The sequence below is a fragment of the Streptomyces sp. B1I3 genome, assembly GCF_030816615.1.
Taxonomy (GTDB): domain Bacteria; phylum Actinomycetota; class Actinomycetes; order Streptomycetales; family Streptomycetaceae; genus Streptomyces.
Genome location: NZ_JAUSYD010000001.1, coordinates 5577627 through 5634195 on the forward strand (window position 1 = coordinate 5577627; position 56569 = coordinate 5634195).

Annotated in this window: 54 protein-coding genes and 1 tRNA gene (2 of these 55 only partly in view); 24 read left to right on the plus strand and 31 right to left on the minus strand. The window is 70.4% G+C overall.

What is annotated here, in order from left to right; all coding sequences use genetic code 11:
• The 3 genes from QFZ58_RS25340 to QFZ58_RS25350 all read right to left on the minus strand — a co-directional run.
• Window positions 1-235 carry the 5' portion of a GAF domain-containing protein gene (locus QFZ58_RS25340; RefSeq protein WP_307127191.1) on the minus strand. 1271 nt of this gene lie to the left of the window's left edge, so 235 of the gene's 1506 nt are visible here — the first part of the coding sequence; its start codon is at window positions 233-235; its stop codon lies off the left edge, out of view.
• Window positions 236-250: 15 nt separating this feature from the next.
• Entirely contained in the window at window positions 251-1288 is a 1038-nt protein-coding gene (locus QFZ58_RS25345; protein ID WP_307127192.1) for a rod shape-determining protein, read from the minus strand.
• Between the two features lie 129 nt (window positions 1289-1417).
• Entirely contained in the window at window positions 1418-1993 is a 576-nt protein-coding gene (locus QFZ58_RS25350; protein ID WP_307127193.1) for a hypothetical protein, read from the minus strand.
• Window positions 1994-2326: 333 nt separating this feature from the next.
• Between QFZ58_RS25350 and QFZ58_RS25355 the strand changes: the two genes are divergently transcribed.
• Window positions 2327-2836, plus strand: a complete 510-nt coding sequence (locus QFZ58_RS25355) for a hypothetical protein (protein ID WP_307127194.1) — start codon at window positions 2327-2329, stop codon at window positions 2834-2836.
• Between the two features lie 185 nt (window positions 2837-3021).
• Here the strand turns inward: QFZ58_RS25355 and QFZ58_RS25360 are convergent, their stop codons facing one another.
• Complete coding sequence (locus QFZ58_RS25360; protein WP_307127195.1) at window positions 3022-3525, minus strand: MarR family winged helix-turn-helix transcriptional regulator; 504 nt, start codon at window positions 3523-3525, stop codon at window positions 3022-3024.
• A gap of 124 nt (window positions 3526-3649) precedes the next feature.
• Here QFZ58_RS25360 and QFZ58_RS25365 point away from each other — a divergent pair, with 124 nt between their 5' ends.
• The 3 genes from QFZ58_RS25365 (at window position 3650) to QFZ58_RS25375 (ending at window position 6889) form a co-directional block, all read left to right on the plus strand.
• Window positions 3650-4672, plus strand: coding sequence for an NADP-dependent oxidoreductase (locus QFZ58_RS25365; protein ID WP_307127196.1), 1023 nt, complete (start codon window positions 3650-3652; stop codon window positions 4670-4672).
• Between the two features lie 89 nt (window positions 4673-4761).
• On the plus strand, window positions 4762-5190 hold the full coding sequence (locus tag QFZ58_RS25370; RefSeq protein ID WP_307127197.1) for an organic hydroperoxide resistance protein: 429 nt from the start codon (window positions 4762-4764) through the stop codon (window positions 5188-5190).
• Between the two features lie 181 nt (window positions 5191-5371).
• A complete protein-coding gene (locus QFZ58_RS25375) occupies window positions 5372-6889 on the plus strand; it encodes an alpha-N-arabinofuranosidase (RefSeq protein WP_307127198.1) in 1518 nt (505 codons plus the stop codon).
• Window positions 6890-6959: 70 nt separating this feature from the next.
• Here the strand turns inward: QFZ58_RS25375 and QFZ58_RS25380 are convergent, their stop codons facing one another.
• From QFZ58_RS25380 to QFZ58_RS25410, 7 genes are all read right to left on the minus strand, one after another.
• Entirely contained in the window at window positions 6960-8117 is a 1158-nt protein-coding gene (locus tag QFZ58_RS25380) for an aldose epimerase family protein (protein ID WP_307127199.1), read from the minus strand.
• Between the two features lie 28 nt (window positions 8118-8145).
• On the minus strand, window positions 8146-9390 hold the full coding sequence (gene mmsB / locus QFZ58_RS25385) for a multiple monosaccharide ABC transporter permease (protein WP_307127200.1): 1245 nt from the start codon (window positions 9388-9390) through the stop codon (window positions 8146-8148).
• Window positions 9387-10937: a multiple monosaccharide ABC transporter ATP-binding protein gene (gene mmsA / locus QFZ58_RS25390; protein WP_307127201.1), complete on the minus strand. Its 1551-nt coding sequence runs from the start codon at window positions 10935-10937 to the stop codon at window positions 9387-9389. The genes mmsB and mmsA overlap by 4 nt, the downstream gene beginning before the upstream one ends.
• Before the next feature lie 32 nt (window positions 10938-10969).
• Window positions 10970-12079: a multiple monosaccharide ABC transporter substrate-binding protein gene (gene chvE / locus QFZ58_RS25395; protein WP_307127202.1), complete on the minus strand. Its 1110-nt coding sequence runs from the start codon at window positions 12077-12079 to the stop codon at window positions 10970-10972.
• 130 nt (window positions 12080-12209) lie between these two features.
• Window positions 12210-13193 (minus strand): hypothetical protein, encoded by a 984-nt coding sequence (locus QFZ58_RS25400; RefSeq protein WP_307127203.1) that lies wholly within the window; start codon window positions 13191-13193, stop codon window positions 12210-12212.
• Window positions 13194-13304: 111 nt separating this feature from the next.
• Window positions 13305-14324, minus strand: a complete 1020-nt coding sequence (locus QFZ58_RS25405; RefSeq protein ID WP_307127204.1) for a zinc-binding dehydrogenase — start codon at window positions 14322-14324, stop codon at window positions 13305-13307.
• Window positions 14321-15475: a mandelate racemase/muconate lactonizing enzyme family protein gene (locus tag QFZ58_RS25410; protein ID WP_307127205.1), complete on the minus strand. Its 1155-nt coding sequence runs from the start codon at window positions 15473-15475 to the stop codon at window positions 14321-14323. The genes QFZ58_RS25405 and QFZ58_RS25410 overlap by 4 nt, the downstream gene beginning before the upstream one ends.
• A 112-nt stretch (window positions 15476-15587) precedes the next feature.
• Between QFZ58_RS25410 and QFZ58_RS25415 the strand changes: the two genes are divergently transcribed.
• On the plus strand, window positions 15588-16382 hold the full coding sequence (locus QFZ58_RS25415; protein WP_307127206.1) for an EI24 domain-containing protein: 795 nt from the start codon (window positions 15588-15590) through the stop codon (window positions 16380-16382).
• Window positions 16383-16448: 66 nt separating this feature from the next.
• Here QFZ58_RS25415 and QFZ58_RS25420 read toward each other — a convergent pair whose 3' ends face one another.
• The 3 genes from QFZ58_RS25420 to QFZ58_RS25430 form a co-directional block, all read right to left on the minus strand.
• Window positions 16449-18374, minus strand: coding sequence for an FAD-dependent oxidoreductase (locus QFZ58_RS25420; protein WP_307127207.1), 1926 nt, complete (start codon window positions 18372-18374; stop codon window positions 16449-16451).
• Between the two features lie 146 nt (window positions 18375-18520).
• Window positions 18521-19513: an aldose epimerase family protein gene (locus QFZ58_RS25425; RefSeq protein WP_307127208.1), complete on the minus strand. Its 993-nt coding sequence runs from the start codon at window positions 19511-19513 to the stop codon at window positions 18521-18523.
• 11 nt (window positions 19514-19524) lie between these two features.
• The gene (locus QFZ58_RS25430; protein WP_307127209.1) at window positions 19525-20439 is read right to left on the minus strand and encodes an SGNH/GDSL hydrolase family protein; all 915 of its coding nucleotides are present in this window, start codon (window positions 20437-20439) and stop codon (window positions 19525-19527) included.
• Between the two features lie 361 nt (window positions 20440-20800).
• On the opposite strand from QFZ58_RS25430, the gene QFZ58_RS25435 reads away from it, so the two are divergent.
• Window positions 20801-21295, plus strand: a complete 495-nt coding sequence (locus tag QFZ58_RS25435; RefSeq protein ID WP_307127210.1) for a DUF3145 domain-containing protein — start codon at window positions 20801-20803, stop codon at window positions 21293-21295.
• 97 nt (window positions 21296-21392) lie between these two features.
• Entirely contained in the window at window positions 21393-21566 is a 174-nt protein-coding gene (locus QFZ58_RS25440; RefSeq protein WP_307127211.1) for a hypothetical protein, read from the plus strand.
• A gap of 277 nt (window positions 21567-21843) precedes the next feature.
• Here the strand turns inward: QFZ58_RS25440 and QFZ58_RS25445 are convergent, their stop codons facing one another.
• Complete coding sequence (locus tag QFZ58_RS25445) at window positions 21844-22872, minus strand: DMT family transporter (protein WP_307127212.1); 1029 nt, start codon at window positions 22870-22872, stop codon at window positions 21844-21846.
• A 140-nt stretch (window positions 22873-23012) separates the two neighbouring features.
• Between QFZ58_RS25445 and QFZ58_RS25450 the strand changes: the two genes are divergently transcribed.
• Window positions 23013-23465 (plus strand): Lrp/AsnC family transcriptional regulator, encoded by a 453-nt coding sequence (locus QFZ58_RS25450; RefSeq protein ID WP_307127213.1) that lies wholly within the window; start codon window positions 23013-23015, stop codon window positions 23463-23465.
• Window positions 23466-23492: 27 nt separating this feature from the next.
• Here QFZ58_RS25450 and QFZ58_RS25455 read toward each other — a convergent pair whose 3' ends face one another.
• The 6 genes from QFZ58_RS25455 to QFZ58_RS25480 form a co-directional block, all read right to left on the minus strand.
• Window positions 23493-23663, minus strand: coding sequence for a hypothetical protein (locus QFZ58_RS25455; RefSeq protein WP_307127214.1), 171 nt, complete (start codon window positions 23661-23663; stop codon window positions 23493-23495).
• A gap of 297 nt (window positions 23664-23960) precedes the next feature.
• Window positions 23961-25223, minus strand: coding sequence for a beta-ketoacyl-ACP synthase II (gene fabF / locus QFZ58_RS25460; RefSeq protein ID WP_307127215.1), 1263 nt, complete (start codon window positions 25221-25223; stop codon window positions 23961-23963).
• Window positions 25224-25302: 79 nt separating this feature from the next.
• Window positions 25303-25551: an acyl carrier protein gene (locus QFZ58_RS25465; protein ID WP_307127216.1), complete on the minus strand. Its 249-nt coding sequence runs from the start codon at window positions 25549-25551 to the stop codon at window positions 25303-25305.
• A gap of 64 nt (window positions 25552-25615) precedes the next feature.
• Complete coding sequence (locus tag QFZ58_RS25470) at window positions 25616-26617, minus strand: ketoacyl-ACP synthase III (protein WP_307127217.1); 1002 nt, start codon at window positions 26615-26617, stop codon at window positions 25616-25618.
• 13 nt (window positions 26618-26630) lie between these two features.
• The gene (locus QFZ58_RS25475; RefSeq protein ID WP_307127218.1) at window positions 26631-27545 is read right to left on the minus strand and encodes an ACP S-malonyltransferase; all 915 of its coding nucleotides are present in this window, start codon (window positions 27543-27545) and stop codon (window positions 26631-26633) included.
• Between the two features lie 89 nt (window positions 27546-27634).
• Window positions 27635-28834: a CdaR family transcriptional regulator gene (locus QFZ58_RS25480; RefSeq protein ID WP_307127219.1), complete on the minus strand. Its 1200-nt coding sequence runs from the start codon at window positions 28832-28834 to the stop codon at window positions 27635-27637.
• A gap of 81 nt (window positions 28835-28915) precedes the next feature.
• Between QFZ58_RS25480 and QFZ58_RS25485 the strand changes: the two genes are divergently transcribed.
• Window positions 28916-29584: a pirin family protein gene (locus QFZ58_RS25485; protein ID WP_373428675.1), complete on the plus strand. Its 669-nt coding sequence runs from the start codon at window positions 28916-28918 to the stop codon at window positions 29582-29584.
• Window positions 29585-29853: 269 nt separating this feature from the next.
• Here QFZ58_RS25485 and QFZ58_RS25490 read toward each other — a convergent pair whose 3' ends face one another.
• Window positions 29854-30675: a serine hydrolase gene (locus tag QFZ58_RS25490; protein ID WP_307127221.1), complete on the minus strand. Its 822-nt coding sequence runs from the start codon at window positions 30673-30675 to the stop codon at window positions 29854-29856.
• Between the two features lie 110 nt (window positions 30676-30785).
• Between QFZ58_RS25490 and QFZ58_RS25495 the strand changes: the two genes are divergently transcribed.
• Window positions 30786-31250, plus strand: coding sequence for a MerR family transcriptional regulator (locus QFZ58_RS25495; RefSeq protein ID WP_307127222.1), 465 nt, complete (start codon window positions 30786-30788; stop codon window positions 31248-31250).
• Window positions 31247-32266 carry an aldo/keto reductase gene (locus QFZ58_RS25500; protein ID WP_307127223.1) on the plus strand — a complete coding sequence of 340 codons (1020 nt, stop codon included), beginning with the start codon at window positions 31247-31249 and terminating at the stop codon, window positions 32264-32266. Before QFZ58_RS25495 ends, QFZ58_RS25500 begins: the two co-directional genes overlap by 4 nt.
• 18 nt (window positions 32267-32284) lie before the next feature.
• Here the strand turns inward: QFZ58_RS25500 and QFZ58_RS25505 are convergent, their stop codons facing one another.
• From QFZ58_RS25505 to QFZ58_RS25515, 3 genes are all read right to left on the minus strand, one after another.
• Window positions 32285-33223 (minus strand): DUF4429 domain-containing protein, encoded by a 939-nt coding sequence (locus QFZ58_RS25505; protein WP_307127224.1) that lies wholly within the window; start codon window positions 33221-33223, stop codon window positions 32285-32287.
• Between the two features lie 98 nt (window positions 33224-33321).
• Window positions 33322-34542 carry an alpha/beta hydrolase gene (locus QFZ58_RS25510; protein WP_307127225.1) on the minus strand — a complete coding sequence of 407 codons (1221 nt, stop codon included), beginning with the start codon at window positions 34540-34542 and terminating at the stop codon, window positions 33322-33324.
• A gap of 234 nt (window positions 34543-34776) precedes the next feature.
• Window positions 34777-35445 (minus strand): TetR/AcrR family transcriptional regulator, encoded by a 669-nt coding sequence (locus QFZ58_RS25515; protein WP_307127226.1) that lies wholly within the window; start codon window positions 35443-35445, stop codon window positions 34777-34779.
• A gap of 116 nt (window positions 35446-35561) precedes the next feature.
• Between QFZ58_RS25515 and QFZ58_RS25520 the strand changes: the two genes are divergently transcribed.
• Both QFZ58_RS25520 and QFZ58_RS25525 read left to right on the plus strand, forming a co-directional pair.
• On the plus strand, window positions 35562-37172 hold the full coding sequence (locus tag QFZ58_RS25520; RefSeq protein ID WP_307127227.1) for an MFS transporter: 1611 nt from the start codon (window positions 35562-35564) through the stop codon (window positions 37170-37172).
• Between the two features lie 209 nt (window positions 37173-37381).
• Window positions 37382-37810, plus strand: coding sequence for a peptidase inhibitor family I36 protein (locus QFZ58_RS25525; RefSeq protein ID WP_307127228.1), 429 nt, complete (start codon window positions 37382-37384; stop codon window positions 37808-37810).
• Window positions 37811-37878: 68 nt separating this feature from the next.
• On the opposite strand, the gene aceE is transcribed toward QFZ58_RS25525, so the two are convergent.
• Window positions 37879-40611 (minus strand): pyruvate dehydrogenase (acetyl-transferring), homodimeric type, encoded by a 2733-nt coding sequence (aceE, locus tag QFZ58_RS25530; protein ID WP_307127229.1) that lies wholly within the window; start codon window positions 40609-40611, stop codon window positions 37879-37881.
• A gap of 479 nt (window positions 40612-41090) precedes the next feature.
• Between aceE and QFZ58_RS25535 the strand changes: the two genes are divergently transcribed.
• From QFZ58_RS25535 to QFZ58_RS25560, 6 genes are all read left to right on the plus strand, one after another.
• Entirely contained in the window at window positions 41091-41528 is a 438-nt protein-coding gene (locus QFZ58_RS25535) for a DUF3052 domain-containing protein (RefSeq protein ID WP_056784969.1), read from the plus strand.
• Window positions 41529-41704: 176 nt separating this feature from the next.
• Complete coding sequence (locus QFZ58_RS25540; protein WP_307127230.1) at window positions 41705-42163, plus strand: peroxiredoxin; 459 nt, start codon at window positions 41705-41707, stop codon at window positions 42161-42163.
• A 353-nt stretch (window positions 42164-42516) separates the two neighbouring features.
• Window positions 42517-43092 carry a TerD family protein gene (locus tag QFZ58_RS25545; RefSeq protein WP_124276684.1) on the plus strand — a complete coding sequence of 192 codons (576 nt, stop codon included), beginning with the start codon at window positions 42517-42519 and terminating at the stop codon, window positions 43090-43092.
• A 124-nt stretch (window positions 43093-43216) separates the two neighbouring features.
• Window positions 43217-43792: a TerD family protein gene (locus QFZ58_RS25550; protein ID WP_307127231.1), complete on the plus strand. Its 576-nt coding sequence runs from the start codon at window positions 43217-43219 to the stop codon at window positions 43790-43792.
• A 70-nt stretch (window positions 43793-43862) separates the two neighbouring features.
• Complete coding sequence (locus QFZ58_RS25555; protein ID WP_307127232.1) at window positions 43863-45014, plus strand: DUF475 domain-containing protein; 1152 nt, start codon at window positions 43863-43865, stop codon at window positions 45012-45014.
• A gap of 147 nt (window positions 45015-45161) precedes the next feature.
• Window positions 45162-45896 (plus strand): Tellurium resistance, encoded by a 735-nt coding sequence (locus tag QFZ58_RS25560; protein WP_307127233.1) that lies wholly within the window; start codon window positions 45162-45164, stop codon window positions 45894-45896.
• A 33-nt stretch (window positions 45897-45929) separates the two neighbouring features.
• Here QFZ58_RS25560 and QFZ58_RS25565 read toward each other — a convergent pair whose 3' ends face one another.
• On the minus strand, window positions 45930-46838 hold the full coding sequence (locus tag QFZ58_RS25565) for a TerD family protein (protein WP_307127234.1): 909 nt from the start codon (window positions 46836-46838) through the stop codon (window positions 45930-45932).
• Window positions 46839-47049: 211 nt separating this feature from the next.
• Between QFZ58_RS25565 and QFZ58_RS25570 the strand changes: the two genes are divergently transcribed.
• The 3 genes from QFZ58_RS25570 to QFZ58_RS25580 all read left to right on the plus strand — a co-directional run bounded on the left by QFZ58_RS25570 (window position 47050) and on the right by QFZ58_RS25580 (window position 51693).
• Window positions 47050-48210: an HpcH/HpaI aldolase/citrate lyase family protein gene (locus QFZ58_RS25570; RefSeq protein ID WP_307127235.1), complete on the plus strand. Its 1161-nt coding sequence runs from the start codon at window positions 47050-47052 to the stop codon at window positions 48208-48210.
• Window positions 48211-48340: 130 nt separating this feature from the next.
• The gene (locus tag QFZ58_RS25575; protein ID WP_307128988.1) at window positions 48341-50818 is read left to right on the plus strand and encodes a phosphoribosyltransferase; all 2478 of its coding nucleotides are present in this window, start codon (window positions 48341-48343) and stop codon (window positions 50816-50818) included.
• 2 nt (window positions 50819-50820) lie between these two features.
• Window positions 50821-51693, plus strand: coding sequence for an HAD family hydrolase (locus tag QFZ58_RS25580; RefSeq protein WP_307127236.1), 873 nt, complete (start codon window positions 50821-50823; stop codon window positions 51691-51693).
• A gap of 149 nt (window positions 51694-51842) precedes the next feature.
• Here QFZ58_RS25580 and QFZ58_RS25585 read toward each other — a convergent pair whose 3' ends face one another.
• From QFZ58_RS25585 to QFZ58_RS25600, 4 genes are all read right to left on the minus strand, one after another.
• The gene (locus QFZ58_RS25585) at window positions 51843-52067 is read right to left on the minus strand and encodes a zinc ribbon domain-containing protein (RefSeq protein ID WP_307127237.1); all 225 of its coding nucleotides are present in this window, start codon (window positions 52065-52067) and stop codon (window positions 51843-51845) included.
• 26 nt (window positions 52068-52093) lie between these two features.
• Window positions 52094-52726, minus strand: coding sequence for a DUF4383 domain-containing protein (locus tag QFZ58_RS25590; RefSeq protein ID WP_307127238.1), 633 nt, complete (start codon window positions 52724-52726; stop codon window positions 52094-52096).
• Window positions 52727-52904: 178 nt separating this feature from the next.
• Window positions 52905-54275 carry a hypothetical protein gene (locus tag QFZ58_RS25595; RefSeq protein ID WP_307127239.1) on the minus strand — a complete coding sequence of 457 codons (1371 nt, stop codon included), beginning with the start codon at window positions 54273-54275 and terminating at the stop codon, window positions 52905-52907.
• A 71-nt stretch (window positions 54276-54346) separates the two neighbouring features.
• Entirely contained in the window at window positions 54347-55117 is a 771-nt protein-coding gene (locus QFZ58_RS25600) for a DUF4097 family beta strand repeat-containing protein (protein ID WP_307127240.1), read from the minus strand.
• 229 nt (window positions 55118-55346) lie between these two features.
• On the opposite strand from QFZ58_RS25600, the gene QFZ58_RS25605 reads away from it, so the two are divergent.
• Together QFZ58_RS25605 and QFZ58_RS25610 are read left to right on the plus strand one after the other, a co-directional pair.
• Window positions 55347-55421 (plus strand) — tRNA-Val (locus tag QFZ58_RS25605).
• Between the two features lie 255 nt (window positions 55422-55676).
• A protein-coding gene (locus QFZ58_RS25610) for a HEPN domain-containing protein (RefSeq protein ID WP_307127241.1) crosses the window boundary here: on the plus strand, window positions 55677-56569 show its 5' portion. It continues 487 nt past the right edge of the window; only the first 893 of its 1380 coding nucleotides appear in the window; it begins with the start codon at window positions 55677-55679; its stop codon lies off the right edge, out of view.

A 56569-nucleotide genomic window follows, 5' to 3' on the forward strand; every position in this document is an offset into this window, starting at 1 on the left:
TCCGCAGGGGCTCCCCCTCGTCCACCAGGACCGCGACGAAGGGGCCGTGGGCGTCCAGGAGCGGACCCGGGTGCTGGCGCCCGGCGTCGGCCGGGCCGGTGGTGAACAGGTCGGTGACGCGGCCGTTCCCACGGTCGAGGAGCGCCAGGGCGCCGCGGTCCGCCCCCGCCAGCGCCGTTGCGGTGTCCACGATGTGCTGCAGGGTGGTCCGCAGGTCGAGCCCGGTCCCGCCCACGGATCGGTGCGGCTCTCAGCGGGCGAGCGGAGTGAGGACCAGTGGCTTGACCTTGCCGTCCAGCATGGCACCCAGCCCGAGCACGGAGCACACGTCGGGCCGCTCGGCGATGTGCACGGGCACTCCCGTGGCGTCGCGCAGCATCTGGTCCAGTCCCGGAAGCAGGGCACTCCCGCCGACCATCGTGATCCCGGAGTCCGCGATGTCCGCCACCAGGTCGGGCGGGCAGTCGCGCAGCACCTTGCCGAGTCCGTCGATCACCGCCGTGAGAGGGGTGTGGATGGCCTCGCGCACGGCGGCGGTGTCGACCTGCACCGAACGGGCCAGGCCGGTGAGCACGTCACGGCCGTGGATCTCCGTCACCGCCGGGCCGCTGAGGGTCAGGCCGTTGCCCCGCAGCGCCAGCTGCAGGGGGCGCACGGACTGGCTGGGCAGCAACAGCTCGTGGTGCTGACGCAGGTGCTGGATCACCGCACGGTCGATGGCCTCGCCGCCGATCGGGATGCGTACGGCCGTCACGATCGAGCCGAGCGAGAGCACCGCGATCTGGGTCGTGGCGGCCCCGCACATCATGATCATGGTGGCGGTGGGCTGCTCCACCGGCAGCCCACAGCCGACGGCCGCGGCGATCAGGGTGTCCACCAGCTCCACGCGCCGCGCGCCGAGCCCGATCAGCGTCTCGACGGTCGCCCGCTGGGCCAGCGGATCGGCTTCGTGCGGGGTGCAGGCGGCGGCCCGCAGCCGGGGCTTGCGGCGCAGCTGGCGCCGGAGCTTCTCGCCGAGGAGGTGGCGCAACATGCGCTGGGCCATGTCGATGTCGACGACGGTCCCGCCGGTCACCGGCCGGGACACCCGGATGTAGGCGGGCGTGCGGCCGGTCATCTGTTCGGCGAGGGCGCCGACGGCGATGAGTGAGCCCGTACGGGTGTTGATGGCGGCGACGCTGGGCTCGTCGACGACGAGGCCGACCCCCTTGACGTACACGCGGGTCCTGGCGGCCCCGAGGTCGACGGCGACATGGCAACGGCGCAACTGCTCAAGACTGACGGTCATGGCAGGTCTCCCGAGAGCGCTGACGGGGGGAACCGGCGGTGGCCGGCTGTCCTGGCATCCTCCCGCCGGGCGGGGGACGGCGCGCGCCGGGTGAGGCGTACGGGGGAAACCGGGCCGGCGGTGCGAGAGCTACCGGGCGGGCCCGGGAAGCAGACGCTGGAACAGGCCCCAGGTGAACTCGGCGACGTGGCTCCGCCCGTCGGCAGGGTCCGTGACGGCCAGTGCCCAGCGGGTCGGCGCGCTGCCCTCCATCGGGCGGGCCCCCTCGAACGCCCGGGCCACCTCGTCCACGGTGCAGGACCACGGACGCAGGTCCGCGGCCGTACGCAGCCCGGGGCCGGGCAGGCCAGGGGCGCGGACCAGCCACTCGTTCCACACGGCACCGCCGGGGCCCGCCATCACCTCGAACCGCAGGTCCGGCCAGAGCGGCAGGGGCCACAACAGCGCGTCGCACTCCAGGTCGCCGACCGTGCGGCGCACGGACGTCTCGGGCTCGCCGAGGACCGAGCGGTAGCGGCGCAGGGCGCCCCGGCCGCGCGGGGCACGCACCATGGCCTGCCAGCGCCGGTTCGCCTCCCGCATCTCGGCGAGCGAGGCACTCAGTTCGTGGCGGGCGTCCTCGACCAGGTCCGGCTGGTGATCGGCCATCCGGCGCAACAGGACGAGCTGGAACTCGAGCGGTCCGAAGGGGGTGGGAGCGGTCATGGCGCCCATCCTGCCGCGTCCCACGCGTATCGGACGGCGTGCGCCGGAATCCGCTCTTCCCTACAGGATCCTCACCTGAGCGGCTTCCTCCGCCGCTCCCCACCCGTCTAGTCTGCGGGCCCCATGGACTACTGCCACCCGTGCCAACGGCACCTCAACGGCGCCCTGGCGTGCGCCGGTTGTGGAACCCCCGCCGACGCGCTGGCCCCCTACGCGGTCCCGGCCCGCTCCGTTCACGAACCGGAGCCGCCGGGCGAGATCCTCGAGCCCTCGGGGAGGGGAGGGTCCCGCCGCCGCGCCCGGGGCGCTGCGGGCCGCAAAGGCGGCCGTCGCGTGCACCGGCGCCGCGGGCGCGGGCTGCTGCTGACGGCGGTCGGCGTGGTACTGGCCGCCGGTGCGCTGAGCCTGGCCGAGCTGGCGGTGGAACCCGAGCACGAGGACGGCGCCGCCGAGTACGTGAGCGAGGCGACGGCGACCGTCACCGAACCCGTGCCGCCTCCCTCGGCCGGCACGGTGCACGACGGCCCCGGGCCGGTGGACGTCCCCACCGCCGTCCCGGTGACGGACTCCCACTCCGCGGACGCCGGGCCGGCCACGTCGGCGGCGCCGGAGGATTCCGGGGCGCCCGAGTCGGCGTCCGCACCGCCGGAGGAGCCGCCCTCCGCGTCCACACCCTCGGACCCCACGAACCCCTCGGACCCCCCGGACACGGGGACGCCGGCCGATCCGACGCCTTCCGGCCGGCCGACCGCGGACCCGACGCGGCCGGAGCCCCCGGAGGAGCCCTCGCCCAGCCCCTCGCCGACCGAGACCTGCACGCGGTGGCTCTGGTTCTGCACCTGAGGACGGGCTGCCGCCGGACCTCCCTCGACGGTCAGCCGGGCGACGGCCTTGCGACGGTGGCGCCCCAAGGGCCCGCGAGCTGGGCGGCGGCGCGTGGTGCCGGGATGACGTGGGGCGACTGCGGCATCCGGTACCGGCTCATCCGCCCGCGGACCTGATCGGGCGCCGGTTCGACCGCGCGATGTTCACCTGGCGGTGCGGCCGAGGGCCACGGCCGTCTCCGGGGGAGCGGTGGGGGGCACGTCCTCCGGCCGGCCCGCGGGCTCCTCGCCGAGCATGCGGCGCAGCAGGTCGCGCAGCATCGTGCGCTCCGCCTCCGACAGCTCGGCGAGCGGCTCGCGGGCGAAGTCCAGCGCGTCCCGCAGCTGCCGGGCCGTCCGTATGCCTTCCTGGGTCGGGGCGGCCAGTTTCACCCGCCGGTCGGCGGGGTCCGGGCGGCGCTCCACCAGGCCGCGGAGCTCCAGCCGGTCGACTATGCCGGTGATGTTGGAGGGCTCGCACTTCAGTTTCCGGGCGACCTTGCGCATGGGCATCGGTTCGAGGGAGAGGAGACCGAGTACACGGGCCTGGGCGCCGGTCAGGGCGTGGGCGGCCGCGGCCCGGTCGTACTCCTCGTGGTAGCGGGCCACGACGCCGCCGATGAGTTCGATGACGTCCAGGGTCAGCGGGTCCGTGCGCGAAGTGGCCATGACACTCAGGATACCCAATTACTTGACAAGGTGAAATATCGGAGCGCATGGTTGTTTCAGGTAATGAAGCATTTCCGCTTCCCGCCCCACACGTTCCGTGAGACATCGAGGAGACCCCCAGCCCATGTCTGCAGCACTTCCCACGTCCAGCCGCGAATGGCACCTCGTCGCCCGCCCGCAGGGATGGCCGGAGGCCAAGGACTTCGCGCTGCGCGAGGCGCCGGTGACCGCTCCCGGCGAGGGCCGCGTCCTCGTCCGTAACCTGTACTTCTCGGTCGACCCCTACATGCGTGGCCGGATGAACGACGTGAAGTCCTACACTCCGCCGTTCAAGCTCGACCACCCCATGGACGGCGGCGCTGTAGGCGAGGTCGTCGCCTCGAACGCCGACGGCTTCGCCGTGGGCGACCACGTGCTGCACGGCCTCGGCTGGCGCGAGTACGCCGACGTGCCGGCCAAGCACGCGGTGAAGGTCGACGCCTTGCTCGCCCCGCTCTCCGCCTACCTCGGCGTCCTCGGCATGACCGGCCTCACCGCCTACGCCGGCCTGTTCGACGTCGCCTCCTTCAAGGAGGGTGACGCCGTCTTCGTCTCCGGTGCGGCCGGCGCGGTCGGCAGCCAGGTCGGCCAGATGGCGAAGCTGAAGGGTGCCTCACGGGTCATCGGTTCGGCCGGATCCGACGAGAAGGTCAAGCTCCTGGTCGAGGAGTACGGCTTCGACGCGGCCTTCAACTACAAGAACGGCCCCGTCAGGGACCAGCTGCGCGAGGCGGCGCCGGACGGCATCGACGTCTACTTCGACAACGTCGGCGGCGACCACCTGGAGGCCGCGATCTCCTCGTTCAACGTGCACGGCCGCGCCACCATCTGCGGCATGATCGCCCAGTACAACGCCACGGAGCCCACCCCGGCCCCCCGCAACCTCGCGCTGGTCATCGGCAAGCGGCTGCGCCTGCAGGGCATGCTCGTCGGCGACCACTCCGATCTGCAGCCGCAGTTCGTCCAGGAGGTCGCCGGCTGGCTCGCCTCCGGGGAGCTCAAGTACCGCGAGACGAAGGTCGAGGGCATCGAGAACGGCTTCGACGCGTTCCTGGGCCTCCTGCGCGGCGAGAACACCGGCAAGATGATCGTTTCGCTGGACGCCTGACCGGCCCTGTCCGTCACCCGCTAGGCTCGGCCCAGGCCGTCGCGGTCGTGGGCGCGAGCCGCGGCGCATCAGCAGGAGGAATCCCCGGTATGACCATCCAGAACATAGACGTGGCCTACACCGCCGTCGCCACCGCGGAGAACGGCCGTGACGGCCGTGTCTCCACCGACGACGGCAAGCTCGACGTCGTCGTCAACCCGCCGAAGGAGATGGGGGGCAGCGGCGCGGGCACCAACCCCGAGCAGCTCTTCGCAGCCGGCTACAGCGCCTGCTTCCAGGGCGCGCTCGGCGTGGTCGCCCGCAAGGAGCAGGCCGACATCTCCGGCTCGACAGTCACCGCGTCCGTCGGCATCGGCAAGACCGAGGCGGGCGGTTTCGGCCTGGAGGTGGCGATCACCGCCTCCATCCCGAACGTCGACAGGGCCACCGCCCAGTCGCTCATCGAGAAGGCGCACCAGGTGTGCCCGTACTCGAACGCCACCCGCGGCAACATCAAGGTCGAGCTGTCGGTCGGCTGAGCAGGTCATCCGTACGTCCGAGGGCCGCATCCCGCTCCAGGGGTGCGGCCCTCGGCCGTACCCGCGGGTAAAGGTGCGCACGGGGCATTGACGGCCCGCGGAGGTTGACCCTACGGTCCCGTTCGAGAATACGAGCAGCATTCGAAATCTCGAACATAGGCAGTCGACCCGTGAGGAAGTCATGACCCGCACCGCGCGCTTCACCCTCGACCCCGCCTTCACCGTGGGTGAGGTGAACCCCCGGCTCTTCGGATCGTTCGTCGAACACCTGGGACGCTGCGTCTACGACGGCATCCACGAACCGGGCCACCCGCGCGCCGACGAGGCCGGGCTGCGCACCGACGTCCTCGACCTGGTCCGCGAGCTGGGCGTCACCGCCATCCGTTACCCCGGGGGCAACTTCGTCTCCGGCTACCGCTGGGAGGACAGCGTCGGCCCCGCCGACGAGCGCCCCCGCCGCCTCGACCTCGCGTGGCGCTCCACGGAGACGAATCGTTTCGGCCTTTCCGAGTACATCGACTTCCTCAGGAAGGTCGGCCCCCAGGCCGAACCGATGCTCGCGGTCAACCTCGGCACCCGCGGCGTCCAGGAGGCCATCCAGCTCCAGGAGTACGCCAACCACCCGTCCGGTACCGAGCTCTCCGACCGCAGGATCGCCCACGGCGACAAGGACCCCTTCGGCATCAAGCTGTGGTGCCTGGGCAACGAGATGGACGGCCCCTGGCAGACCGGCCACAAGACCGCCGAGGAGTACGGGCGGCTCGCGGCCGAGACCGCGCGCGCGATGCGCCAGATCGACCCGACCGTCCAGCTCGTCGCCTGCGGGTCCTCCAGCCGCGCCATGCCGACCTTCGCCGCCTGGGAGGCGACGGTCCTGGCCGAGACCTACGACCTCGTCGACTACGTCTCGCTGCACGCCTACTACGAGGAGACCGACGGCGACCGGGACTCCTTCCTCGCCTCGGCCGTGGACATGGAGTCCTTCATCGAGAGCGTCGTCGCGACCTGCGACCACGTCGGGGCGCGCCTGAAGTCGCCGAAGAGGATCAACCTCTCCTTCGACGAGTGGAACGTCTGGTACCAGAGGCGCTTCCAGCAGGAGACGGAGGAGAACCCGCTCGACTGGCCCGAGGCGCCGCGCCTGCTGGAGGACAACTACACCGTCACCGACGCCGTCGTCTTCGGCAGCCTGCTCATCGCACTGCTGCGGCACGCGGACCGGGTGACCGTCGCCTGCCTCGCCCAGCTGGTCAACGTCATCGCGCCGATCATGACCGAGCCCGGCGGGCCCGCCTGGCGGCAGACCACCTTCTTCCCCTTCGCCCAGGCCGCGCGGTACGGGCGGGGCCAGGTGCTGGACGTACGGGTGGACTCGCCGACGTACGGGACGGCGAAGTACGGCGAGGCGGACCTGCTGCACGCCACCGCCGTACGGGACCCGGAGACGGGCGCCGTCACCGTCTTCGCGGTCAACCGCAGCCAGGACGCCGTGCTGCCGCTCGAAGTCGCCCTGGCCGGACTCGGCCTGGACCGGGTCGCCGAGCACCAGGTGGTCGCGGACGCCGACCCGGAGGCCCGTAACACCCTCGCCGAGCCCGAGCGGGTCACACCGCATCCGGCCGAGGGCACCGAGCTGACCGACGGCGTCCTGAAGGCCGTGCTGGAGCCGCTGTCCTGGAACATGATCCGGCTGGTCTGACGACGGCGAGCGGCGCCCTCCCCCGGGCAGGGGGAGGGCGCCGCTCGTGGTCCGGCTGCCGGAAGGCGTGTCAGCGTGCCGAGAAGGCGTGCACCGTCGTCGAACGGTACGTCTCACCGGGACGCAGCACCGTCGAGGGGAACGACGGCTGGTTGGGGGAGTCGGGGAAGTGCTGCGACTCCAGGCAGAACGCGTCGCCCTGGCGGTACACCCGGCCCGCGGTGCCCGTCAGCGTGCCGTCGAGGAAGTTGCCGGTGTAGACCTGCATGCCGGGCTCTGTCGTGTACATCTTCATCACCCGGCCCGACCCGGGGTCCGTCACGGTCAGCGCGTACTCCGGGCGGGCCGTGATCCCCTTGTCCAGCACGTAGTTGTGGTCGATCCCCTGTCCGTAGCCGACCTGCTCGTGCGGGGTGCGGACGGCCTCCCCGATGGCGCGGGACCGCCGGAAGTCGAACGGCGTACGGGCCACCGGGGCGAGCTCACCCGTCGGGATGAGCGTCGCGCCGACGGGGGTGTAGCGCGACGCCGCGAGTTCCAGCAGATGCCCGTCGACGCTCCCGCTGCCCTCGCCCGCCAGATTGAAATAGGTGTGGCTGGTCAGGTTGAGGACGGTGGCGCGGTTCGTGGTCGCCGTGTAGTCGATGCGCCACTCCCCCCGGGAGGTGAGGGTGTAGACGACGCGGACGGCGAGCGCGCCCGGATAGCCGGCCTCGCCGTCCGGGCTGGTCCGGGTCAGGACCAGTCCGGTGTCGCCGCGTTCGGTGAACGGCTTCACGTCCCAGACCCGCTTGTCGAAGCCCTGGTCGCCGCCGTGCAGGCTGTTGGGGCCGTCGTTGACCGGCAGTTGGTGCGTGACCCCGTCGAGGGTGAAGCGCCCCTCGGCGATGCGGTTGCCGTACCGCCCGATCAGCCCGCCGAAGTACGGGGACTTCGCCACGTAGTCCGCGAGGTTGTCGAAGCCGAGCGCGACGTTCGCCGTCCGGCCCCTGCGGTCGTGGGTCTCCAGGGACTGGACGACGCCTCCCCAGGACAGGACCCTCAGCCGGGTCCCGCCGTTGGCGAGGGTCCAGCGGTGCACCTTCGTCCCGTCGGCGAGCGTACCGAAGAGCTCCTTGGACGGGGTGCGTCCGGCGGCCGCGGCGTGCGCGGCCGGGGTGCCTGCCGCCACGGCCAGCCCGGCGGCGGCCGTGGCCGCCAGGACGGTGCGTCTGCTGGTTCCGGTCATGAAACAACTCCTGTTGGAAGAGGGGGTGTTACGAGCCGACCTTGCGCTTGTTCCAGACGTCGAAGCCGACCGCGGCCAGCAGCACCGCGCCCTTGATGACCTGCTGCCAGTCGGTGCCGATGCCGACGAGGTTCATTCCGTTGTTCAGCACGCCGAGGACCAGACCACCGACGATCGCGCCGAGGACCGTTCCGACGCCGCCGCTCATCGACGCGCCGCCGATGAACGAGGCGGCGATGGCCTCCAGCTCGAAGTTGAGGCCGGCCTTGGGCGAGGCCGCGTTGAAGCGGGCGGCGAAGACCAGACCCGCCAGGGCCGCGAGCATGCCCATGTTCAGGAAGACCAGGAAGGTGACCTTCTTGTCCTTCACGCCCGACAGTTTGGCCGCGGGCAGGTTGCCGCCGATGGCGTAGATGTGCCGGCCGATGATCGCGTTGCGCATCAGGTAGCCGAACCCGACGACCAGCACGCCGAGGATGAGGAGTACGACCGGGGCGCCCTTGTAGCTGGCGAGCAGCAGCGTGACGACGAGGACGGCCGAGACCAGTGCGACCAGCTTCAGCAGGAACAGCTTGACCGGCGGCACGTCGAGGGCGAACTCCTGCTGCCGCTTGCGGTCGCGGACCTCCTGCAGCACCACGAAGGCGATCAGGGCGAAGCCCAGCACCAGCGTGAGGTTGTGGTAGTTGGTGGTGGGGCCGACCTCGGGCAGGAAGCCGTTGGCTATCTCCTGGAGGTCCTTGGGGAACGGGCCGAGGGTCTGGCCCTTCAGGAAGATCTCCGTCAGACCGCGGAAGAGCAGCATGCCCGCGAGGGTCACGATGAACGACGGTATGCCGAGATAGGCGATGAAGAACCCCTGCACCGAGCCCGCGACGGCGCCGATGGCCAGGCAGAGCACCACCGCGAGCGGCCAGGGGAGATCGTGCTCGACCATCAGCACGGCGGCCATCGCGCCGATGAACGCGGTCAGGGATCCGACCGAGAGGTCGATGTGGCCCGCGATGATGACGAGCATCATGCCGATCGCGAGGATCAGGATGTAGCTGTTCTGCAGCACCAGGTTGGAGACGTTGCGCGGCAGCAGCAGGTCGCCGTCCGTCCACACCGCGAACAGCACCACGATCAGGCCGAGGGCCATCAGCATGCCGTACTGGCGCATGTTGCGGCGCATGCCGCCGAGCATCAGTTGCAGCAGGCCGTCGCCGGAGGCCGGTCCGCCTCCGCCGTGCGGCGCGGGGGCCGGGGTCTTGGCGGTCAGGTCCGTGCTCATCGGGTTACCTCTTTGTCCTTCGTCATCTGACGCATCAGCGCTTCCTGCGAGGCCTCGGCCCGCGAGAACTCACCCGTCAGCCGGCCCGCGGCCATCGTGTAGATCCGGTCGCACATGCCGAGCAGCTCGGGCAGTTCGGAGGAGATGAAGACGACCGCCTTGCCCTGGGCGGCCAGCTGGTCGATGACCGTGTAGATCTCGTACTTGGCGCCCACGTCGATGCCGCGCGTGGGCTCGTCCAGGATCAGCACCTCGGGACCCGCGAAGATCCACTTGCTGAGGACGACCTTCTGCTGGTTGCCGCCGGACAGCTTGCCCACCGTCTCGAAGACGGTCGGCGCCTTGATGTTCATGGAGGTGCGGAAGCCCTCGGCGACCTGCCGCTCCCCGTGCTCGTCGACCAGGCCCCGCTTGGAGACCTTGCCCAGAGCGGTCAGCGAGATGTTCCGGTTGATGGTGTCGATCAGGTTGAGCCCGTAGTGCTTGCGGTCCTCGGTGGCGTACGCGATGCCGTGCCTGACCGCCTCGGGGACGGACTTCGTACGGATCTCCGTGCCGTCCCGGAGGACGGTGCCGCCCGCGTAGCGGCCGTAGGAGCGGCCGAAGACGCTCATCGCCAGCTCGGTGCGGCCGGCGCCCATGAGCCCGGCGATCCCGACGATCTCGCCGCGCCGCACCTCGATCGAGACGTCGTCGACGACCTTGCGCTGCTGGTCGATGGGGTGGTGCACGGTCCAGTTGCGGATCTCCAGGGCGGGCGCGGTCCCCTCCTCCGGGTGGTGCGGGGTCCGCTCCGGGAAGCGGTTCTCCAGGTCGCGGCCGACCATCCCGCTGATGATCCGGTCCTCGGTCGTATCCGCCGCCTTCACGTCGAGCGTCTCTATGGAGCGCCCGTCGCGGATGATCGTGACCGAGTCGGCGACCCGGCGGATCTCGTTCAGCTTGTGCGAGATGATGATCGAGGTCATGCCCTGTTCCTTCAGCGAGAGGATCAGGTCGAGGAGTTTGCCGCTGTCCTCGTCGTTGAGCGCTGCCGTCGGCTCGTCGAGGATGAGCAGCTTCACCTTCTTCGAGAGCGCCTTGGCGATCTCCACCAGCTGCTGCTTGCCCACGCCGATGTCGGCGACGCGGGTCTCCGGGTGCTCGTCGAGACCGACCCGGCGCAGCAGTTCGCCGGCGTGCCTGAGGGTGTCGTTCCAGTTGATCAGTCCGTGCTTGGCGTGCTCGTTGCCGAGGAAGATGTTCTCCGCGATGGAGAGGTACGGCACCAGCGCCAGCTCCTGGTGGATGATCACGATGCCGTGCTGTTCGCTCGCCCGGATGTCCTTGAACCGGCAGGTCTCGCTCTCGAAGAGGACGTCCCCTTCGTAGCTGCCGTGCGGATGGACACCGGAAAGCACCTTCATCAGGGTCGACTTGCCGGCGCCGTTCTCTCCGCAGATGGCGTGGACCTCGCCCTGGCGGACGGTCAGTGAGACGTCCGACAGCGCTTTGACACCGGGAAAGGTCTTGACGATCGAGCGCATTTCCAGGACGGGTCCCGCCATGGTCTTGCCTTCCAATCCTTGAGGGGGCCCGGTTACTTGAGGTCGTTCTCGGTGTAGTAGCCGCCGTCGACGAGGACCTCCTTGTAGTTGGCCTTGTCGACGCTGACCGGCTGCAGCAGGAACGCGGGGACGACCTTCGCGCCGTTGTCGTAGGACTTCGTGTCGTTGACCTCGGGCTTCTTGTCGTTCAGGGCCGCGTCGACCATGTTCGAGGCGACCTTGGCGAGCTGGCGCAGGTCCTTGTAGACGGTCTGCGTCTGCTCGCCCGTGATGATCGACTTCACCGAGGCGACCTCGGCGTCCTGACCGGTGACGACCGGCATCGGCTTGGCCTTGGAGCCGTAGCCGTCCGACTTCAGGGCGGAGAGGATGCCGATGGAGATGCCGTCGTACGGGGAGAGCACGGCGTCGATCCGGGTGCTGCGGTAGCTGGACGTCAGCAGGTCGTCCATGCGCTTCTGCGCCGTGCCGCCGTCCCAGCGCAGGGTGGTGACCTGGTTAAGGGCGGTCTGCTTGGACCTGACGACCAGCTCGCCCTTGGTCACGTAGGGCTGGAGGACGTTCATCGCGCCCTGGAAGAAGTACTTGGTGTTGTTGTCGTCGTTGGATCCGGCGAACAGCTCGATGCTGAAGGGACCCTTCTTGCCGTCCTTCAGGCCGAGCTTGTCCACGATGTACGTGCCCTGCAGCTCGCCGACCTTCTCGTTGTCGAACGAGGCGTAGTAGTCGACGTTCTCCGTGCCGAGGATCAGCCGGTCGTAGGAGATCACCGGGATGTCGGCGTCCTTGGCCTGCTGCAGCACGTTGTTCAGGGACTTGTTGTCGATCGCGGCCACGATCAGGGCGTCCACGCCCTGCGTGATCATGTTCTCGATCTGCGAGACCTGCTGGTCCGGGTCGTCCTCGCCGTAGACCAGCTTGGTCTTGTAGCCCTTGGCCTTCAGTTCCTTCTCGACGTTGGCGCCGTCGGAGATCCAGCGCTCGGAGGACTTGGTCGGCATCGCGACGCCGATGGTGGCGCCGTCGCTGCCGCCCTTGTCCTCCTCGCTGCCGCCCTCGCCGTTCTGGCCGCAGGCGGTCAGGGCGAGGGCGAGGGAGGCGGCGGAGGCTATGGCGGCGAGTGCGGCTCTGCGGTTGCGCATGGTCATCATCCTTGATGTGGGTCAGGGCTCGGTCCGGTGGTGCCTGGCCGCCGAGGGCGGATCGACCGAGAACGGGTGTGTGGGATTGTGCGCGGCTGTGTCTTTTTTTGGGGGAAGTGTTTCCGGAACGTTATGACGAGGTTCCGAACCGGCTGAGCGGACCCGGCAGCCGGGTGCCGAGCGGAGCCATGCCCCCGTCCGCCCCGTGCCGGGCGAGCAGGTCCAGTGCGAGACGGCCGCGTCGCACCCGTTCCTTGGCCGTGGCCAGCGCCAGCTCCCGCAGGTGCCGGCCGTACGGGTAGATCCCGGGCGACTTGGAGAGGCCGAACTTCAGGTACAGCGGTGCGCCGCGCCGGACCAGTTCGGCGACCTCGTACATCCGCACGTAGCCGCCGAGGTCGTCGGGGGCCTCGATGTAGAGGTCCATCGGGGCCCGGGAGACCCGGCGGATCTCCGTGAGCTGGGCGAGCGTCAGGTCGGACGGGATGTTGATCGAGTCGGCGCCGAGCTGCTCGAACACGGCGTACGAGGCCGGGTTCACCGGCCCGATGAGCGCCGAGACCTTGAACGTGGTGTCCGCGGGCAGGGCGCCCTGCTCGCGCAGCCGGTGCAGGGTCCACAGCACGCCCTCGTCGGCCACGAGCAGGCACTTCACCCCGAGCCCGGTGGCGCGCAGGGCGTCCTCGACGCAGCCCGCCAGGGCGTCGTGGCCACGGGATCGCAGCCCGGCGCCACCGGAGTCCGTACGGACCGAGGCGCCGGTGTCCCAGGTGCCGCGCGGCCCGGTGAACAGGCAGAGTTCGATGTCCCGTTCGGCGCAGCCCTCCACCATTTCGATGATCTCCGCGTCGGTCAGCATCCAGATACCGCTGCCCTGGCTGATGCGGTGGACCGGGACGTCGAGCCTCGCGGACTCCTTCAGTACGACGCCGAGGGCCTCCGGGCCCTCCACGGACGGCACCTCGGTGCGCCAGCTCCCGCCGTCGGGGAAGGAGTGCGGGGAGGCGTCGGAGGGCAGCAGGGGCGCCGGACCGAGGCCGAGCGAGGTGAGGACGGCGTCACCGGGGCGGCGGAAGCCGGTGGTACCGGAGGGAGGGGCAGGGACGTCGTTCACGGCTGGTCCTTCACGTTCGGTATTTCGGACGAAGTTCGGATCTTTGGGAGTACACCGGTACGGAGGCGGTCAGGTCGCCGCCGTACCGGTGTACGGATCAGGGCGGACCCGTCACGGACGCAGCAGCACCTTCCCGGTCTCCGGACCTCCGGCGCCGACGAGCGCGACGGCCTCGGCGAACCGCTCCAGCGGGAACTCGTGGGTGATCAGCGGGGCCGGGTCGAGCAGTCCGGCCGCGAACGCCCGCACCGCGTACGACCAGGCCGACGACGGGGCGCCGAAGACGCTGCGCACCGTGAGCTGGTTCAGGGACAGGTGCACCGGATCGATGCCCACGGCCCCCGGGGTGAACATCCCGGTGAGGATCACCCGCCCGCCGCGCCGTGCCAGCAGACAGGCGTCGGCCGCGGTGGAAGGGGCGCCGGCGGTCTCCACGACCAGGTCGTACCGGCCCCGGACCCCCTCGGCCTCCTCGGGACTCCGGGCCTCGCCCGCCCCGAAGTCCAGGGCCTGGGAGGCCCGCGTGCCGCGCGGGTCGATCACGGTGAGCTCGGCCGGTGACACGGCGGCCAGCAACTGGACCGCGAGCAGCCCGAGCGTCCCGGCTCCGACCACCGCGATCCGCTCGCCCGGCTCGGGTGCCCCCGCCCGCACCGCCGCAGCGATCACCGCGGCCGGCTCCAGCAGGGCGGCGGCCCGCAGGTCCGCGTCGTCGGGGAGCGGGTGCAGCAGCCGGGCCGGCACCACCACATGGTCGGCGAACGCGCCGGGCCGGGTGAACCCCGTCTCCTCGTACCCCGCCGTGCACAGGGACGTCTCCCCGCACCGGCACCGCTCGCAGGACCCACAGGCGCGGAAGCCCTCGGCGACCGTGCGCCGGCCGGTGAGCGCGGGATCGACGCCCTCGCCCACGGCGTCGACGGTCCCCGACCACTCGTGACCGGGCACCACGGGATACCGCACGTAGGCCGCGTCGCGGTGGCCGTCGTACACCTCGCGGTCGCTCATGCAGATTCCGGCCGCGGCGACCCGCACCCGGACCTCACCGGGTCCGGGCTCCGGGAGGCCGTCCTCGATCAGCCGGTGGCTGCCGGGCCGGTCGATGACCAGCGAACGCGAGACCGTGCTCACTTGGGCTGCCTCTTCTCCCAGCCGTCCGCCCACAGGTCGAACCGCGCCTGCTGCTGCGGGAACTCCGCTGCGGCGTCCACGTCCAGCTCCACACCCAGCCCGGGGGCGTGGGAGAGCTCGAAACAGCCGGTCGCGGGGTCGACCTGGGGCGCGCCCTTGACGACCTTCTTGATGTCGGCGTCCGCGAAGTCGTTGAAGTGCTCGAGGATCTTGAAGTTCGGTGTGCAGCCGGCGAGCTGGAGGCTGGCCGCCGTCAGGACCGAACCACCCACGTTGTGCGGGGCGATCAGCGTGTAGTGGGTCTCGGCGGTGGCGGCGAGCTTGCGGGTCTCCAGGATGCCGCCGATGTGGCCGAGGTCCGGCTGGATGATGTCGGCGGCCTGCGACTCGAAGAGCTCGCGGAACTCGATGCGGTCGTGGATGCGCTCACCCGTCGCGATCGGCAGGTCGACCTTCTCCGCGACCTTGCTCAGCGCCTTGAGGTTCTCCGGCGGCACCGGCTCCTCCAGCCACGCCGGCGTGAACGGTGCCATCTCGCGTGCGATCCGCACCGCCGTCGACGGGCTGAACCGCCCGTGCATCTCCAGCATCAGCTCGGTGTCGGGGCCGATGGCGTCGCGCACGGCCTCGATGAGGGACACGGCGTAGCGGGTCTCCTCCTGGCCCAGCTCGAAGTGGCCCGTACCGAAGGGGTCGATCTTCAGTGCCCGGTATCCGCGCTCGACGACTCCCTGCGCCGCCTTGTGGTAGGCCTCCGGAGTGCGCTCCGTGGTGTACCAGCCGTTGGCGTACGCCTTGACCCGGTCGGTGACCTTCCCGCCGAGCAGCTCCCAGACGGGGACGCCGAGCGCCTTGCCCTTGATGTCCCAGCAGGCCATCTCGATGACCGCGATGCCGGACATCACGATCTCGCCGGCCCGCCCGTAGTCGCCGTACTTCATCCGGCGGACGAGGTCCTCGATCGCGAACGGGTCGGATCCGGTGATGTGGTTGGCGGATGCCTCCCGCAGGTACCCGAGCAGTGCGTCCGTGCGCCCGAGCATCCGTGTTTCGCCGACCCCGGTGAGGCCCTCATCGGTGTGCACCTGGACATAGGTGAGATTGCGCCAGGGCGTGCCCACGACATGCGTGCTGATTCCGGTGATACGCACGGATGTTGCCTCTCTGCGTGTTCGGTATTTCGTCACTCGTTCGAAATGCTGGCGTGACGGTAATGACGAGCCCGGGGACGTGTCAATGGTTCGCGCAAGTACGCTGGCGCCCATGAGTGATCTCGGGGCGGGTTTCGGTTACTTGGTAAAGGGACAGCGGTGGGTCCTCGGACACGGCCGGTGGCTCGGACTCGGCCTGCTGCCGGGGCTCATCACCCTCGTCCTGTACACGGGCGCGCTGGTCGGACTCGGATACGGAGCCGACGACTTCGTCGCCTGGGCCACCCCGTTCGCCGACGACTGGTCCTCCCCGTGGGCGGGGCTCCTGCGCAACACGCTCGTCGTCCTGGTCTTCGTCCTCGGGCTGTTCCTCGCGGTGATCACCTTCACCGCCGTGACCCTGCTGGTCGGCCAGCCCTTCTACGAGTCCCTCTCCGAGGAGGTCGACCGCAGCGAGGGCGGTGAGGTGCCCGAGTCGGGGCTGCCGCTCTGGCGCGAACTGTGGATCTCCGCCCGCGACTCCGTCCGCATCCTGCTGCGCGTCGCGCTGTACGGCGTCCTGCTCTTCGCCCTGGGGTTCGTCCCCGTCATCGGCCAGACCGCCGTTCCCGCGCTCGGCTTCTGCGTCTCCGGCTACTTCCTCTGCGAGGAACTCACGGCGGTCGCCCTCCAGCGCCGGGGCATGGTCCTGAAGGACCGGCTGGCCCTGCTGCGCGGACGCCGGACCGCGGTACTCGGCTTCGGCGTGCCGCTCGCCCTCGCCTTCCTCGTCCCCTTCGTCGCCGTGTTCCTGATGCCGGGCGCCGTCGCCGGGGCCACGCTGCTCGCCCGCGACCTGACGGAACCGCCCGGGGCCGCCCCGGAACCGGCCCCGTCGTCGCCCTACACCCTGCACAAGGAACGATGAGGCCGACGGGGCGAGCCGGCTGAGGGCCCTGCCGCCGGACCGGCCGGTCCGGCGGCAGGGCGCCGGTCAGGCGCCGTGGACCTCCAGTGCGACCCTGACCGCGGACTCCAGGGCCCCCTCGATCCAGGCCGGCTTGACCGAGGTGTGGCAGCCGGCGAAGTGCAGCGGTCCCTCCGGGGTGCGCACATCGGGGAAGAGTTCGGTGTGCTGGCCCGGCAGGAGGACCGACGCCTCGCCGTACGCGTAGGGGTCGCGCATCCACGACTGGGTGCGGCCCACGCCCGTGTAGAAGACCTCCACGCGCTGCCCGTACACGTCCTGGACGCCGCCCAGGGTGCGCGGGTAGCGCTCGTCGTCGTCCAGGGAGTCCCACTTCAGGGCGTCGTCGGCCCAGCTGTACGACGCGAGGAGCACCCCGCCCGCGCTGCCCTCGACCGGGTGCGACGGCTGGTACATGAAGCGGTTGGGGTTGTCGGTCACCGATCCGCCGCCGATGACGCGCGCCGCCTCGGGCTGGTCGCGTGCGGTGGCCCGGCAGGCCGCGTAGTGCACCCGCTGGCCGGGTGGGACGTGGCCGCGGGGCACGGACGGATGGGCGCCGAGCAGGGAACCGTCGGCCGGGGCCCTGCCGAGGCGGTAGGCGTCGTACAGGCCGGGGCGCACGGCCTCCAGCTCCCGCTTCCAGTCCGCCTCGTCGAACTCCCACCAGCGGCGGCTGAACTCGAGCAGCACCTTGGTCGCCGCGTCGTAGTGGACCTCGGTGATCGCACGCCGCTTCCCGTACGACAGCGCCGGGGAGACCGGGATGTGCCGCAGCCCGGAGAACGGCACCGTGATGACGGCCCGGTCCCCGGTGAACGTCTCGCGCACCACGGGGCCTCCGCGCCCCTCGGAGACCGTCTCGACACGCACTCCGTCCTTGTCGTGGGTGATACGGGTGGCACGGCGGTCCAGACGCACCAGGTCGTCGACGCGTGCGTACATCGCGTCGACGAGCGTGGCGGTGCCGTCGGGAAGCTCGAAGAACGCGGTGGCCGGACTGATCAGGGAGGCACCGATGAAGCTGTGGACGAAAGCGAGATGGAGCCGTGAGGTCATGTTCTCGACGGTGCCGATGAGGTCGACGGTGCGCACGTCGAGCTTGGCGGCCTCGGTCAGGTAGCGGAACATCGACCAGTGTCCGTACCGCTGGATCACCGTCGCCCATCCCTCGACGAGCGCGCTGCCCTCCTTGCCCTCGATCTCCTCCCGCACGGGGGCGAAGGCGTCCCGGACGATCTGCGAGGCGGGGACGTTCTCGAAGCGCGCGGGGACCCCGAAGGAGCGGTTGACCGCCTGCGGCCTGGCCGCGTAGTCGGCTCGGCGCACACGGACGCCGTTGACGTGGATCCAGGTGCGGTTGGCGGGGCGGCCTTCACCGTCCACATCGACCAGGTGGAAGCGCCGGCGCTTCAGCCCGAAACCGTCGATCAGCCCGGTGACCAGCGGATGACTGTCCGGAATCCGCATCGCGCCGGCCTCGGCGTACTGCTTCGGGTCCGCGAAGGGCGGCTCCGCCTCCTCGTGCCCACCGGCCCGGAAGGTCTTGATGCGGCCGCCGACCCGGTTGCCGTTGGCCTCGATCACGGTGACCGTGTGCCCGGCCTCACGCAGGAGGTGGGCGGCGGTCAGCCCCGCCGGGCCGGCGCCGACGACCAGCACCCGCCGGCGCGCCGCCCGGGTGCGCGGCAGGCCCTTGTCCAGCAGCACCTCGCGGTAACGCGGAACCAGCGGGCGGTCGTTCTCGTCCCGTACGAGGATCGCGCGGGCCACCGTCAGGCAGGCGTCCCATTCGGGGCCGGCGGCCGGAGCGAGTGGGGCGGCCGGCACCGCCCGCGCGGGAGCGGCCGGGGCGGCAGCCACGGCCAGGGCCGCGGCACCCGCGGTGGCACCGGAGAGCACCGTGCGGCGGGAAGGCAGTACGGGCGACGCTTCGTCAGTGGGTGAAGTCATGATGATCACCCTGCTGCGCCATACGGGTCGGCGGCCCGCCGGACGCGCCGCCGCCGCCGGGAATCACCCACCAGTGCTTTTGTCTGTCCGGTGTTGACGCCGGTCCCCGGGCGGGGACCGGAGGCGGTGGACCACCGGCCCGGCGGTCAGCGCACCGAGAAGCCGTACACCGTCGTGGACGCGAACTCCTCACCCGGCCGCAGCACCGTGCTCGGGAACTCCGGCCGGTTCGGCGAGTCGGGGAAGTGCTGGGTCTCCAGCGCGATCCCGGAACAGGGCGCGAACGGCTGCCCGTCCAGGTGGTCGGCCGTGTACAGCTGCATCCCCGGCTCCGTCGTACGGACGGTCAGCAGCCGCCCCGACGCGGGGTCGTACAGCTCGGCGACCGGCTCCCCACCGGTCTCGTCGAGCACGTAGTTGGTGTCGTACCCGGCGCCCACCGGCCGCGGCACACGGAAGTCGAACCGGGTGCCGTCCACCGGCGCGAACGCGCCCGTCGGAACGGCCTCCGCGTCCGCCGGTGTGATCTGCGCGGCGGCGAGCCGCAGTTCGTGGCCGAGCGCGCTCCCGCTGTCCGCGCCGGCCAGGTTCCAGTAGGTGTGGTTCGTCAGGTTCACCACCGTCGGCGCGTCCGTCGTCGCCCGGTAGGCGATGCGCAGCGCCCCGCCCTCGTCCAGCGTGTACGCCACGGAGACCTCCAGCCGCCCCGGAAAGCCCTCCTCGCCGTCCTCGGCGACCAGGGAGAGCCGCACGCCGTCCGGCACCTCCTCGGCGTCCCACAGCCGCCTGTCGAAGCCGGCCGTCCCACCGTGGAGGTGGTTGCGTCCCTCGTTCGCCGTCACCCGGTGCGTCTGCCCGTCGAGTGCGAAGGCGGCGCCCCCGATCCGGTTCGCGTACCGCCCCACCACGGCGCCGAGGTACGGACCCACGCACTTCTCGTAGGCCACGGCGTCCGGCAGCCCCAGAGCCACCCCGGCGCGTGTGCCGTCCCGGCCGGGAACCTCGACCGACTGCACCACGGCGCCGTACGTCAGCACGCGCACCCGCGTACCGTCCCGCTCCAGGGTCCAGCGCCGGACGGGGGTGCCGTCCGTGAGCGTGGAGAAGTCTTCGCCGTGTACCGCCGCACCCGTCTTCATGATCAGCGACTTTACGCCGGGGGGCCGGCCGCCGTGACGTTGCGGTAAGCGATCTCTGCCAGCCGGGCCTGGCCGTCACGGCCGGGATGGAACCAGTCCCAGGGGCTTAGCTGCTCGCCCGTGAACCGGTAGGCGAACACCGCCCCTCCGTCGTACCTGCACCGCGCGTCCTTCGCGCAGACGTCCCTGAGGACGTCGTTGTACGCGACGACCCGTTTCAGCACCGCCTCGCGCCGGGCCGCGGCCGCCGCGCCCATGTCGTCCGCGTCCTGGAGCATCGACCGGCAGATACCCAGCTTCCAGACCTGCTTGCCCAGCGGGTTGTCGCGCCCGGTCGACCAGAGCCGCTTCAGGTCCGGCACGCTCGACACGTACACCTGGGCCCGGGGAGCCGTAGCGCGCAGCTGCCGCAGCGACGCCTCGAAGGAGGCCCGGAAGTCCGCGACCGGGGTCATGAGCCGCACGGAGTCCCGGCAGGCGTCGTTCGCGCCGATCATCACCGTGACGAGTTCGGGGCGCTCCTCGGCAGCCAGGGCCATCTGCTCCGGCAGCTGGGCGATCCGGGCGCCGGACACGGCGTGGTTCGAGCTGTGCGAGGCCGCCCGCGCCGCCCCGAGGAGGCGCACCGCGAGGCTCCGGACCGCGCCGTCCGTGCCCGTCGCCCACGACACCTCGGGGCAGTCGGCCAGCACCGAGCAGGCATCGAAACCCGTGGTGATGGAGTCCCCGACGGCGGCGAGGGAAGCCGGGCTCACGTCCCACGCCGGGGTGGGGGAGGGGGTGGGACTCCGCGGTGCGGGCGCGCTCCTGGGTGCGCCCTCAGGGTCGGCGGCGCAGCCCGTCAGCGCGGCGGCGCCGACGAGCGCGGCCGCCACGGACGTCACGGCGGCCCTGCGGACGCGATGGCGTGACGAACGCTCACGCATGCCTGTCTCTCCTCCGGTCACCCAGGTGATTGTGCCTCCGGCACACCCCGACACCCCCAGGTGGCGGGCCCGCGCTCCCTGGCGGGTGAATGCTGAGCGAATCAAGGGCCCGGGACCGACGGTACGTCACACACCCGGCCCCGGCGCACGGTAGCTTTTCCCCGTCGAACCAGTGACGCCTTGCCGACCCGCGCACCCACGAGGGTTCCGGTAAGTTACCTCTCGTCACATACTGTCCTTTTTCAGGAGATTCACTCCCGATGCTGTTTACTGATGACAACCTCGGGAGCCGGCCGGGAAGAGGCGGTACGGGCGCGAGGCCGCTGGGGAAGGCGAACCTCGACCCACACTGGAGGTCCCGGTGACGACACGTGGAGTCCTGTACGTTCACTCCGCACCGCGCGCGCTGTGCCCGCATGTCGAATGGGCGGTGGCGGGTGTGCTCGGTGTGCGGGTCCAGCTCGACTGGATCAGACAGCCGGCCGCGCCCGGCACCTGGCGGTCCGAGTTCTCCTGGAAGGGCCGCGCCGGTACGGCTTCCGAGCTGGCCTCGGCACTCCGGGGCTGGGACATGCTGCGCTTCGAGGTGACCGCCGAACCGTGCCCGCAGGCGGAGGGTGAGCGCTACAGCTCCACGCCCCACCTCGGCATCTTCCACGCGGTCACGGGCATGCACGGCGACATCCTGGTCCCGGAGGACCGGCTGCGGGCCGCGCTCGCGCGCTCCGTGCGCGGGGAGACGGACCTGGAGGCGGAGATCGCCAAGCTTCTGGGCAAGCCGTGGGACGACGAGCTGGAGTCCTTCCGCCACGCCGGTGAGGGTGCGCCCGTGCGGTGGCTGCACCAGGTGGTGTGACGGGACGCCGCCCCGGCGGCCTTCGTACTACTTCCCGGCAGAAACGTTCGTCCCGCGGTGCCGCCGTCGGCGCGCGGGCACGGGCCGGCAGCGGGCCGTGCGCGACCGGCGCAGCGGGATGCTGGACCGGCGGCGCTCCGAGACGCTGGTGTTCACCTACCTGGCCGAGCACCTGCGGCCCGGTGACCTGGCCATCACCGGCTCGGGCACCTTCGCCGACCGGCTGGATCAGCTGCCCGAGTGGGAGGAGTGCGGGCCGAAGCCTGTGTAGGTGTGCGAGGAGGCCTGGACCTGATGAACGTCGTCCCGGGCTCCCCAGGCGGAGGGAATGGCAGATCACGGGGGAGGACCTGGCCGCGATCGGCCCGTACCTGACCGACCACATCATGCGGCCGGCGCATACGCGACCACAGAGCTGACCGTTCGCCCGGAGGCGTTCCACCCGCACCTGATGTCGTCTTCGAGACGGAGGGAGAGCAGCCGGCTGCCGCGCGAGGACAACCGCTGCGGGGTGCGGCCGGGGCGGCCCTTGACTCGGCCGGTCGGGGCTACCGGGCTCCGTCGATCACGCGCCGGGTGGCTGGTACAGCGGCTTCGGGCTCGTTCAGTACAGGTCCGGCCGCTGCCTCGGCCTGTGCGGTCGCGGTTCCGGAAGGCTCGCCCTCGCCCGCGTCCGGCTTCGCCGTAGCTTCCTGCTCCCGCTCGATCATGCCCAGTGCCACTCCGGCCATGATGACCACGCCGCCTGCCGCCTGGGCCAGCTGGATCGACTCCCCGTTGATCACGACGGCACCGATGACGCCGAAGACCGGGACCAGGTTGAGGATGTTCACGGCGACGCTCGACGCCATCCTGCGCAGGCCGTAGTTGTAGAGCAGAAAGCCGCCGACCGAGCACGCCACGGCCAGGTAGACAATCAGCCAGGAGGCGGTCACGCCTGGCATCCGCCAGTCGCCGGCCTCCAGCAGGGAGGCGAGGAGGAAACCGGCCGCACCCGCCAGGGTCTGGAAGTACGTGACGCTCACGGCGTTCTGACCGGCACTCGCGCGCTTGCCGAGCACGTTGTACCCGGCCCAGGCCAACCCGCCGAGCAGCAGGAGGATGTCCCCTGTCCACCGTGAACTTCCGCCGGCCTCGGCTCCGTTGCGTACCACGAGGAAGGCGCCGACGGTCGCCAGCAGCACACCCGTCACACGCAGCACCGGCATCCGGGTGCGGAAGACGACCAGTTCCAGCAGCATCGTCATCAGAGGGTACGTGGCCACGATCAGGGACGCATCGGACGCCGTGGACAGATCGACGCCGACGTTCTCCAGGACGAAGTAGACGGTGATGCCGAGGAATCCGCTCACGTAGAGCTGTCGCCGTTGCTGTGCATCTGGCCTGGCCGGGCGACGCCGGTTCAGCCCCACCATCACGCCCAGGAGTAAGGCCGCCAGGGTGAACCTGATGGCGCCGATGCTGAGCGGGCCGACGTCCTCCAGCACCTGCTTGGTCACCGCGTACGAACTGCTCCAGAACAGCGCGGCCGCCACAACCGCACACACCGCCCACACGCTTTGTCCCCGGTCACGCATCTGAAGTCGCCTCTCTCCACTACCACCACGCACACCGTGACCGAACAAACATCAGCCAATCGAGGATGAGGCTAGCAAGATCATCGAAGGTGGCGCGTACAATCCGAATTACCTTCGGAATCCGGCAGAGTGAGGCAAGCGTGGACGAACTAGATTCGGCGTTGATGCGGATGCTCCAGGAGGACGGTCGGCGTACCAACCGGGACATGGCCCAAGCGCTCGGTATCGCCCCGTCCACCTGTCTGGAGCGGGTCCGGTCGCTGCGCGAGCGTGGTGTCCTGACGGGATTTCACGCGGAGGCCGACCTCGCGTCGATCGGCCGCGGGCTGCAGGCCGTGATCGCCGTACGGGTCCGCCCGCCGACCCGTGCGGTGATCGAGGCCTTCCAGGCCTTTCTGGAGCGGATGCCCGAGGTGATCTCGCTCTTCGTCCTCACCGGGAACGACGACTTCCTGGTGCACGTCGCCGTCCGCGACACCGACCACCTGCACGCGGTGGTCCTGGACAAACTGACGAAGCGCCCGGAACTCGCCGACGTACGGACATCGGTGGTCTACGGGCACATGCGCAAGAAAGTCATCGGGCCGACGTGACGCCCGTGCGGACCCCTGGCGAATGGGTCACCGAGCCGGTGGTGCGGTCTCCTCCGCCACCGAGGCCTCGCCCGTCGGCGGCCACAGGAAGTCGGTCTCGCTGGGCAGCACCTCCCGGACCGAACCCGAGGAGAGCCTCGCAGGTCCGCTCCCGCTCCGGACGATCCGCTCCACCCGCTCGAAGAGTTCCGCCTCCACGCGCAGCGAGGCACACGCGGCCCCTCCTCGGCGATGCGGCCCACACCGCACGGCACGGCGCACGTGTGCAGCGCCTCGGCGATCGCGGAGGACGAAGCGCAGTCCTGAGCAGCCGTCCACGGTTCCAAGATCGCCCTGCTGTCCCTTCCGGCCGGACATCGGCTGACCCCACTTCTGGCATCGGCGCGCCGCCACGGCCGGCCGGGTTCCTGTCCGGGCGACGCGGGAGGCCCGCCCCCCGGAGCGGGGAGCGGGCCTCTGACGCGTATCAGGACGCGCGGTTCAGGATTGCGCCGTTCAGACGGAGCGGAACGCCAGCACCACGTTGTGGCCGCCGAAGCCGAACGAGTTGTTGATCGCCGCGATCGGGCCCTCCGGCAGGGGCCGGGGCTCACCGCGCACGACGTCCGCGTCCACGGCCTCGTCGAGGTCGTCGACATTGATGGTGGGCGGCGCCATCCGGTGGTGCAGTGCCAGCACCGTCGCCACGGTCTCGATGCCGCCCGCGCCACCCAGCAGGTGACCGGTCATCGACTTCGTGGCGGAGATGGCGACATGGTCCAGGTCGTCACCGAGCACCGCGCGCAGTGCCTTGATCTCCGCCACGTCGCCCTGCGGCGTGGACGTGGCGTGCGCGTTCAGGTGCACGACCTCCGACGGCTTGAGGTCCGTGGAGTCCAGCAGGTTCTGCATCGCGGCGGCGATCCCGCGCCCGGTGGGCTCGGGCTGCGCGATGTGGTGGGCGTCCGCGGACAGACCCTGGCCCAGCACCTCGCAGTAGACCCTGGCGCCACGGGCGGCCGCGTGCTCCGCGGACTCCAGGATGACGACGCCGGCGCCCTCGCCGAGGACGAAGCCGTCGCGGGCCGTGTCGTAGGGACGCGAGGCCTTCTCGGGCTCGTCGTTGCTCTTGGACATCGCCATCATGTTGGCGAACGCGGCGATCGGCAGCGGGTGGATGGCCGCCTCCGTGCCACCGGCGACGACGACGTCGGCACGGCCGGTGCGGATCATCTCGACGGCGTACCCGATGGCCTCCGCGCCCGAGGCGCAGGCCGAGACCGGGGTGTGGACACCGGCCTGGGCGTTGACCTCCAGGCCGACGTTGGCCGCCGGGCCGTTGGGCATGAGCATGGGAACGGTGTGCGGGGAGACGCGGCGTACGCCCTTCTCCTTCAGCACGTCGTACTGGTCGAGCAGGGTGATCACGCCGCCGATACCGGAGGCGATGACCGAACCCAGACGCTCGGGCTGGATCTTCTCGTCCTCACCGGCCTTGCCGGTGAAGCCGGCGTCCGCCCACGCCTCGCGGGCGGCGATCAGCGCGAACTGCGCCGAGCGGTCCAGCTTGCGGGCGAGCGGACGGGGCAGTACCTCGCCGGGGTCGACGGCCGCGAGGGCGGCGATCCGGACGGGCAGTTCGGCGAAACGTTCGCCCTCGAGAGGCTTGACGCCGGAGCGGCCGGCCATCAGACCTTCCCAGGTCGATGCGGAGTCGCCACCCAGCGGAGTGGTTGCGCCGATACCGGTGACGACCACGGTGCGATTGGTCGGGATCACTGGAAAATCTTCTCCACGTGTAGAGGGTCGTGAATCAGCGGCGCCACCGCCGGGTGGCGACACACAGGACGGGCTGGGATCAGCCCTGGTTCTTCAGGATGTAGTCGGCGGCGTCGCCGACCGTCTTGAGGTTCTTGACGTCCTCGTCGGGGATCTTGACGTCGAAGCGCTCCTCGGCGGCGACGACGACCTCGACCATGGACAGCGAGTCGACGTCCAGGTCGTCGGTGAAGGACTTGTCCAGCTGGACGTCCTCGACCGGGATACCGGCGATCTCGTTGACGATCTCGGCGAGACCGGTGACGATTTCTTCCTGAGTGGCGGCCATGTTTGGAGCTCCTTCGAAGTGTTTCTGCAGGGTTCGGGCGTACGGACCGGAAGATCCGGAGTGCCTAGGGGAGGGTAACGACCGTCGCGGCGTAGACGAGACCCGCCCCGAAGCCGATGATGAGCGCCGTGTCGCCGCTCTTGGCCTGACCGGTCGCCAGAAGCCGCTCCATCGCGAGCGGAATCGAGGCGGCCGACGTGTTGCCGGTGGTTTCCACGTCACGGGCGACCGTGACGTGCTCCGGCAGCTTGAGCGTCTTCACCATCGAGTCGATGATCCGCATGTTGGCCTGGTGCGGAATGAAGACATCCAAATCGTCCGGAGTGATCCCGGCCGCCTCCAGCGCCTGCTGGGCGACCTTCGCCATCTCGAAGACGGCCCAGCGGAAGACCGCCTGGCCCTCCTGCGTGATGGCCGGGAACTTCTCGGGACGGTCGGCGTGGAAGACGTCCCACGCCACGGTCTGCTTGATCGTCCCGGACTTGTCGCCCTCCGAACCCCAGACCGTGGGACCGATGGCCGGCTCCTTGGCGGGGCCCACGACGACCGCGCCCGCGCCGTCGCCGAACAGGAAGGCCGTCGCGCGGTCCTCCAGGTCGGTGAGGTCGCTGAGCCGCTCGACGCCGATGACGAGGACGTACTCCGCCGAGCCCTCGACGACCATGCCCTTGGCGAGGGTGAGGCCGTAGCCGAAGCCCGCGCAGCCGGCCGAGATGTCGAAGGCCGCGGGCTTGCCCGCGCCGACCCGGTGGGCGATCTCGGTCGCGATGGCCGGAGTCTGCTGGAAGTGCGAGACCGTGGAGACGATGACCCCGCCGATCTGCTCGGGCGCGATCCCGGCGTCGGCGATCGCCTTGCCGGCGGCCTCCACGGACATCACGGCCACGGTCTCCTCGTCGGAGGCCCAGTGGCGGGTCGCGATGCCGGAGCGGGAGCGGATCCACTCGTCGGACGAGTCGATCGTCTCGAGGATCACCTCGTTGGGCACGACACGGGTCGGCCGGTAACCGCCGACACCCATGATCCGTGCGTACGGGGCGCCCTTGCTGGGCTTGATCTTCGACATGCTCTCGGGCTCCTTAGGCGCCCGCGTGCTCGGAGATGAGCGCGCGGGCCGCGTCGAGGTCGTCGGGGGTCTTGAGCGCGAGGGTCTTCACGCCGGGCAGCGCACGCTTGGCGAGCCCGACCAGCGTGCCGCCGGGAGCCGCCTCGACGAGCGCCGTGACACCGAGCTCCTTGAAGGTCTCCATGCACAGGTCCCAGCGGACCGGGTTGGCGACCTGGCCGACGAGGCGCGTGATGACCTCGGTGCCGGTGGCGACCGTCCTGCCGTCGGCGTTCGACACGTACGTCACCCGGGGGTCGGTGACCTTCAGTCCGCCGGCGGCGGCACGCAGCTTCTCCACGGCCGGAGCCATGTGGTGCGTGTGGAACGCGCCGGCGACCTTGAGCTCCACCACGCGGCGCACGCCTTCGGGCATGTCCTGGGTCAGCGCGGCGATCTGCTCCGCGGTGCCCGCGGCGACGATCTGGCCGCCGCCGTTGACGTTGGCCGGGGTGAGCCCCAGCTTCTCCAGGTGAGGGACCGTTACGGCAGGGTCCCCGCCCAGGAGCGCGGCCATGCCCGTCTCGGTGACGGCGGCGGCCTCGGCCATACCGAGGCCGCGGGTGCGTACGAAGCGGAGCGCGGCCTCGTCGTCGATGACGCCGGCGAGCGCGGCGGCGGTGATCTCACCGACGCTGTGTCCCGCGACGACGCCGGGCGAGGCGTCCAGGGCGGCGGCCGACAGGAGACCCGCGGCGACGAGCAGCGGCTGGGCCACCGCCGTGTCGCGGATCTCGTCCGCGTCGGCCTTCGTGCCGTAGTGGGCAAGGTCGAGCCCGATGGCGTCGGACCAGGCCGCGATGCGGTCGGAGGCACCGGGGAGGTCGAGCCAGGGAGTCAGGAAGCCGGGCGTCTGAGCGCCTTGGCCGGGAGCGACGAGTACGAGCACCCTCACACTCTCTCTTGTGGACGGCTCCCGACGCCCGTGGGGACAGGGACGAAGAACCGTCAGGGGAATTGTTGAAGTCCGACAAAAGTCTAGGACTGAGTGTCTCCGGCGGCCAAGCGCCCCAGGATGAGGGCGATCCGCAGGGTGAAGGCGGAGCGGACGTCGGAGGGTGACCAGCCGGTGACGTCGGTCACACGTCGCAGCCGGTAGCGCACGGTATTGGGGTGCACGAACAGCATCCTGGCCGCGCCCTCCAGGCTGCTCGCCTGTTCCAGATAGACACTCAGCGTCTCCAGCAGTGCCGAACCGGCCTCTTCGAGCGGTCTGTAGATCTCCTCCACCAACTGATCACGCGCAGCGGGGTCGCCGGCCATCGCGCGTTCCGGAAGGAGATCGTCCGACAGGACGGGGCGCGGAGCGTCCTGCCACGCCGAGCACGCCTTGAGTCCGGCAGCCGCGGCCTGCGCGGACCGGGTGGCCGCGAGCAGGTCGGGCACCACGGGCCCGGCGACGACGGGACCGGCCGCGTACGGGCCGATCAGTGACTTGGCGACGTTCAGCGGGTTGTCGCTGCCGCCCGCGATCACGACCAGGCGGTGTCCGAGCACTCCGGTCAGCACCTGGAGCTTGGCGTGCCGGGCCGCCCGCCGGATCGCCTCGACGGTGAGCTCGCTGTCCCCGTCCGGGGCGGTACCGAGGACGACGCACACGTGCTCGGGGGAGTTCCAGCCGAGTGCCGCGGCCCGGGACACGGCACCCTCGTCGGCCTCGCCGGAGAGCACCGCGTTCACCACGAGCGACTCCAGCCGGGCGTCCCACGCGCCGCGCGCCTCGGCGGCCTGCGCGTAGACCTGGGCGGTCGCGAAGGCGATCTCCCGGGCGTAGACGAGCAGTGCCTCCCGCAGCACCGACTCGTCGCCGGGGGCCGCGACCTCCTCGATCGCGGTCTCCATCACCTCGATCGTCGTCCGCACCATCTCGACGGTCTGCCGCAGCGTGATCGCCCGGGTCAGCTCGCGCGGGGCCGTCCCGAACACGTCGGTGGAGATGGCCTGCGGAGTCTCCGGATGCCGGAACCACTCGGTGAACGCGGCGATTCCGGCCTGGGCGACCAGGCCGATCCAGGAACGGTTCTCCGGTGGCATCGCCCGGTACCACGGCAGCGTCTCGTCCATGCGGGCGATGGCGTTGGCGGCCAGCCGGCCGGAGGACTGCTCCAGCCGCTTCAGAGTCGCGGCGTGGAGGTGGGCGGCGTTCGCAGCGGGCTGCTCGAGATCGGGTCGGGGCACGTACACAAGACTGCCTTATCGGAGCAAGGACGCGGTGGGGCGGGGCCACGGGTCACCGTGCGGGGCTACCGTGGACGCGTGATGGACGTACGCCGCTCCGGGAGCCGCTTCCGCGGCGGGGACCCGGCCCCGGGTGTCTCCGCGGGAATCGAGACGCTGCACGCCTTCTCCTTCGGGCGCTTCTACGACCCCGACAACCTGCGTTTCGGGCCGGTCATCGCCTGCAACGAGGAGCGTCTCGCCCCGGGGGCCGGATTCGGCGAGCACCCGCACAGCCACACCGAGATCGTCACCTGGGTGGTCGAGGGCGAGCTCACCCACCGGGACACGACCGGTCACACCACCGTCGTACGGCCCGGGGACGTGCAGCACCTCAGCGCGGCCGCGGGCGTGCGTCACGTGGAGCGCAACGACGGCGCACGCCCGCTGACGTTCATTCAGATGTGGCTCGCCCCGGTGGCACCCGGCGGGGAGCCCTCGTACACGCACGTCGTGGGGATCGCCGACTCCACCCCGTACGCCCTCCCCGAGGCGGGAGCGATGCTCCACGTGCGGCGCCAGGCGGAGGGCGAGCGCACGGCCGTGCCCGACGCGGCGGGCGTGTACGTCCACGTGGTGCGCGGCGAGGTGCGCATCGGCGGCGAGGACCTCGGGGAGGGCGACGCGGCGCGGATCAGGGAGTCCAGGGGGCTGGAGCTGGTGGCGCTGCGGGACGCCGAGGTGCTGCTCTGGGAGCTCGGCGCGGTGTGAGCGCGGCGGTGCGGCCGGTGGCGCGGTGGTGGGGCTCTTCGGGCGGGGTGACCGCGATGGCGCGGGCGACCGGTCCTACTTCGTGTCCGCCGGCGTGTCCAGTTCGCGCATGGCCTGGCCGTGGGCGCTCATCCGGCGTGACACGGTGCCGGTCGTGAAGAGTCCCACTCGCGGAACTGATGGTCGAAGTCACGTGATCGCATGGCGCACGAACCTGGCAGCGCCCTGGGCCCCGCGGTGTGGTCCGAGTGCCTCGGCCGAGGGCCCCGTCAGCGGGACGTGCCGAGCTCCGCCAGCACCGCGTCCGTGAACGGGGGCCAAGCCTCTGTCGCCCAGGGGCCGAAGGCGCGGTCCGTCAGGGCCACGCAGGCCGCGCCCGCCGCCGGGTCGATCCACAGGAACGTGCCGGACTGGCCGAAGTGGCCGAAGGTCGCAGGGGACGACGAAAGGCCCGTCCAGTGCGGCGACTTGGAATCGCGGATCTCGAAACCGAGTCCCCAGTCGTTCGGGTTCCGGTGACCGTAGCCGGGAAGCACGCCCTTGAGACCGGGGTGGACCACGGTCTGGGCCTCCAGGACCGTACGCGGGTCGAGGAGCCGCGGGGCCTGCACCTCCGCCGCGAACCGCACCAGGTCGTCCACGGTCGAGACGCCGTCCTTGGCGGGCGAGCCGTCCAGCGTCGTCGCCTCCATGCCCAGCGGTTCGAGGACCGCCTGACGCGCGTACTCGGGGAAGGGGATCCCCGTCGCCTTCGCGATGTGGTCGCCGAGCACCTCGAATCCCGCGTTCGAGTACAGCCTGCGGGTGCCGGCGGGAGCGGTGACCCGGTGTTCGTCGAAGGCCAGGCCGCTGGTGTGGGCGAGGAGGTGGCGGACGGTGGAGCCCTCGGGGCCGGCCGGCTCGTCGAGCTCGACCGCACCCTCCTCGTACGCCACCAGCGCCGCATAGGCTGCCAGCGGTTTGGTGACGGAGGCGAGAGGGAAGCGGTGCGCGGTCGGGCCGTGCGCACCGGCCACGCCGCCGTCCGCCCGCACCACCGAGGCCGCCGCGGTGGGGACGGGCCAGTTCTCGATCATCGCCAGGCTCTGCATGGGTACGAGCCTATCGACCCGGTGCGTGGCGCAGTCGGGCCGGTCCGGACCGAAGACGTCACCCGTTCGCACTTGCTTCGAGTGCACTCCAAGGTCCTAGCGTGGAGGACATGACGGTGATGGACAGCACTTCCGCACGGACGGACATCTGCGCGTCGGCCCCTCGGGCGCATCCGCGACCCGAGGGCCAGGACCGCTACACCATCAGCGAGGTCGCCGCCTTCACCGGCCTCACCGCGCACACGCTGCGCTGGTACGAGCGGATCGGGTTGATGCCGCACGTCGACCGTTCGCATACGGGCCAGCGCCGCTTCACCAACCGCGACCTGGACTGGCTGGCGTTCGTGGGCAAGCTGCGGCTGACAGGAATGCCGGTCGCCGACATGGTCCGGTACGCGGAACTGCTCCGCGAGGGCGACCACACCTTCGAGGAGCGGCAGGAGCTCCTGGAGGCGACCCGCCGTGACGTCCGGACCCGGATCGCGGAACTGCAGGACACGCTCGCCGTACTCGACTTCAAGATCGACTTTTACGCCGGCGCCCGCAGGGCACCGGAAAGGGGCCTGACGACATGAGTGAGAACACGCAGAGGATCGCGACCGTGGAGCTCGGCACGGGAGGCCCGCAGGTAGGCGTGCAGGGGCTCGGCTGCATGGGGATCAGCGAGTTCTACGGGGGCACCGACGAGGCCGCCGCCCGGGACACCCTGGAGGCCGCGCTGGAAGCCGGCGTCACCCTCTTCGACACCGCCGACGTCTACGGGCGCGGCGCGAACGAGACGTTCCTCGCGCCGTTCGCCGGCGCCCACCGTGACGAGATCACGCTCGCCACGAAGTTCGCCATCGAGCGGACCGACGACCCGCACTACCGGGGGGTGCGCAACGATCCCGCGTACATTCGCGAGGCCGTCGAGGCCAGCCTGCGGCGGCTGGACACCGACGTCATCGACCTGTACTACATGCACCGGCGCGACCCGCAGGTCCCGCTCGCCGAGTCGGTCGGCGCGATGGCCGAGCTGGTCGAGCAGGGCAAGGTCAAGCAGCTCGGTCTGAGCGAGGTGACCGGGGCGGAGCTCCGTGAGGCGCACGCCGTGCACCCGATCGCCGCCCTGCAGTCCGAGTGGTCGCTCTTCAGCCGTGACGTGGAGCGCAGCGCCGTACCGGCGGCCGTCGAGCTCGGGGTGACCCTCGTGCCGTACTCGCCGCTCGGCCGCGGCTTCCTGACCGGGGCGTTCACGGACGCGACCAAGGACCTGGCCGAGGACGACTTCCGCAAGCACCAGCCGCGTTTCTCGGGCGACAACGCGAGGACGAACGCCGCCCTGCTGGAGCCCGTCCACAAGATCGCGGCGGCGCACGGGGCGTCGGCCGCCCAGGTGGCCCTGGCGTGGGTGCAGCAGCGGGCCCAGGTGCACGGCCTGGCCGTGGTGCCGATCCCCGGCACGCGTAAGCGCAGCCGGCTGCTGGAGAACGTCGCGGCGACCCGGCTGATCCTGACCGAGGAGGAGCTCGCGCAGCTGGAGCCCATCGCGGACGGGGTGGCGGGGGACCGGTACCCCGACATGAGCAGCACGGCGACGGCCCGGGAATGACGTCCGGGCCGGGAGGGCCTACAGCTCCGCGAGGAGCTGGGCCTTCTTGGCGCTGTACTCGTCGTCCGTCACCAGGCCGGCCTCGTGCAGTTCCCCCAGGTGCCGTATGCGCTCGGCGATGTCCGCCGGATGAGGGCGCTGGCCACCGACGGTGACGGGCGCCGCCGGGACCGGTGCCGGCTGGGTCCTGCGTACCGCTGCCAGCACGGCGGCGGCGAAGGGGAGCGACTCGTGCACCGGCCCGTAGCCCACGCCGAACACGACGGCGGCGGGGTCCTGGTCCGCCTTGGCGGCCGGGTTCGGGCCGGCCGGCGCCGCGTCCGCCCCCGGTATGCGGCCGGGAGCTCCCGGGCCGTCGGGGCCGTGCTCCGTCGCCGCGCCGCGGGGCACGAGCCGCAGATAGCCTTCGAACGCCTCGGGCGAGCGCCACTCGACCCCGCCGAGCTCCGTCACGGGGAACGTCTGGTCACCCGCCTTCCACTTGGCGCTGGACGCACCCGTGCGGAACCACCGGAAGGAGACCCGGGCCCCGTCGAAGGCGGCCCGGCCGTCGTACGCCTTGAACTGCAGCGGCGCGTCGGGAGCCGTGACCAGGAACCGGTCGGCAGGCAGGGAGGCGTCCGGCTCCAGCAGGGCCCGCAGCTCGGCCGCGTAGTAATCGGCGAGCGTCTCGCTTTCCGCGGGCAGCACCAGCCGGTAGGGGTCACACCCCTCCTTGAGCTGTCCCGCCGCGGCCTCCAACAGCGGGTCGGCACCGCGCCTCGGCACCGCGTGCAGGACCACCGTGCCCCGCTTGCCCGGGGTCAGCGTCACCGACGACAACGCCGCGTACGGAATGCGGCGCTCACGCAGACTCTGCAAGAGCCTCGGCGAGCGGATCCCCCGTTCGAAGCGGATGAGCACGGAGTCGGTGTCGAACTCCCAGGTGGCTTGAATTCCGGCCAGCACATCACCCATGTGCCTCATCGTATGCGGCTCGGGCCCGCACGTCCCCCCTCGGTCACCGGCAATCCCGGCACGACCGTCCACCGTTCTCTACGCGCGTCGGCCTGTCCCTACGCGTGTCCCAAGATCGGTGCGCCGGAGGTCCGGCGGTGACACGCGGGGTCGGCGCCCGCGCAGCTGACCGCGTCGTACGCCCCCACGCCGATGGCCGCGAAGTTGCTGAGACTTCGGGTTCCCGGCTCGAAATAGCCGCTGTGGCCGATGGCGCCGGCGGCCGACACGATGCGGGCACCGAACCCCGGATCGACCGGGTCGGCCCCGTGGCCGAGCCCTCCGACCGCCATGTTCGGCACGTCCTTGATCCAGTCGTCGCCGTCCCGCATCGCCCACACCCGGGCCCGGGTGTGCAGTGCGCCCACGCTGTCCGCCCGCATCCCGGGACTTCCCGCGACCGCGATGTCGGACACCCGGGACGGCAGCTCACGTGCGGCGAGGCCGCACAGCACGGAGCCGTAGCTGTGGCAGAACAGCGAGACGGCCGAGGTGCCCGGCAGGGCGGCCACGAGTGCGTTCAGCCGCCCCGCCCCGACCGCCGCCAGTCTTCCCAGCGCGGCGTCCATCCCGATCCCGGCGGGCGCCGTGTAGTCCGCCCACGCGATGACCGCCGTACGCGCACCGGGGCGGGTGGAGCGTTCGGCGCCGTACAGCGACTGCGCCATGCCGACGGGCGCCGCGTTCTGCTTGTGGCCGGTGCGCTCCAGCGTCAGCAGATTCGTGTCGACCCCGGGGACGACGACCGAGACCCGCTCGGCCCGGTCCAGGTCGCCGAAGACCTCGGCCGCGCGACCCCGGCCGGCCGGGTCGAAGGAGAGGATCTGCCGGTCGCCGGCGAGCAGCGACCTGAAGCGTTCAACCCGGCGCAGGGCCTGACCGCGGCCGTCGGGTGAGAGTCCCGCGTCCCGCGTCCGCCGCAGCTCCTCGGCCTTCGCCCGCAGCAGTGCCTTCCGGTTGGCCCGGTAGCGAAGGGTGACGGGGGCGCCGTTCATGTTGCCCACCACCAGCGGGTACCTGTCGGTCAGCGCTACCTGCTGGCCCGTCGTGAGCGTCGCGAAGAAGTGGGCGAGGCGGTAGGCGGGCGCGTCCGCGTCGGGGAGTGCGTGACCGGCTATCCGGTCCCTCGCCCAGGAAGCGAGCGCGGTCTCGCGCGGTCCGGACGCGTGCTGATGACGCACGGCGGTCCACCCGGTGGTCGCCAGCATCACGAACACGACCGCGACGGCGAGCAGCGCGCGCCAGGCGGTGAGCGTGGGGGAGGAGTCGAAGGAGGTCACTGCGCCCCACCCTAGGAGACGTGCGGGAGCGGTCGTCGCAGGGGTGACACAGATCACCCGACCGCGGGGATTCGACGTCGCATTGTCACACCGTGTGTACGGCGCGCCCACAACGCGCTGCCCCGGCGCCCCGGCATGCGCCCGGATCCCGCTACGGCGCCCGACGGAAGCCGCGGCCTTGTGAGTTCGGCCATGACGACGCGCCGAGGCGTACGGCACAGTTGTGCGGTTCGCCTAAGCGGCGCGCCAGTTGCCCGACAGCGCAGGTCCGAGGTGGTCCAGGTGGAGTTCGGTCAACTGGCGGAGCGCGTCGACACCGCCGTCCTGCCGCCGGCCCCAGAGCTGTCCGGTCAGCCGCATCACCCCGGAGAACGCGGCGACGGCCACCCTGGGGCGCGGATCGGTCTCCGGGTCCAGCCCCTCACGCTCCGCGATCAGCCGGGCGGTCTGCACCTCGAGGTCGACACTGCGCCGCAGGTGCGCGGCGAGCAGCGCGGGCGTCGATTCGATCATCCGGTAGGTACGCATCTGGAGTTCGACCGTGACGTCCCCTTCGACGGCCTCGGCGATGCTGTTCCAGGCGTTCAGCGCGGCCCGGCGCAGTGCCTCGAACGGGGCCTCGCCGGCGGGACGTTGACGCAACTCCGTGAGGAAGCGCGCCTCCACCGACTCCTGGACGGCGAAGGCGGCCGCCTCCTTGTTCGCGAAGTGGCGGAAGAAGGTGCGCTGGGAGACCTCGACGGCCTCGGCGATCTCGTCGACCGTGGTCCGCTCGTACCCCTGGGCGGCGAAGAGTTCGAGAGCGGCGTGCAACAGGGCCTCGCGCGTGCGCTGTTTCTTGCGTTCACGCAATCCGGTCGGAGTCCCGGACGGGAGCACCCCGGAAGTCTGCCTGCGCGTCACGTACCGGACCTCTTTCTGCCGCTTTGACCGGCTCAGCCTACCTGTGAGCTACGTGACAGTTACTGTCATGTGAATTGGTTTGTTAACTGTCAGTGGCTGACACTAATCTCCTGCGCATGACTAGTCAGACCACTGTCGAGAAGGCGCCGCGGGAGCCCGAAGACACCCGTGTTCCCGCACCGGCGAAAGGGCTGCGCGGCCATCCCTGGCTGACGCTGTTCGCGGTCGCCATCGGCGTGATGATGGTGGCGCTCGACGGCACGATCGTCGCGATCGCCAACCCCGCCATCCAGCAGGACCTCAAGGCCTCGCTCGCCGACGTCCAGTGGATAACCAACGGCTACATGCTGGCCCTCGCGGTCTCCCTGATCACCGCGGGAAAGCTCGGTGACCGCTTCGGCCACCGTCAGACCTTCCTGGTGGGCATCGCGGGATTCGCCGCCGCGTCGGCGGCCATCGGCCTCTCCGACAGCGTGACCCTGGTGATCGTCTTCCGCGTGCTCCAGGGCCTCTTCGGCGCCCTGCTGATGCCGGCGGCGCTCGGTCTGCTGCGCGCCACCTTCCCCGCCGAGAAGCTGAACATGGCCATCGGCATCTGGGGCATGGTGATCGGCGCGTCGACCGCGGGCGGTCCCATCCTCGGCGGCGTGCTCGTCGAGCACGTCAGCTGGCAGTCCGTCTTCTTCATCAACGTGCCGGTCGGCGTGATCGCGCTCGTCTTCGGTCTGGTGATCCTCAGGGACCACCGCGCCGAGAACGCGCCGAAGTCGTTCGACATCGGCGGGATCATGCTGCTGTCGCAGGCGATGTTCTGTCTGATCTGGTCGCTGATCAAGGGCTCCGAGTGGGGCTGGGGCGACCCCAAGACCCTCGGATTCCTCGGCGCCGCCGTGGTCCTGTTCTTCGTGTTCGCGCTCTCCCAGAAGAACGTCCGCGAGCCGCTGATCCCGCTGGCCATGTTCCGCTCCGTGCCGCTCTCGGCCGGGGTGGTCCTCATGGTGCTGATGGCGTTCGCCTTCATGGGCGGCCTGTTCTTCGTCACCTTCTACCTCCAGAACGTCCACGGCATGAGCCCGGTCGACAGCGGTCTGCACCTGCTCCCGCTCACCGGCATGATGATCGTCGGCTCGCCGCTCGCCGGCGCCGCGATCACCAAGTTCGGTCCCCGGGTCCCGCTGGTCGGCGGCATGGTGTCCGTCGCGATCGCCATGTTCGGCATGTCGCAGCTGACCATCGGCACGGGCACACTCACCATGTCGCTCTGGTTCGCGCTGCTCGGCCTCGGTCTGGCACCGGTCATGGTCGGCGCCACCGAGGTCATCGTGGGCAACGCCCCGATGGAGCTCTCCGGTGTCGCGGGCGGGCTGCAGCAGGCCGCGATGCAGGTCGGTGGCAGCCTCGGCACGGCTGTCCTGGGCGCCGTCATGGCCGCCCAGGTCGACGCGAAGCTCGACGACAACTGGAAGGCGGCGGAGCTTCCGCCGGTGGACGCGGCCCAGCTGGAACAGGCGTCCTCGGCCATCAAGGTCGGTATGCCGCCGGTGGCACCCGGTACGCCGCCGGAGGTCGCGGCGAAGATCGCGGGCGTCGCCCATGACACGTTCGTGTCGGGGATGAGCTCCGCGTTCATGGTCGCCGGAATCGTCGCGGTGGTCGCGGCCCTGGTCGCCATGCTCACCAAGCGCGGCGTGAACGCCGAGGCAGGCATGGGGGCCGGCCACATCTGACCGCCCCGGGCTCCCGCGCGTACGCCCGGCGCGCAGCCGGCGCGTCACGCCGCGGAAGCGTCAACACAGCGCATCCGACAGCCCCGCCGGGCAGGACCGGCGGGGCTGTCGCCTATCAGGGTGGTCCGCTGCCCCGCCCCTTCCCGGTGCACCGGTCCGCAGGTCAGAGTGCGGACATCGATGCACTCGACCACGGGGGTTGATCCACCATGCGCACGACCGTTCTCGCCGCCACCCTGGCGGCCACCGCACTCGTCCCGGCCACCGCCCTGGCCGGCACCGCGCCCGAGGCGCACCACGGGCCCGCCGCCGGGCAGGAACACTCCCGCAGCGCCCCGCGCACCGCTCCCGCGGGGCTCGCGCCGTGCGGGTCCGGGCAGCTCTGCCTGTGGGCGGAGCCAGGCTTCACGGGCGCCGTGCAGACCCATGAGCTGTCCACCGTCGACATCGAGAGCTGCGTACCGCTGGCGTCCGGCGGCACCGCACAGGCCCTCGTCAACCGCACCGGCCGGCCCGTCACCACCTTCCAGTCGGCCGAATGCGCCGAGACCGGCGAATTCGAGACGTACCCGGGCGGCGGCACCTGGGTCCCCCGCTCCCCGTACACGGTGCGGGCCTTCAAGATCTGGGAGAGCTGAGCGGCCCGGGAGACACCGAAGGGCGGCGGGACCCATGAGGCCCGCCGCCCTTCGTGGACACCGCGTCGTTACGCGTCGCCACCGGCCGGGCCGGGGTCGGCCGCGGCCACGTCCAGGAGCGCGTACCGGTCGACGGCCGTCTTCAGCGCCGAACGGTCGATCTTGCCCTCCTTGCCGAGCTCGGTGAGCACCGCGAGCACGATCGACTGCGCGTCGATGTGGAAGAAGCGGCGGGCCGCCCCCCGGGTGTCGGCGAAGCCGAAGCCGTCCGCGCCCAGCGACTGGTAGGCGCCGGGCACCCAGCGCGCGATCTGGTCGGGCACCGCACGCATCCAGTCCGAGACCGCCACGAAGGGACCCTCGCTGCCGGAGAGCTTCCGCGTCACGTACGGGACACGCTGCTCCTCCTCCGGGTGGAGCAGGTTGTACCGCTCCACGTCCACGGCCTCGCGGCGCAGCTCGTTCCAGGAGGTCGCCGACCAGACGTCCGCCTTCACGTCCCACTCGTCGGCGAGGATCCGCTGCGCCTCGACCGCCCACGGGACCGCCACGCCGGACGCCATGATCTGGGCCGGGATCCGGCCCTTCTCGCCGGCGCGGTAGCGGTGCACGCCCGCGAGGATGCCCTCGACGTCCACGTCGGCGGGCTCGGCCGGATGCTGGATCGGCTCGTTGTAGACGGTGAGGTAGTAGAAGACGTCCTCACTGTCCTCGCCGTACATCCTGCGCAGACCGTCCTTGACGATGTGCGCGATCTCGTACCCGAACGCCGGGTCGTAGGAGACACAGGCCGGGTTCGTGGAAGCGAGCAGCTGCGAGTGGCCGTCCGCGTGCTGGAGACCCTCGCCGGTCAGCGTCGTACGGCCGGCGGTCGCCCCCAGCACGAAGCCGCGCGACAGCTGGTCGGCCATCTGCCAGAACTGGTCACCGGTGCGCTGGAAACCGAACATCGAGTAGAAGACGTACACCGGGATCAGCGGCTCGCCGTGCGTGGCGTACGCGGAACCCGCGGCGATCAGCGAGGCCGTGCAGCCCGCCTCGGAGATGCCGTCGTGCAGCATCTGCCCGGTCGGCGACTCCTTGTACGCGAGGAGCAGCTCGCGGTCCACCGACTCGTACTGCTGACCCAGCGGGTTGTAGATCTTCGCGCTCGGGAAGAACGCGTCCATGCCGAAGGTGCGGTACTCGTCGGGCGCGATCAGCACGAAGCGCTTGCCGATCTCCTTGTCCCGCATGAGGTCCTTCAGGACACGGACGAACGCCATGGTGGTGGCGATCGACTGCTGTCCGGAGCCCTTCTTCGCGGTCGCGTACGCCTTCTCGTCGGGGAGGGGCAGCGGCTTCGCCCGCACGACGCGCGTCGGGACGTAGCCGCCCAGCCCCTTGCGCCGGTCGTGCATGTACTGGATCTCCTCCGAGTCGCGGCCCGGGTGGTAGTACGGCGGGTTGCCGTCCTCCAGCTGGTTGTCGGAGATCGGGAGGTGCAGCCGGTCGCGGAAGCGCTTGAGGTCCTCCGCCGTCAGCTTCTTCATCTGATGGGTCGCGTTGCGGCCCTCGAAGTTCGGGCCGAGCGTCCAGCCCTTGACCGTCTGCGCCAGGATGACGGTCGGCTGGCCCTTGTGGGCCTTGGCCGCCGCGTACGCCGCGTAGACCTTCCGGTGGTCGTGACCGCCGCGGCCCAGGTGCAGGATCTGCTGGTCGGACATGTCCTTGACCATGTCGCGCAGCCGCGGGTCGTCGCCGAAGAAGTGCTCGCGGATGTACGCGCCGGTCTCGGTCGCGTACGTCTGGAACTGGCCGTCCGGGGTGGTGTTCAGCTTGTTGACCAGGATGCCCGTGCGGTCCTGGGCGAGCAGCGGGTCCCAGGTGCGGTCCCAGACCAGTTTGATGACGTTCCAGCCGGCGCCCCGGAACTGCGACTCCAGCTCCTGAATGATCTTGCCGTTGCCGCGCACCGGGCCGTCCAGGCGCTGCAGGTTGCAGTTGACCACGAAGGTGAGGTTGTCCAGACCCTCACGGGCGGCGATGGAGAGCTGGCCGAGCGACTCCGGCTCGTCCATCTCGCCGTCGCCCAGATAGGCCCAGACGTGCGACTCGGAGGTGTCGGCGATACCGCGCGCCTGCATGTAGCGGTTCATCCGCGCCTGGTAGATCGCGCCGAGCGGGCCCAGGCCCATCGACACCGTCGGGAACTCCCAGAAGTCCGGCATCGACCGGGGGTGCGGGTAGCTGGACAGGGCGTTCGGCGCCTTCGACTTCTCCTGCCGGAAGCCGTCGAGCTGCGCCTCGCTCAGCCGGTCGAGCAGGAAGGCGCGGGCGTAGATGCCGGGGGACGCGTGTCCCTGGAAGAAGATCTGGTCGCCGCCGCGGCCGTCGTCCTTGCCGCGGAAGAAGTGGTTGAAGCCCACGTCGTACAGCGAGGCGGAGGACGCGAAGGTGGCGATGTGCCCGCCGACGCCGATCCCGGGCCGCTGGGCGCGCGAGACCATCACCGCCGCGTTCCAGCGGGTCGCGTTGAGGATCTTGCGCTCGATCTCCTCGTCGCCGGGGAAGAACGGCTCGTCCTTCGTGGCGATCGTGTTCACGTAGTCCGTGCTGCGCATCTCCGGCACGGCGACGCGCTTCTCGCGCGCACGCTCGATGAGCCGGAGCATCAGATAGCGGGCCCGCTCACGGCCTCGCTCGTCCACGGCCGCGTCGAGGGAGTCGAGCCATTCCTGGGTCTCTTCCGGGTCGAAGTCCGGGACCTGGCTGGGAAGGCCGCCAATGATGATCGGGGTGCGATCGGATCCGGAAGCCACGCTGTTCCTTCGCTGGTCGGTGATGCCCTTCGGGCCTGATTCGGGGGGCCTGCCCCCGGAAGGCTGGTGTACGCCGCCTCCATCGTGTACCGCGAGGGCTTCGACGTCATCTCTACTGTGGGGTAACCACACGGTTCACGGACGCCGATGCGGGCACGAATCAACAGCAACGTGACGGCGCCCCGGCCCAAACCGCAACCATACGCCCAACCCGGCCATGCGTTCCCAAAGGCTGTTCGACTCCGAATGGCGGACCGAAACGGCATAAGCTGAGGAAGGACGTAAAGGGTCCGGACACCGTGCCGGGCCCCGCAGGAGACGTGCCGGAGCTTGCGGCGACGTGGCAGGGAACGTCACCGTATAGGCGGTCTCGGACGCCGGGTACTTGCGCGATTCGCCGAGCCCGTGTGGACTACGGCCAACGCCCCGCGCACGCGCGTGGCTGAAGCATTTTCCGAAACATGATCAGGAGGCAACCCGTGAGCGCGACCGCGGACCACGCGGAGGAACGGACCAACACGGCCGCAAGGCTTGGGTTCGAGCCCGGACAGGTGGTCCAGGAGATCGGCTACGACGACGACGTCGAGCAGGAGCTCCGTGAGGGCATTGAGGCCACAATCGGCCAGGAACTCGTCGACGAGGACTACGACGACGTCGCTGACGTCGTCCTGCTCTGGTTCCGCGACGAGGACGGCGACCTTACGGACGCGCTGGTGGATGCCATTGGTCTGATCGAGGACGGTGGGGCGGTCTGGCTGCTGACGCCCAAGACCGGCCGCGACGGATACGTCGAACCGAGCGACATCAACGAGGCTGCCCAGACCGCTGGTCTCGCCCAGACCAAGAGCATCAGCGCGGGCAAGGACTGGACGGGCAGCCGTCTGGTCACTCCCAAGGGGGCCAAGGCCAAGCGCTGAACGATTCACATCACCGAAGGCCCCTGACGGCAACACGCCGCCGGGGGCCTTCGTACGTCCGCGAGGGCGCCCGCGCGGTACCTCCGGGAACCCGCCGGCGGGCGCTGCGTAGGGTGGGTGCGACCCGGCCGGATCGGCCCGGGGAAGTGGTGACGTTTGCGAAAGGACGCGTTCTCATGGCGATCGAGGTAGACACGCCGGCTCCGGATTTCGAACTGAAGGACAACCACGGACGCACCGTGAAGCTCTCCGACTTCCGCGGTGAGAAGAACGTGGTGCTGCTCTTCTACCCGTTCGCCTTCACCGGTGTCTGCACCGGTGAACTCTGCGCGCTCCGTGACGAGCTGCCGCGGTTCGAGAACGACGACACCCAGCTGCTCGCCGTCTCCAACGACTCCATCCACACCCTGCGCGTCTTCGCCGAGCAGGAGGGCCTGGAGTACCCGCTGCTCTCGGACTTCTGGCCGCACGGCGAGGTGTCACGGGCGTACGGCGTCTTCGACGAGGAGAAGGGCTGCGCGGTGCGCGGCACCTTCATCATCGACAAGAAGGGCGTGGTGCGCTGGAGCGTCGTCAACGGCCTGCCGGACGCGCGTGACCTGAACGACTACGTCAAGGCGCTCGACTCGCTCTGACCGGGACTTCCGGGCGGGCAGCCGGGGGTTTCCGGAAGCGGTGGTACGGGGTTCTCCCGTAAGTGGCCGTCCGGGGATCTCCGGGTGCCGGGCGGATCCGCGGAAGCCGTTCGGATCCGCGGAGGCGGACGGACCTCGGAAGCCGGACAGGAACGGATCTCGGAAGCCGGACAGGAATCCCCGGCGGCCGTACGGGGACCGCGGGAGGCCGGATGGCGGGGTTCTCCCGGCGGCACCCGGCCAAAAGCCTGTTTTGGCCGGGAACCGGTCACTAGGATCGAATCGTTGATCCGATGCCACGCACGACGGGGGCGCTGGTGTCTGCCGGCCCTCTCAACACTTTTGGAGGACTCGTGGGAGTCAGCCTCAGCAAGGGCGGCAACGTCTCGCTGACCAAGGCCGCGCCGAACCTGACCGCGGTCATCGTCGGTCTGGGCTGGGATGCCCGTACCACCACCGGTGGTGACTTCGACCTCGACGCCAGCGCTCTGCTGACGAACGCCGAGGGCAAGGTCGGCAGCGACGGGAATTTCGTCTTCTTCAACAACCTCAAGAGCCCCGACGGCTCGGTCGAGCACACCGGTGACAACCTCACCGGTGAGGGCGAGGGCGACGACGAGGTCATCAAGGTCAACCTGGCCGGTGTGCCGGCCGACGTCGACAAGATCGTCTTCCCGGTTTCGATCTACGAGGCCGAGAGCCGCCAGCAGAGCTTCGGCCAGGTGCGCAACGCGTACATCCGCGTGGTGAACCAGGCGGACAACAGCGAGCTCGCGCGCTACGACCTGAGCGAGGACGCCTCGACGGAGACCGCCATGGTCTTCGGCGAGCTGTACCGCAACGGCGCGGAGTGGAAGTTCCGTGCCATCGGCCAGGGGTACGCCTCGGGTCTGCGCGGCATCGCGCAGGACTTCGGCGTCAACGTCTGAGCCGCACGGGGGCCGTGCGGTCGACCGCATGACGGCCCCGGCTCCACCGCGCCCGGCGCCGCACGATGTGCGGCGCCGGTCGCGCACGCTCGACGAACGTCCATCGAATCGGGGAGGACACACCATGGGCGTCACGCTCGCCAAGGGAGGCAACGTCTCCCTCTCCAAGGCCGCACCCAATCTCACCCAGGTGCTGGTCGGGCTCGGCTGGGACGCACGATCCACGACGGGAGCCGACTTCGACCTCGACGCCAGCGCGCTGCTGTGCCAGTCGGGCCGGGTGCTCGGTGACGAATGGTTCGTGTTCTACAACAACCTCACGAGCCCCGACGGCTCCGTCGAACACACCGGCGACAACCTCACCGGTGAGGGTGAGGGAGACGACGAGTCGGTCATCGTGAACCTCGCCCAGGTGCCGGCGCACTGCGACAAGATCCTCTTCCCGGTCTCGATCCATGAAGCCGACAACCGCGGGCAAACCTTCGGCCAGGTCAGCAACGCCTTCATCCGCGTGGTGAACCAGGCGGACGGCCAGGAGCTCGCGCGCTACGACCTCAGTGAGGACGCTTCCACGGAGACGGCGATGATCTTCGGTGAGCTCTACCGGTACGGCGGGGAGTGGAAGTTCCGTGCAGTCGGGCAGGGGTATGCGTCGGGACTCCGGGGCATCGCTCTAGACTTCGGGGTCAACGTTTCGTAAAGCCGCGCACGGCGCGGGGGAGCCCCGTACTCACCGGGGGAGACCCGTTACTTACACGATGGGGTAGCCAGTGCTTCTGAAAACCTTCGGCTGGTCGTTCGCGATTACCGCGCTCGGCCTGGTCGCAGCGGTGTTCTACGGGGGGTGGCAGGCATTCGGCATCGTAGCGATCCTGTCGGTCCTGGAGATCTCGCTGTCCTTCGACAACGCGGTGATCAACGCCGGAATCCTGAAGAAGATGAGTGCCTTCTGGCAGAAGATCTTCCTCACCGTCGGTGTGCTCATCGCGGTCTTCGGCATGCGGCTGGTCTTCCCCGTCGTGATCGTGGCCATCAGCGCCAAACTCGGACCCATCGAGGCCGTCGATCTCTCCTTCAACGACCCCGAGCGGTACAAGGAACTGGTGACGGACGCCCACCCGTCCATCGCCGCCTTCGGTGGGATGTTCCTGCTCATGATCTTCCTCGACTTCATCTTCGAGGACCGTGACATCCAGTGGCTGCGCTGGATCGAGCGCCCGCTCGCCAAGCTCGGCAAGGTCGACATGCTGTCGGTCTGCGTCGCGCTGGTCGTGCTGCTGATCGCGGCCCTCACGTTCGCGACCCACGCGCACCAGCACGGTGGCGGTCACGCCGACAAGGGGGAGACCGTCCTGCTGTCGGGAATCGCCGGTCTGATCACGTACCTCGTCGTCGGCGGTCTCTCCGGATTCTTCGAGAACAAGCTCGAGGAGGAGGAGGAGCGTGAGCACGAGGCCGAGGAAGAGGCCAGGAAGGCCGGTAAGTCGGTCTCCTCGGTCGTCCTCGCGGGCAAGGCCGCCTTCTTCATGTTCCTCTACCTCGAGGTCCTCGACGCGTCCTTCTCGTTCGACGGCGTCATCGGCGCCTTCGCCATCACCAACGAGATCGTGCTGATGGCCCTCGGCCTCGGCATCGGTGCCATGTACGTCCGTTCGCTCACCGTGTACCTCGTCCGCCAGGGCACGCTGGACGACTACGTCTACCTGGAGCACGGCGCGCACTACGCGATCGGCGCCCTGTCGATCATCCTGCTCGTCACCATCCAGTACGAGATCAACGAGCTCATCACCGGCTCCGTCGGGGTCATTCTGATCGCCTGGTCCTTCTGGTCCTCGGTGCGGCGCAACAAGGCGATCGCCGCGGCCGGTGGCGACGGCGGCGACAGCTCCGATTCCAAGGCGGAAGTCCCTTCCGGGGTGTGACACGGTAGGGATTGAGGAACGCTCTCTCTGCGGGGCGGCCCACGACGGCGGTTCTCCGGGAAGCCCCGGGCCCGGCCCGTGGCCGCCCCGCAGTGGTGTGCGGCGTAGGGGCGGGACCGGGCGGTACCGAGGTGTATGGGGGTTGGGATGGGCTTCTGGGACGGCCTGTGGCCGGGGCGGGCGGCACAGTTCGAGTCGGGTAACTCCGCGACGAACTCCATCGTGCTCTCCCGGCGCAATGCCACGGTCTCACTCAAGAAGCAGGGTGCGCTGTCGGGAAACCTGCGCGTCAACCTGTCGTGGCGGATGCGCACCTCCGACATCGGAGGCAGGCCGAGGCAGGGCGGCAGGCTGCTGCGCCCGCTGAAGCTCTTCCAGCCCGACGTGGTGCAGGCCCACACCCAGGGCATGGTCAACGTCGACCTGGACCTGGGCTGCATGTACGAGCTGACCGACGGCACCAGGGGCGTGGTGCAGCCGCTGGGCAACCTCATCGGGGACCTGCACGCGCCGCCGTACGTCCGGCTCAGCGGGGACGACCGCTTCGGGGCGCCCTCGGGCGAGACGGTCTACGTGAACCTCGACAAGCGCGACGACATCAAACGGCTGCTCTTCTTCGTGTACATCTACGACCAGACCCCGGCCTTCGACCGCACGCACGCCAAGGTGACGCTCTACCCGGGCAACGGCCCCCGGATCGAGATAGAACTGGACGAACGCGCTCCGCAGGCCCGCTCCTGCGCCGTGTTCACCGTGGACAACTCCAAGGGCGAGCTGGTCGTGCGGCGCGAGGTGAAATTCGTGTACGGCTTCCAGTCGGAGCTGGACCGGATGTACGGCTTCGGCATGCAGTGGGGACGCGGCTACAAGACGCGGGCCTGAGTGGCCGCCGTGAAGGGCGGACGCGGTGCCGGCTCAGGACCGGAGGAACTGCGGGCCCTGCGGGGGCAGCACGAAATTGGGGTCGGCGGCGGGGGCCGCCGCGGCAGCGGGCTGCGGGTAGCCGTAGGCGGGCTGGGCCGACGCGGGCTGGGGGTAGCCGTACGACGGCTGGGGCGCCCCCGCGGGCTGGGGGTAGCCGTACGACGGCTGGGGGGCCGACGCGGGCTGGGGGTAGCCGTACGTGGGCTGCTGGTGCTGGATCGTGGCCTGCGCGTCCGGAGAGGGCCCGGGAGCCGCCGTGGTGTCGGTGCCGGGCTCGGGAGCGGCCGCGGTGGCATCCCGATCGGGCGCGTCGGACCCGGCCGTCAGGTCCGCGTCCTCCGCGGCCTCCGTCTCGTCGACCGAGATGCCGAACGCGGTGGCCAGCCCGACCAGGCCGTTCGGGTACCCCTGCCCCACCGCGCGGAACTTCCAGCCCTCACCGCGCCGGTAGAGCTCGCCGCAGATGATGGCGCTCTCCTCGCCGGTCTCGGCCCGCACGTCGAAGACCGCGAGTGGCTCGCCGTCCGCCGAGGCGGCGTCGTACAGCGATATGCGCAGGTCTCTGACCTGCTCGAACGCCGCCTCGTCACAGGACGCGGCGATGACCACCTGATCCACGGAGGGGTCGAGCGCGGCGAGGTCCGCCTCGATGGTGTCCGTGAGCCCTCCGGGGACGCTGCGCTTGGGCAGCCGGCGTACCAGGCCCGACGGGTGCCGCGGCTGGTTGTAGAAGACGAAGTCCTCGTCCGAACGCACCCGGCCGGAGGCATCGAGCAACAGGGCGGAGGCATCCACATCCGGAACCCCGGCGCCGGGGGTCCAGCGCAGCACGGCCCGTACGGCCATGGCGTCGAGAGGGACGTTCGAGCCCTTCAGCATCGCGTGCGTCATGCCGGTCATCCTGCCTGCTGGGGGGCCGCCCGGACAACGTGGGGGTCGGCACCAGTAGGCCAGGGGGTGTTCGGGGCAGGCACACAGGCGCGCCGCGAAGAGCGTGAGAAATGGCCGGGTTACCCGAAGTTCATACGGCCGGGGAACCGTCGACACCTCTCCGAACGTACTATTACCGGCCATACGTTGTCCGGCCTCTCAGGCAGTACGGGGGAATCACATGCGTCATTTCGGGCACATCTCGCCCGTCGCCCGGAAGGGCCTGTTCTTCGAGGAGCCGTGCGAATTCAGCGCGGACTCCTCCGCCCGCCTGCTGTCGGCGGCTCTGGGGGCCACCCTTTACAGCCCCGCCACCCGGCCCCGGCTCGCCGACGACGTGATCAAACTCGCCGGTCGGGGAGTGGTCTCCATGGTGCTCTGCCTGGAGGATTCCATCGACGACGCCGAGGTGGTGGGTGCCGAGGCGAATCTGGTCCAACAGTTCGCCGACCTCGAGGAGCGGGCCGCCGCCGTGCCGCTGCTCTTCATCAGGGTGCGTGAACCGGAGCAGATCACGGACCTCGTGAAGCGCCTCGGCAGCTCCGTCCGATTGTTGTCCGGATTCGTACTTCCCAAATTCACGGAAGAACGGGGAGAGCTGTTCCTGGAGGCCCTCACCGCAGCCGAAGTGTCAGGCGGACAGAGGTTGTTCGCCATGCCCGTGCTCGAATCTCCCGAACTGCTGCACCTGGAGAGCCGGCACGACTCCCTCCGGGGGATCGCCCGCACCGTCGACAGGTACCGGGAGCGGATCCTCGCGCTGCGACTCGGCGTCACCGACTTCTGCTCGGCGTACGGTCTGCGCAGGGCCCCCGACATGACGGCCTACGACGTGCAGATCGTCGGCGCGGTCATCGGCGACGTCGTCAACGTGCTGGGCCGGGCCGACGGCACCGGGTTCACCATCACCGGGCCCGTGTGGGAGTACTTCCGCCTCCAGGAGCGCATGTTCAAGCCCCAGCTGCGCCGCAGCCCCTTCATGGGACGGGCCGAGGCGCTGCGCACCGCCCTCATCGAGCACGACCTGGACGGGTTGCTGCGTGAGATCGAGCTCGACCGGGCCAACGGACTGCTCGGCAAGACGTGCATCCATCCCTCCCACGTCCTGCCCGTGCACGCACTGTCCGTCGTCAGTCACGAGGAGTACTGCGACGCGCAGGACATCCTGCGGCCCGAGCGGGGTGGCGGCGGAGTGCTGCGGTCCGCGTACACGAACAAGATGAACGAGGTGAAACCGCACCGCGCCTGGGCCGAGCGCACTTTGCAGCGCGCCGAGGTCTTCGGCGTGGCGCGGGAGAACGTCGGCTTCGTCGAACTGCTGGCCGCGGGTCTGGCGGAATGAGCGGGGCCGTGGGCGAGCGCATGTCTGGTGCGTCCGGCCCGTCCCCGCGTCCGCCCCATCCTGCGTGTCCGGCCCATCCGGCGTATCCGTCGTAGTGAAAGGCGTATCCGTCGTAGTGAAAGAAGAGGCAGTGGACGTGCAGTGGTCGGGTAACTGGGTCGCCGGGCGGCTCGGAGTGGAACTCGTCGGTGACGAGGAGCTCCACGAGCTGCTGGGTCTCGCCCTGCGCCGCAACCCCAAACGGGCCCACCTGCTCGTGTCGAACGTACTGGGCAAGCACGTGCCGCAGCGGCCCTCCGTGGTCTACGGGGCCGGCTTCGAGCTCGGCGAGCGGGTACGGGACCTCCTGGGCGAGGCAGAGGCCCACCGCGCGGTCGTCCTCGGGTACGCGGAGACGGCGACGGGCCTCGGCCACGCGGTCGCGGACGGGCTCGGGGTGGCCCCGTACCTCCACTCGACCCGCAGGCCCGTCGACGGCGTCGCCCAGGCGGGCGGCTTCGAGGAGTCCCACTCGCACGCCACCTCCCATCTGCTGCTCCCCGAGGACCCGGAGTTGCTGAGCGCCGCGGACCGGGGCGCCCCGCTGGTACTCGTCGACGACGAGTTCTCCACCGGCAACACCGTGCTGAACACCGTCCGCGCACTCCACGAGCGCTACCCCCGGGACCGGTACGTCATCGTGGCCCTGGTCGACATGCGGTCCGAGGCGGACCGGGGACGGCTCGCCGCCTTCGCGGAGGAGATCGGCGCCCGGGTCGACCTGGTGGCCCGCGCGTCCGGCACCGTGCTGCTGCCGGACGGGGTCCTGGAGAAGGGCCGCGACCTGGTCGCCGCCCACGAGGCGGCCCCTTCCACGGCGGCCGGAGGGGCCGGCCCCGAGGGCCCGCGTCCCGTCCCCGTACGCGTCCGGCTGGACTGGCCCGCGGGTGTCCCCGACGGCGGGCGCCACGGCTTCACCCCCGTCCACCGCGCGGCCCTGGAAGCCGCCCTGCCGGGTATGGCCGGCCGGATCGCCGACGCGCTGGGCGACGCGCGGCGGGTGCTCGTCCTCGGTTTCGAGGAACTGATGTACGCACCGCTGCGGCTGGGCACCGCCCTGGAGGACGCCACCACCGCCGACGTGCGGTACTCCACCACCACCCGCTCGCCCGTACTGGCCGTCGACGACCCCGGCTACGCCATACGCAGCCGCCTCGTCTTCCCCGCCCACGACGACCCCGCCGACGGGCCCGGCGAGCGGTACGCCTACAACGTCGCGGGCGCGGGATTCGACGCCGTCGTCGCCGTGGTCGACTCCACCGCCGACACCGCGGCGCTGCACGCCCCCGGCGGGCTGCTGGACAGGCTCTCCGCACACACCGACCGCGTGCTGCTCGCCGTCGTGCCCTCGTACGTCCCGCGGCACGACTCCGCGAAGCCCTCCCGGACAACCTCCCCGAGCGCCTCCGAAAGGCAGGAAGCCGCCATGCTGCCCGAACCCCTCCGGGGCCCCGCCTTCTCCTCCTACGCGGCGGACGACGTCGGCTGGCTGCTCCAGGACCTCTCGGACACCCCGCTGGAGGCCCCCACCGAGGAGCGCGAGGAGGCGATCCAGAGCGGTGGTGCGCACTACGCCGAATCGCTGCCCGTCGAATACCAGCCCACCCCGCAGTACCAGGAGCTGTTCCTGGCCGCCCTGGACACCTCGGCCGCCAGGATCGCCCGCGCCGTCGGCACGGTCACCGAGACGATCCTCGCCGAACGGGGCCCCCGCCCCGTCCTCGCCTCCCTCGCCCGGGCCGGCACCCCCGTCGGGGTCCTCATGCGCCGCTGGGCACTGCACCGGCACGGGATCGACCTGCCGCACTACGCCGTCTCCATCGTCCGCGGCCGCGGTATCGACGCCAACGCCCTGCGCTGGCTGGCCGCCCACCACGACCCGGCGGACGTCGTCTTCGTCGACGGCTGGACCGGCAAGGGGGCCATCACCCGCGAACTGGCTGCCGCGCTCGCGGGATTCGACGGCTTCGACCCGGAGATCGCCGTACTGGCCGACCCGGGGGGATGCGTACGGACCTACGGGACGCGCGAGGACTTCCTCATCCCGTCCGCCTGCCTGAACTCCACGGTGTCCGGGCTGATCTCCCGGACCGTGCTCCGCGCCGACCTCGTCGGACCGGACGACTTCCACGGCGGGAAGTTCTACCGGGAGCTCGCAGGCGCCGACGTCTCCGGCCTCTTCATCGACACGGTCGCCGCCCGCTTCGACGAAGTCGCCGACGCCGTGGACGCCGGGGCCAAGGAACTGATCGCCGCCGACCGCGCCCCCACCTGGGAGGGCTGGGCAGCGGTCGAACGCCTCAGCGAGGAGTACGGCATCCACGACGTGAACCTGGTCAAGCCCGGCGTCGGAGAGACGACCCGGGTACTGCTGCGCCGCGTGCCCTGGAAAATCCTGGCCGCACGCGGGGCGGGGGCGGACCTCGACCACGTACGGCTCCTCGCCGAGCAGCGCGGCGTCCCCGTCGAGGAGGTCGACGGGCTCCCGTACACCTGTGTCGGACTGATCCACCCGAAGTTCACCCGGGGCGCGACGGGCGCGGACGGCACGGCGGTGACGGGGAAGTGACCATGCCCGCCCCCGCACCTGCGGTGACCCTCGTCGCCAGCGACCTCGACCGCACCCTCATCTACTCGGCGGCGGCGCTCCAGCTGTCGATGCCGGACGAGCAGGCCCCGCGGCTGCTCTGCGTGGAGGTCTACAACCACAAGCCGCTCTCCTACATGACCGAGCAGGCCGCCTGCCTGCTCGACGAACTCGCCCGCACCACGGTCTTCGTACCGACCACGACCCGGACCCGGGAACAGTACGGGCGCATCCACCTCCCCGGTCCCGCGCCCCGGTACGCGATCTGCGCCAACGGCGGACACCTCCTGGTCGACGGTGTCGCGGACCGGGACTGGCAGGCGCAGGTGGCGGCCCGGCTCGCCGACGAGTGTGCCTCCCTGGACGAGGTACGGGCCCACCTCCTCGCGACGGCCGACCCGGCATGGCTGATCAAGGAACGCGTCGCGGAGAACGTCTTCGCCTACCTGGTGGTCGACCGCCCGGCCCTGCCCGAGAGCTGGGTCAAGGAGCTGGCCGCCTGGGCGGACCCCCGCGGCTGGACCGTCTCGCTGCAGGGACGCAAGATCTACGCGGTGCCCAGGCCGCTCACCAAGAGCGCCGCGATGAGGGAGGTGGCCCGCCGTTGCGGCGCCACCACGACCCTTGCCGCCGGTGACTCACTCCTGGACGCGGACCTGCTGGTCGCCGCCGACCACGGCTGGCGCCCCGGCCACGGCGAACTCGCCGACAGCGGCTGGGGCGCGCCCCAGGTGGAGGTGCTCCGGCAGCGGGGCGTCGCGGCCGGTGAGGAGATCCTGCGCCGCTTCCTGCGCGCCGCCGACCCGCGGGGCGGGCTGCTGAGCGGGCCGGAGCGGCTCAGGGGCGCCCCGGCCTGACCCGCCTGACCCGCCGTCGGCGGGCGGGCCACCACGGGCGGCCGGCCGGCGTCTGCGGCCGGCCGCGCCACCGGTGTTCGGCGCGGCGGCGTCAGGGGGCGGTCACGCCGCCGGTGTCCTCGGCGTCAGGGGGCGGTCACGCCGCCGGGTCAGCCGCAGCAGCCGCCACCGCAGCAGCCTCCACCTCCGCCCCCGGCGGCCGGGGCGGAGGCAGGGGCGGACGCGGCGGAGCCGCCCACGGCCACGGTGGAGAGCAGCTTCACGGTGTCCTCGTGCCCGGACGGGCAGGAGGCCGGGGCGGAGGACTCGGCCATGGGACGGCTGAGCTCGAACGTCTCGCCGCAGGGGCGGCATCGGTATTCGTAACGAGGCATGGCCCCAGATTAGGGCTTCCTCCCGGTCAGGTCCTCTTCCGCGGGAGCTCCGGCATCGGGGGCCGCTTCCGGCGTTCCTCGCGTGCGGCCTGTTCGGGGTGGCGGGCCCGCCAGTACGGATTGTCGTGGGGCAGGCCGCCGGTGACCCGCCCGTACATGCCGAAGATCATCAACATCAGCCCCACCACGAAGCTGAACAGCACGTTCTGCATGTGGAAGGCGAGGAAGTTGAAGTCGCTGTCGAGCAGCGCCAGATTCACGAAACCGCTGACGAGGAAGGCGATGCCCAGGAGCATGTTGAGCGTCGAGGCGAAGTTGGCGCCGATCAGCATCCCGGCGAACAGCAGGAGGCCGACGCAGATGGACAGCACACTGAGCGCGCCGTTGGTGCTCAGGCCCGCCACGGTGTCGCCGCCGGTGTCGAAGAAGCCGATGTTGCCGGTCAGCCCCAGGATGCCGAAGGCGACGAGTACGAGCCCCATCAGGCCCGCACCCGCGCGGTAGACCTGGCTGAGCCGGTGGTCGACGGGCAGGTGTTCGTCGAGCCGGGTGACCTCGCGGCGCCGGTCCGTGCCGTGCCGGTCCGTGCCGTGCCGGTCCGTGCCGCGCTGGTCCGTGCCGCGCCGCCGCCCGGTGGGACGCGTGACGTGTGTGGCCATGACGGCCTCCTTCGGCCGGGTCCGGCCGTGGGTCCAGCTTTCTGCGCGGCCATGCGGTCGGCCTCGCGTCCGGCCGGAAGGGTCTCAGCGGAAGCCGCTGCGTACCTCCAGGATCGGCGCACCGGAGGCCGGGGACAAACGGACGGCCCAGCCCTGCCCCTCGGGTGCTGCCGGCTCCTCAGCCGCTGCCGCCGCCCAGCTCCTCACGGATGGCGGAGACCACCCGGGTCGCCGCCTGCCGTACCGCCTCGGTCTCGGTGAGGAAGTGCCAGTAATCCGGATGACGCTCCTCCAGCCCGGCGATCGCCCGGTCCAGCCGGGCCACCGAGTCGTCCAGCGGACGGGCATGACGCGGGTCGGGTGTGTTGCGTCCGGCCATGGCCAGGCGCTGGGCATCCCGGATCGCGAACCGGGTGCGGTCGATCTCCGCCTGCGGGTCCTTGGCCACGGCATCCAGGCGCCGCAGCCGGTCACCGGCGGCGGACACCGCTTCGTCGGTCGCGTTGAGCAGGGCCCGGACCGTGCTCAACCGGGCCGTCGCGTCGGGCCACCGCTGCTCCGCACGCGCTGTGGCGGCCTCCGCCAGCTTCTTCTCGGCCTGGCGGACGTTGACCGCCGCCTGATCGGGAACCGGCTGCAGATCCTGCCAGCAGGCGGCCGAGAAGCGGCGCCGCAGCTCGCTGAGCACCGGCTCGACCTGCCCGGTGCGGGTCGTCAGCGCCTGGGCCCGGGTACGCAGCGTGACGAGCCTGCGGTCGATCTCGGCGGCCCGCTCGGGAAGCCGGTCGGCCTCCGCCCGCACCGCCTCGGCGTCGCGCAGCACCTGATCCGCCCGCTGCAGCGTCTCCGCCACACCGTGGCGCCCAGCGCCTTCGTTGAGCTTGGTCAGCTCCGGAGCCAGGGCCGCGAGCCGGGCCGCGAGATCATCCGCGCGCAGTCCTGACGCCCTCACCGCGTCCAGCGCGTTGCTTGCGGCGAGCAGTGCCTGACGGGCACGCTCCACGGCGGGAGCGAGCCGGGCGAGCTGGGTCTCCGCGCTGCCGAGCAGCGGCCCGAGGCCCTGCCCGAACCGGTCGAGCTCGCCCTTCACCCGCACGAGCTCGTCCTTCGCCCGGGTCAGCTGCGTCCTCGCTCCGGCGGCGGCCGACGGCTCCAGGTCGTCCCGGTCCAGGTCGTGCGCGTCGACCGCGGTGATGTAACCGGTGCTCACCTCGTCGATGCGCCGGCCCAGCGAGGCGAAGTCCTCAACCGCCTGGCGGGCACGTGGCGAACTGTCCACGGCGATGATCGTCTCGATGGAGATCTTGAGATCGCGCTGAGCCGTGTCCAGCTCGTAGAAGGCCTCGGCTGCCGCGTCCTTCGCCGCCTGCGCGTCGGCCCGCTGGTTCTCCCCCCGGCCCCCGAACCAGCGCCGCGTACCTCCGCCCGCGAAGGCGGCGGGCAGCGCGGCGGCGATCAGCGGCACCGGCAGCAGCATCAGCACCAGGACGTCCTTGACGGCGCAACTCCCACTCGCTTTCGCCTGCGGCCGCGTGTGTGTCGCCGTCACATCCCTCTCCCGTGCCGATTCGCCCTGCCCGGTTCATTCTCCCACCCGGTAAGGACGAACACACGGGTCGATTAGTTCGCACTTCGGACAGTGACTTCACCGTTGTCGCTGCGCGCCTTCACCACATGCGGGCTGGAGTCGCTCCGGGGCACGTCGACGGAGACGTCCCCGTTGTCGGCTGACGCGGAGACGGCGTACGGCCCCTTGCCCGACGGCAGGTCGATGGTCACGCTCCCGTTGTCGCTGACGGTGTCCACCAGATTCGGTGCCTGGCTGAAGGCGAGGTCGATGGACCCGTTGCTCGACCGCGCGATCACGGAGTCCCCCGAGACCCGCTCGGCCACGACGGAGCCGTTGTCGCTCTCCAGCTCCAGAGGCCCCTCGGAGTCGCGCACGACCACCTGACCGTTGCTGGACGCGAGGGTGAGCGGGGTGGTGAACCCGGAGGCGATGACCTCGCCGTTGGCACCGTCGACGGAAAGCGCCAGGTCGCGGGGGACCTTCACCTGGTGGCGTGAGCCGCAGTTGCTGATCACGCCGCTGCACTTCACGCGGAGCGTCAGCTTGTCGCCCTCGAGCTTCCACACGGGGTCGGGCCCACTGCCGAACACGACCCACCCGTCGACCCGGCGGGTCACCTCGATCTGATCCACATCGGCGGGTACGAGCTCCAGCGTCGAGTTCTCGGAATCGATGGTCAGCGTCTTCCCACTGAAGGCGAACGACTTGTGCTCGAGGGGAGCGTCGTCCACGTCCGCACTGCCGCAGCCGCTGAGCCCCGCGACGAGAAGGAGGGTGCCCCCGGAGGCAATGAGTGTCCTGGTGCGGTTACGGATGGTCATGATGATCGAGTCCCCCTGCTGACGCCGCCGATGTGCCCCCACCGTATGTACGCCCCACCCCCCACCACGATCCGGACGGCTACCGTCTCGGGGGTGGGGATATCCCCCGCATCCGCCCTCCACGGCCTCCGGCGCGTCGGGGCACGGGCCGGGCCGCGCCGGATCAGGGCCGGGCGGGAACCGGATTACGGCCGTGGCCGGGAGCCATGTAACCTGTTCCTTCATCCACGGGTGCGTAGCTCAGGGGTAGAGCGCTGCTCTTACAAAGCAGATGTCGGCGGTTCGAAACCGTCCGCGCCCACCAGCCAGAACGCCCCCGCAGCGAGCCGCTGCGGGGGCGTTGACGGTAGCTCCTGACGGCATCGAGTCCGTTCTGACTCTGGCCAGGTAGCGTCGCGCACCCGGTCTGGCGCCGTGGTCTTCCCGTTTCGTCCCTCGGGGTACGACTGACGTCCCAGAATCTCGGCGTGAGCCGGGTGCAGTTAAACCCCGCACGCGTACATGCCGAGGCTTCTATGCTGAGCCCTCTTAGCCACAGTGCCTTGGGGGCGATGAGTACGTGGAAGCGTTCGAGAGTGATGGGCTTTTCTGGCTGCCGGGCGACGAGAGCGCTCAAGTTGCTGGTCGGATTTCTTTTGACCCCAGCACAGGGACGCTCCTTCATCTCATAGGTAGCTTCTCTGAAGACGATTTTGGAGACGAGGAGAAGCCAGCCCCTGAGGTCGTCATTGGTGTGGCCGGTAAGCGCTATTTGACTCTTAAGGGGTGCTCCCGGAAGAGTCGAAAGTTCGAGTCCCCGGGGTTCCTCAGGGAAGTCTATAGAGCTCAATTTCTGTTCGCTGGCCAGCAATTGGTTGATTCGCAGAACCCTATGTTCTCGCGCCTTTCGGTCAGATTTAACAACCTGTACGCATGGGCCGATAGGAACTCGGTATCTCGAGAATTTACATTTGGTGAGGATCGAAAAAAGCTTATCAAGGCAACTCTGACTCTGGAGCCCGCCGAAGTCGAGAAAGTGCAATGCGATGGCTACGAGGTGGCCCTTACCGGCTCCTGGAAGATTCTGGGGAGCGATAAGAATCCGGGGTTCGAGCAGGACTGCTCACTTCGCGTGTCTTATGACGCCCCGGTAGATTTCGAAAGAGTGACTGGCGACCTGACTGTCTTGCAGGACCTTATTACGGCGACATCTGACGCTGTCACTATCCCGACGAATGTGACTTTGCAAGTTGCCGAGGATGGGAGTGAGGAATCGCGCCGGTCTCGTGAGGGGGTGCAGTTGTATGGCCAACAGATGCCATACTCACGTGCCAAGGATAAGAAAGTCGGTGATATGCCGCTTAGTCTTTCGGCGATTGGAGGAATGGCGGCTGTTGCAGGGTGGATGGGCTTCATACGTGAACGCAGGGTACTTACAGGTCTTCTGCTGTCTCCCATCTATAGCAGTATGTA

Bases quoted from the DNA above. Each gene is read 5' to 3' on its own strand.
- QFZ58_RS25370 (WP_307127197.1), top strand. From the start codon at position 4,762: ATGACCATCCAGAACATAGACGTGGCCTACACCGCCGTCGCCACCGCG.
- QFZ58_RS25560 (WP_307127233.1), top strand. From the start codon at position 45,162: ATGGGCTTCTGGGACGGCCTGTGGCCGGGGCGGGCGGCACAGTTCGAG.
- QFZ58_RS25490 (WP_307127221.1), bottom strand. From the start codon at position 30,675: ATGCAGAGCCTGGCGATGATCGAGAACTGGCCCGTCCCCACCGCGGCG.
- QFZ58_RS25470 (WP_307127217.1), bottom strand. From the start codon at position 26,617: ATGTCGAAGATCAAGCCCAGCAAGGGCGCCCCGTACGCACGGATCATG.
- QFZ58_RS25380 (WP_307127199.1), bottom strand. From the start codon at position 8,117: ATGACCGGAACCAGCAGACGCACCGTCCTGGCGGCCACGGCCGCCGCC.
- QFZ58_RS25445 (WP_307127212.1), bottom strand. From the start codon at position 22,872: ATGCGTGACCGGGGACAAAGCGTGTGGGCGGTGTGTGCGGTTGTGGCG.
- mmsB (WP_307127200.1), bottom strand. From the start codon at position 9,390: ATGAGCACGGACCTGACCGCCAAGACCCCGGCCCCCGCGCCGCACGGC.
- mmsA (WP_307127201.1), bottom strand. From the start codon at position 10,937: ATGGCGGGACCCGTCCTGGAAATGCGCTCGATCGTCAAGACCTTTCCC.
- QFZ58_RS25600 (WP_307127240.1), bottom strand. From the start codon at position 55,117: ATGACCATCCGTAACCGCACCAGGACACTCATTGCCTCCGGGGGCACC.
- QFZ58_RS25420 (WP_307127207.1), bottom strand. From the start codon at position 18,374: ATGACTTCACCCACTGACGAAGCGTCGCCCGTACTGCCTTCCCGCCGC.
- QFZ58_RS25360 (WP_307127195.1), bottom strand. From the start codon at position 3,525: ATGGCCACTTCGCGCACGGACCCGCTGACCCTGGACGTCATCGAACTC.
- QFZ58_RS25580 (WP_307127236.1), top strand. From the start codon at position 50,821: ATGCCCGCCCCCGCACCTGCGGTGACCCTCGTCGCCAGCGACCTCGAC.
- QFZ58_RS25570 (WP_307127235.1), top strand. From the start codon at position 47,050: ATGCGTCATTTCGGGCACATCTCGCCCGTCGCCCGGAAGGGCCTGTTC.
- QFZ58_RS25520 (WP_307127227.1), top strand. From the start codon at position 35,562: ATGACTAGTCAGACCACTGTCGAGAAGGCGCCGCGGGAGCCCGAAGAC.
- QFZ58_RS25375 (WP_307127198.1), top strand. From the start codon at position 5,372: ATGACCCGCACCGCGCGCTTCACCCTCGACCCCGCCTTCACCGTGGGT.
- QFZ58_RS25415 (WP_307127206.1), top strand. From the start codon at position 15,588: ATGAGTGATCTCGGGGCGGGTTTCGGTTACTTGGTAAAGGGACAGCGG.
- QFZ58_RS25430 (WP_307127209.1), bottom strand. From the start codon at position 20,439: ATGCGTGAGCGTTCGTCACGCCATCGCGTCCGCAGGGCCGCCGTGACG.
- QFZ58_RS25495 (WP_307127222.1), top strand. From the start codon at position 30,786: ATGACGGTGATGGACAGCACTTCCGCACGGACGGACATCTGCGCGTCG.
- QFZ58_RS25525 (WP_307127228.1), top strand. From the start codon at position 37,382: ATGCGCACGACCGTTCTCGCCGCCACCCTGGCGGCCACCGCACTCGTC.
- QFZ58_RS25585 (WP_307127237.1), bottom strand. From the start codon at position 52,067: ATGCCTCGTTACGAATACCGATGCCGCCCCTGCGGCGAGACGTTCGAG.
- QFZ58_RS25350 (WP_307127193.1), bottom strand. From the start codon at position 1,993: ATGACCGCTCCCACCCCCTTCGGACCGCTCGAGTTCCAGCTCGTCCTG.
- QFZ58_RS25485 (WP_373428675.1), top strand. From the start codon at position 28,916: ATGGACGTACGCCGCTCCGGGAGCCGCTTCCGCGGCGGGGACCCGGCC.
- QFZ58_RS25365 (WP_307127196.1), top strand. From the start codon at position 3,650: ATGTCTGCAGCACTTCCCACGTCCAGCCGCGAATGGCACCTCGTCGCC.
- QFZ58_RS25505 (WP_307127224.1), bottom strand. From the start codon at position 33,223: ATGGGTGATGTGCTGGCCGGAATTCAAGCCACCTGGGAGTTCGACACC.
- QFZ58_RS25540 (WP_307127230.1), top strand. From the start codon at position 41,705: ATGGCGATCGAGGTAGACACGCCGGCTCCGGATTTCGAACTGAAGGAC.
- QFZ58_RS25465 (WP_307127216.1), bottom strand. From the start codon at position 25,551: ATGGCCGCCACTCAGGAAGAAATCGTCACCGGTCTCGCCGAGATCGTC.
- QFZ58_RS25565 (WP_307127234.1), bottom strand. From the start codon at position 46,838: ATGACCGGCATGACGCACGCGATGCTGAAGGGCTCGAACGTCCCTCTC.
- QFZ58_RS25590 (WP_307127238.1), bottom strand. From the start codon at position 52,726: ATGGCCACACACGTCACGCGTCCCACCGGGCGGCGGCGCGGCACGGAC.
- QFZ58_RS25425 (WP_307127208.1), bottom strand. From the start codon at position 19,513: ATGAAGACGGGTGCGGCGGTACACGGCGAAGACTTCTCCACGCTCACG.
- chvE (WP_307127202.1), bottom strand. From the start codon at position 12,079: ATGCGCAACCGCAGAGCCGCACTCGCCGCCATAGCCTCCGCCGCCTCC.
- QFZ58_RS25500 (WP_307127223.1), top strand. From the start codon at position 31,247: ATGAGTGAGAACACGCAGAGGATCGCGACCGTGGAGCTCGGCACGGGA.
- QFZ58_RS25550 (WP_307127231.1), top strand. From the start codon at position 43,217: ATGGGCGTCACGCTCGCCAAGGGAGGCAACGTCTCCCTCTCCAAGGCC.
- QFZ58_RS25345 (WP_307127192.1), bottom strand. From the start codon at position 1,288: ATGACCGTCAGTCTTGAGCAGTTGCGCCGTTGCCATGTCGCCGTCGAC.